Origin of the sequence: Rhodovarius lipocyclicus, from assembly GCF_009900765.1 — a bacterium.
GTDB lineage: Bacteria > Pseudomonadota > Alphaproteobacteria > Acetobacterales > Acetobacteraceae > Rhodovarius > Rhodovarius lipocyclicus.
On the sequence record NZ_JAAABL010000033.1, the window covers coordinates 1 to 44,468 of the forward strand.

At 70.0% G+C, this 44,468-nt stretch carries 39 protein-coding genes and 1 pseudogene; 22 read left to right on the forward strand and 18 right to left on the reverse strand.

From position 1 onward, the window contains the following. Positions 1 to 110, forward strand: a pseudogene (locus tag GT007_RS22545) (IS5/IS1182 family transposase); the annotation flags it as partial. A 124-nt stretch (positions 111 to 234) separates the two neighbouring features. Here the strand turns inward: GT007_RS22545 and GT007_RS17050 are convergent. Then, positions 235 to 2,349: a tetratricopeptide repeat protein gene (locus GT007_RS17050; RefSeq protein WP_160122864.1), complete on the reverse strand. Its 2,115-nt coding sequence runs from the start codon at positions 2,347 to 2,349 to the stop codon at positions 235 to 237. 130 nt (positions 2,350 to 2,479) lie between these two features. Between GT007_RS17050 and GT007_RS17055 the strand changes: the two genes are divergently transcribed. From GT007_RS17055 to GT007_RS17065, 3 genes are all read left to right on the forward strand, one after another. Continuing rightward, the gene (locus GT007_RS17055) at positions 2,480 to 3,385 is read left to right on the forward strand and encodes an NAD(P)-dependent oxidoreductase (RefSeq protein WP_160122865.1); all 906 of its coding nucleotides are present in this window, start codon (positions 2,480 to 2,482) and stop codon (positions 3,383 to 3,385) included. Continuing rightward, on the forward strand, positions 3,375 to 4,268 hold the full coding sequence (locus tag GT007_RS17060; protein WP_160122866.1) for a hypothetical protein: 894 nt from the start codon (positions 3,375 to 3,377) through the stop codon (positions 4,266 to 4,268). The genes GT007_RS17055 and GT007_RS17060 overlap by 11 nt, the downstream gene beginning before the upstream one ends. 138 nt (positions 4,269 to 4,406) lie before the next feature. Next, the gene (locus tag GT007_RS17065) at positions 4,407 to 5,651 is read left to right on the forward strand and encodes a D-amino acid dehydrogenase (protein WP_160122867.1); all 1,245 of its coding nucleotides are present in this window, start codon (positions 4,407 to 4,409) and stop codon (positions 5,649 to 5,651) included. Here the strand turns inward: GT007_RS17065 and GT007_RS22835 are convergent. Next, entirely contained in the window at positions 5,648 to 7,822 is a 2,175-nt protein-coding gene (locus GT007_RS22835; protein ID WP_160122868.1) for a DUF4214 domain-containing protein, read from the reverse strand. The two genes, GT007_RS17065 and GT007_RS22835, sit on opposite strands and share 4 nt — an antisense overlap. A gap of 190 nt (positions 7,823 to 8,012) precedes the next feature. Then, the gene (locus GT007_RS17075) at positions 8,013 to 9,596 is read right to left on the reverse strand and encodes an ABC transporter substrate-binding protein (RefSeq protein WP_160122869.1); all 1,584 of its coding nucleotides are present in this window, start codon (positions 9,594 to 9,596) and stop codon (positions 8,013 to 8,015) included. A gap of 170 nt (positions 9,597 to 9,766) precedes the next feature. Here GT007_RS17075 and GT007_RS17080 point away from each other — a divergent pair, with 170 nt between their 5' ends. After that, a complete protein-coding gene (locus GT007_RS17080; RefSeq protein ID WP_160122870.1) occupies positions 9,767 to 10,138 on the forward strand; it encodes a cupin domain-containing protein in 372 nt (123 codons plus the stop codon). On the opposite strand, the gene pdxR is transcribed toward GT007_RS17080, so the two are convergent. The 5 genes from pdxR to GT007_RS17105 form a co-directional block, all read right to left on the reverse strand. Next, positions 10,123 to 11,664: a MocR-like pyridoxine biosynthesis transcription factor PdxR gene (gene pdxR / locus GT007_RS17085; protein WP_160122871.1), complete on the reverse strand. Its 1,542-nt coding sequence runs from the start codon at positions 11,662 to 11,664 to the stop codon at positions 10,123 to 10,125. The two genes, GT007_RS17080 and pdxR, sit on opposite strands and share 16 nt — an antisense overlap. A gap of 41 nt (positions 11,665 to 11,705) precedes the next feature. Continuing rightward, a complete protein-coding gene (locus GT007_RS17090) occupies positions 11,706 to 12,530 on the reverse strand; it encodes an SAM-dependent methyltransferase (RefSeq protein ID WP_201451963.1) in 825 nt (274 codons plus the stop codon). Between the two features lie 76 nt (positions 12,531 to 12,606). Further along, the gene (locus tag GT007_RS17095; RefSeq protein WP_236571723.1) at positions 12,607 to 13,521 is read right to left on the reverse strand and encodes an AEC family transporter; all 915 of its coding nucleotides are present in this window, start codon (positions 13,519 to 13,521) and stop codon (positions 12,607 to 12,609) included. A 4-nt stretch (positions 13,522 to 13,525) separates the two neighbouring features. After that, the gene (locus tag GT007_RS17100; protein ID WP_160122872.1) at positions 13,526 to 14,128 is read right to left on the reverse strand and encodes a hypothetical protein; all 603 of its coding nucleotides are present in this window, start codon (positions 14,126 to 14,128) and stop codon (positions 13,526 to 13,528) included. Between the two features lie 86 nt (positions 14,129 to 14,214). Next, positions 14,215 to 14,802, reverse strand: coding sequence for a bactofilin family protein (locus GT007_RS17105; RefSeq protein WP_236571724.1), 588 nt, complete (start codon positions 14,800 to 14,802; stop codon positions 14,215 to 14,217). A 256-nt stretch (positions 14,803 to 15,058) separates the two neighbouring features. On the opposite strand from GT007_RS17105, the gene GT007_RS17110 reads away from it, so the two are divergent. Together GT007_RS17110 and GT007_RS17115 are read left to right on the forward strand one after the other, a co-directional pair. Then, positions 15,059 to 16,039 (forward strand): adenosine kinase, encoded by a 981-nt coding sequence (locus tag GT007_RS17110; RefSeq protein ID WP_160122873.1) that lies wholly within the window; start codon positions 15,059 to 15,061, stop codon positions 16,037 to 16,039. A gap of 2 nt (positions 16,040 to 16,041) precedes the next feature. Then, on the forward strand, positions 16,042 to 16,518 hold the full coding sequence (locus tag GT007_RS17115) for a hypothetical protein (protein ID WP_160122874.1): 477 nt from the start codon (positions 16,042 to 16,044) through the stop codon (positions 16,516 to 16,518). Positions 16,519 to 16,643: 125 nt separating this feature from the next. Here GT007_RS17115 and GT007_RS17120 read toward each other — a convergent pair whose 3' ends face one another. Continuing rightward, positions 16,644 to 17,606, reverse strand: coding sequence for a M14 family metallopeptidase (locus GT007_RS17120; RefSeq protein WP_236571725.1), 963 nt, complete (start codon positions 17,604 to 17,606; stop codon positions 16,644 to 16,646). Then, positions 17,603 to 18,751: an acetylornithine deacetylase gene (gene argE, locus GT007_RS17125; RefSeq protein ID WP_160122876.1), complete on the reverse strand. Its 1,149-nt coding sequence runs from the start codon at positions 18,749 to 18,751 to the stop codon at positions 17,603 to 17,605. The genes GT007_RS17120 and argE overlap by 4 nt, the downstream gene beginning before the upstream one ends. An 82-nt stretch (positions 18,752 to 18,833) precedes the next feature. Between argE and GT007_RS17130 the strand changes: the two genes are divergently transcribed. Further along, positions 18,834 to 20,342 carry a M81 family metallopeptidase gene (locus GT007_RS17130; RefSeq protein ID WP_236571726.1) on the forward strand — a complete coding sequence of 503 codons (1,509 nt, stop codon included), beginning with the start codon at positions 18,834 to 18,836 and terminating at the stop codon, positions 20,340 to 20,342. Here the strand turns inward: GT007_RS17130 and GT007_RS17135 are convergent. Then, positions 20,332 to 20,577 carry an Lrp/AsnC ligand binding domain-containing protein gene (locus GT007_RS17135; RefSeq protein ID WP_127788497.1) on the reverse strand — a complete coding sequence of 82 codons (246 nt, stop codon included), beginning with the start codon at positions 20,575 to 20,577 and terminating at the stop codon, positions 20,332 to 20,334. The two genes, GT007_RS17130 and GT007_RS17135, sit on opposite strands and share 11 nt — an antisense overlap. Before the next feature lie 192 nt (positions 20,578 to 20,769). Between GT007_RS17135 and GT007_RS17140 the strand changes: the two genes are divergently transcribed. The 3 genes from GT007_RS17140 to GT007_RS17150 all read left to right on the forward strand — a co-directional run bounded on the left by GT007_RS17140 (position 20,770) and on the right by GT007_RS17150 (position 24,092). Beyond that, positions 20,770 to 21,822 (forward strand): ABC transporter ATP-binding protein, encoded by a 1,053-nt coding sequence (locus GT007_RS17140; protein WP_160122878.1) that lies wholly within the window; start codon positions 20,770 to 20,772, stop codon positions 21,820 to 21,822. Further along, the gene (locus tag GT007_RS17145; RefSeq protein WP_236571727.1) at positions 21,819 to 22,805 is read left to right on the forward strand and encodes an ABC transporter ATP-binding protein; all 987 of its coding nucleotides are present in this window, start codon (positions 21,819 to 21,821) and stop codon (positions 22,803 to 22,805) included. Before GT007_RS17140 ends, GT007_RS17145 begins: the two co-directional genes overlap by 4 nt. A 189-nt stretch (positions 22,806 to 22,994) precedes the next feature. Beyond that, the gene (locus tag GT007_RS17150) at positions 22,995 to 24,092 is read left to right on the forward strand and encodes a branched-chain amino acid aminotransferase (RefSeq protein ID WP_160122879.1); all 1,098 of its coding nucleotides are present in this window, start codon (positions 22,995 to 22,997) and stop codon (positions 24,090 to 24,092) included. A gap of 106 nt (positions 24,093 to 24,198) precedes the next feature. Here GT007_RS17150 and apbC read toward each other — a convergent pair whose 3' ends face one another. Beyond that, positions 24,199 to 25,299 carry an iron-sulfur cluster carrier protein ApbC gene (gene apbC / locus GT007_RS17155; protein WP_160122880.1) on the reverse strand — a complete coding sequence of 367 codons (1,101 nt, stop codon included), beginning with the start codon at positions 25,297 to 25,299 and terminating at the stop codon, positions 24,199 to 24,201. A 367-nt stretch (positions 25,300 to 25,666) separates the two neighbouring features. Between apbC and hflK the strand changes: the two genes are divergently transcribed. The 3 genes from hflK (at position 25,667) to GT007_RS17170 (ending at position 29,319) form a co-directional block, all read left to right on the forward strand. Next, the gene (gene hflK, locus GT007_RS17160; RefSeq protein WP_328798955.1) at positions 25,667 to 26,740 is read left to right on the forward strand and encodes an FtsH protease activity modulator HflK; all 1,074 of its coding nucleotides are present in this window, start codon (positions 25,667 to 25,669) and stop codon (positions 26,738 to 26,740) included. After that, positions 26,737 to 27,615, forward strand: a complete 879-nt coding sequence (gene hflC / locus GT007_RS17165; protein ID WP_160122882.1) for a protease modulator HflC — start codon at positions 26,737 to 26,739, stop codon at positions 27,613 to 27,615. The genes hflK and hflC overlap by 4 nt, the downstream gene beginning before the upstream one ends. Positions 27,616 to 27,750: 135 nt before the next feature. Further along, positions 27,751 to 29,319: a DegQ family serine endoprotease gene (locus GT007_RS17170; protein ID WP_160122883.1), complete on the forward strand. Its 1,569-nt coding sequence runs from the start codon at positions 27,751 to 27,753 to the stop codon at positions 29,317 to 29,319. Between the two features lie 114 nt (positions 29,320 to 29,433). Here GT007_RS17170 and GT007_RS17175 read toward each other — a convergent pair whose 3' ends face one another. From GT007_RS17175 to GT007_RS17190, 4 genes are all read right to left on the reverse strand, one after another. Next, positions 29,434 to 30,270, reverse strand: coding sequence for a lysophospholipid acyltransferase family protein (locus GT007_RS17175; RefSeq protein ID WP_160122884.1), 837 nt, complete (start codon positions 30,268 to 30,270; stop codon positions 29,434 to 29,436). Then, positions 30,267 to 31,625: a cytochrome P450 gene (locus GT007_RS17180; RefSeq protein WP_160122885.1), complete on the reverse strand. Its 1,359-nt coding sequence runs from the start codon at positions 31,623 to 31,625 to the stop codon at positions 30,267 to 30,269. The genes GT007_RS17175 and GT007_RS17180 overlap by 4 nt, the downstream gene beginning before the upstream one ends. A gap of 163 nt (positions 31,626 to 31,788) precedes the next feature. After that, complete coding sequence (locus tag GT007_RS17185) at positions 31,789 to 32,565, reverse strand: TorF family putative porin (protein WP_160122886.1); 777 nt, start codon at positions 32,563 to 32,565, stop codon at positions 31,789 to 31,791. 216 nt (positions 32,566 to 32,781) lie between these two features. Then, the gene (locus GT007_RS17190) at positions 32,782 to 33,924 is read right to left on the reverse strand and encodes a PQQ-dependent sugar dehydrogenase (protein ID WP_160122887.1); all 1,143 of its coding nucleotides are present in this window, start codon (positions 33,922 to 33,924) and stop codon (positions 32,782 to 32,784) included. Positions 33,925 to 34,028: 104 nt separating this feature from the next. Between GT007_RS17190 and GT007_RS17195 the strand changes: the two genes are divergently transcribed. After that, on the forward strand, positions 34,029 to 34,883 hold the full coding sequence (locus tag GT007_RS17195; RefSeq protein WP_160122888.1) for a phytanoyl-CoA dioxygenase family protein: 855 nt from the start codon (positions 34,029 to 34,031) through the stop codon (positions 34,881 to 34,883). Positions 34,884 to 34,920: 37 nt separating this feature from the next. Here GT007_RS17195 and GT007_RS17200 read toward each other — a convergent pair whose 3' ends face one another. Continuing rightward, complete coding sequence (locus GT007_RS17200) at positions 34,921 to 36,300, reverse strand: amidase (RefSeq protein ID WP_160122889.1); 1,380 nt, start codon at positions 36,298 to 36,300, stop codon at positions 34,921 to 34,923. Position 36,301: 1 nt separating this feature from the next. Continuing rightward, a complete protein-coding gene (locus tag GT007_RS22565) occupies positions 36,302 to 36,490 on the reverse strand; it encodes a hypothetical protein (RefSeq protein ID WP_236571728.1) in 189 nt (62 codons plus the stop codon). A 24-nt stretch (positions 36,491 to 36,514) separates the two neighbouring features. Here GT007_RS22565 and GT007_RS17205 point away from each other — a divergent pair, with 24 nt between their 5' ends. The 7 genes from GT007_RS17205 to tilS all read left to right on the forward strand — a co-directional run. Continuing rightward, complete coding sequence (locus tag GT007_RS17205; protein ID WP_268894558.1) at positions 36,515 to 38,233, forward strand: thiamine pyrophosphate-requiring protein; 1,719 nt, start codon at positions 36,515 to 36,517, stop codon at positions 38,231 to 38,233. A gap of 1 nt (position 38,234) precedes the next feature. Further along, positions 38,235 to 39,281 (forward strand): ABC transporter ATP-binding protein, encoded by a 1,047-nt coding sequence (locus GT007_RS17210; protein WP_160122890.1) that lies wholly within the window; start codon positions 38,235 to 38,237, stop codon positions 39,279 to 39,281. A 156-nt stretch (positions 39,282 to 39,437) separates the two neighbouring features. Continuing rightward, positions 39,438 to 40,778, forward strand: a complete 1,341-nt coding sequence (locus GT007_RS17215) for an ABC transporter substrate-binding protein (RefSeq protein WP_160122891.1) — start codon at positions 39,438 to 39,440, stop codon at positions 40,776 to 40,778. A gap of 5 nt (positions 40,779 to 40,783) precedes the next feature. After that, the gene (locus tag GT007_RS17220) at positions 40,784 to 41,740 is read left to right on the forward strand and encodes a carbohydrate ABC transporter permease (protein ID WP_160122892.1); all 957 of its coding nucleotides are present in this window, start codon (positions 40,784 to 40,786) and stop codon (positions 41,738 to 41,740) included. Then, on the forward strand, positions 41,733 to 42,629 hold the full coding sequence (locus tag GT007_RS17225; protein WP_160122893.1) for a carbohydrate ABC transporter permease: 897 nt from the start codon (positions 41,733 to 41,735) through the stop codon (positions 42,627 to 42,629). The genes GT007_RS17220 and GT007_RS17225 overlap by 8 nt, the downstream gene beginning before the upstream one ends. An 80-nt stretch (positions 42,630 to 42,709) precedes the next feature. Beyond that, positions 42,710 to 43,834, forward strand: a complete 1,125-nt coding sequence (locus tag GT007_RS17230; RefSeq protein ID WP_160122894.1) for a CaiB/BaiF CoA transferase family protein — start codon at positions 42,710 to 42,712, stop codon at positions 43,832 to 43,834. Next, positions 43,818 to 44,468 (forward strand): tRNA lysidine(34) synthetase TilS (gene tilS / locus GT007_RS17235; RefSeq protein WP_160122895.1); only part of this gene is annotated, 651 nt, incomplete at its 3' end. The genes GT007_RS17230 and tilS, both read left to right, overlap by 17 nt.

The following is a 44,468-nucleotide window of genomic DNA, read 5'->3' on the forward strand; positions in this document are numbered from 1 at the left end:
TCTTCGCCAAACTCAAGGAATTCAAACGGATCGCACTGCGTAGCGACAAAACAGACAGCTCATTCGCCGCCATGATCTATCTCGCCGCAGCCGTCATACGGTCACGATGAATCTCAACAAGCCCTATTAAAAATCAATAGGAAACACCTTCCCAAGGTCGGCGCCAAACTCCTGGGGTGCAGGGGCCTTTCGGCTCCTGCCGGGAGAGCACGAGAGGGCGGCGCCCTCTCGTTCCTACCCCGCCAGCAGCGTCTCCAGCGCCCAGTCCTCCACCCCGATCAACGCCGCCCCCCCGCTTTTCAGCCAGGCCTTGTAGCGCCCCACCTCCTCCGCTTGGCTGAGGTCGAAGCCGCTCCGCAGCATCGGCTTCGTATCCCAGGCATGGTGCAGCAGCCGGGGCAGGGTGGTGCCGGGCGCGGTGGAGACCGGCTTGGTCATGATCGCCTCGAACATCGCGAAGGGGTCTTCGCGCCAGCCGGTGTAGCGTTCCAGGTGCAGCCGCCGCGCCAGGGCCGGGATGCGCGCGCCGCTGGCGAAGCGGCCATAGGCATAGTCCCGTCCGCGCCATTGCTCCTGCCCATGCCGCTGCAGCAGGGTGGCGTAATGGTCGGTCAGGGCGCGCAGCGCCTCGTTCTGCATCGGGTCGAACAGGCCGGTGTGGCGGGACAGGCGCTCCGGCGTGCGGGGGTCGTAGCCGGAGAAGTGGAAGATCTGCAGCGCCTGCCCATCCGCCTGCCAGAAGGGGCCGTGGCGGGTCAGGCTGTGCTCGCTGAGGTTCCAATAGGCCAGGTTCAGCCCGGGATGGCGCTCGATATGCACGGCGGGGCTGAAGCCCGGGGCCAGGTCCATGAATTTCTGGTCCACGAACAGGCCTTCCTCGGGCATGTCCAGGCAGTTCAGCAGCAGGTGGTCCGCCCACCAATCCAGCAGCGCCAGCGCCTCGGGGCGGGAGGACGCGCCGGCGAAGCCCAGGTTGAAGGCCCCGGCGCGCATGATGGACAGGTCCGTCGGCGCCATGTGGCCCACGGCGGGGCGGCGCAGATGGGGGGTCAGCACCAGGGCGGCGTCGCGCCACAGCCGCTCCGTCACCTGGTCCAGCCGGGACATCACCAGCATGTCGGGGTCCAGATACACCGCCCCCGCGAAGCCCAGCCGCCCCAGCAGCAGCCGCAGCAGATAGGGCTTCAGCGCCGTGCAGAATTCCAGCATGCCATAGCGGAAGGCGAAGCCCGGGAAATCCGGGATGCCGAGCTGGCCGGCGAGGATCACCTCGATGCCCGGCGGCATGTCCGCCGGTATCTCGCGCTCGGCCAGGCACAGGATGAAGCGGGCCTCCGGGTGGTGTTCGGCCAGGCTGTCCCGCAGGGCCAGCACCTGGGCCATGTAGTTGGCCGAGGCGATGGTGCAGAAGGCGAAGCCGCCCGGGGCGGAGGGGCGCAGCGGCACATCCCCCGCGCTGTCTCCCGCGCGGGATTTCAGCAGCGCCACCACCTGGCCATCGGCGGCATAGGCGCGGATCTCGCGCACCGCGTCGCCATGGCCGGGTGCGAGTTCGAGGGCCGCGCCATAGCTGGTCAGCGCTTCCTCATGCCGGCCCTGGCGTTTCAGCACATGGCCCAGCTGCAGCCGGGCATCGGCCATGCGGGGGGCCAGGGCCACCGCCTGGCGATAGGCGGCCTCGGCGGCGGGCAGGGCGCCGGCTTCCTTTTCGGCATGGCCGCGCTGGATCCACAGCTCGGCGTCCTCGGGCACCAGTTCCAGGTACCGGGCATAGAGGGCGGCGGCCTCGGCCCAGTGGCGGGCGTCGCGCGCGGCGTCGGCCTGGGCGATCAGGCGCGCGCCCTCCGAGCCGCGGGGCGGCGGCAGGCGGCGGCCCTCGGCGATCAGGGCGCGCATGCGCTCGGCCTCGTCGGCCGCGTCCTCCAGCCCCGGGTCGGCGGCGCGGGCGGCCTCATAGGCGGCGAGCGCGCCCTCGGCATCGCCCATCAGCTTGCGCAGATGGCCCATGTTCAGGTGCAGGTCGGCGTCGCGCGGCGTCAGTTCCAGCGCCATGCCATAGCTGGCGGCGGCGGCGTCCAGCTCGCCGCTTTCCTTCTCGCAATGACCGCGCTGGACCCAGATGGCGGCGTCGCGCGGGTGCTCGGCCAGATGGGCCGCGTAGAAGCCGGCGGCGGCGGCCCAGGCGCGGTCGTTGCGGGCGTGATTCGCCGCCTCCAGCGGGGGCAGATGGGCGTAGGGGGAGGGCGGCGGCGCGGGTTCGGCCCCTGGTTCAGGCCCTGGTTCAACCTGGTGCTCGACCTCGGGCGCGCGGCGAAAACGGGCGAAGAATGACGTCCAGGCTCGGTCCAAGGCGGGTTCCCTTCCTGCGCATGGGCTAGCCTATCCCCGGGTGGGGCGGAAGGCCACCGGGTGGCTTTGCCATGGCGCCCGGCAGGCCCGATAAGCGACCCCGCAACCGAAGGGGCCGAGGCGGAACAGCATGGCGGATGATCGCAACGGAATCATGGTGATGGGGCACAGCGAGGAGATCCGGCGCATCGCTGTCTCCCTGCGGGAGATGGGGCCGCATCCGGTCTGGCTGCACGGGGAGGACGCGCCGCATGAGCGCGTGAACTGCCTGGTGGCCTTCCGCCCGCCGGCGGGGCTGATGGCCAGCCTGCCGAACCTGACCCTGGTGCACGCCACGGGCGCGGGGGTGGACGGCATCCTGATGGCGCCCGACCTGCCGGAGGTGCCGATCGGGCGCGTGGTGGCCGATGAGGTCGCCAAGCCCATGACCCACCATGTGCTGCATGCCGTGCTGCGCCATCTGCGCCAGGGCGAGGCCTTCGCCGCCCTGCAGAAGGCCGGCAGCTGGAACCGGCTGCTGACGCGCGATTTCGCGCAATTCCCGGTGGCGGTGCTGGGCGGCACCGGCGCGCTGGGCGGGGCCGTGATCCAGGCGCTGGAATTCCTGGGCATTCCGGCGCGGGGCTGGTCGCGGTCCTCCGGCACCACGCTGGAGGAGACATTGGCGGGCGCCATGGCGGTGGTCGTGCTGCTGCCCGCCACGCCGGCCACGCGCGGCGTGCTGGGCGCGCGGGAACTGGCGCTGCTGGCCGACGACGCGGCGGTGATCGCCGTGGGCCGCGGCGGCCAGGTGGAGGAAGCGGCCCTGCTGGCCGAACTCGATGCCGGGCGGCTTTCGGCCTATCTGGACGTGTTCGAGAAGGAACCGCTGCCGGCCGGCCACCCGTTGTGGCAGCATCCGCGCGTGATCCTGACACCGCATATCGCCGCCGCCCCCAGCGCCCCCGCCGTGGCGCGCTGCGTGCTGGAGAGCATGGAACGGGTGGCGCGCGGCGAGCCGCCGTTGTTCCCCGTGGACCGCGCCCGTGGCTATTGATGCGGCGCTGGCCAACCTGCACCGCGCGCTGTTCACCGGCACGGTGCTGGCCGCGGTGGCGCATCGCGGGCCGGAGGACGCGGCGCGGCTGGTCTTCCGCACCTTCCGCAACCAGCAGCGGGAACGTTTCCTGCCGGGTCTGAGGAAGCTCGGCCTGGACGGCCTGCCGCATGCGGTGGCGGCGGCGCGCTATCATTACCTGTCCAACGCGCTGGGCGGCGTGCGCGTCTATTGCCATGAGGAAACGCCCCGCAAGGCCTGGGTGGTCTATCCCGCGCCGCGCTGGCTGTGGTGGGGCACGGCGGTGTGCGGCATTCCGGAGCAGGTGAGCGTGGCGATGCTGCGCGGCTGGCACGCCCATAACGGCCCGGCGCTGGGCAACAGGCGGCTGGGCTTCGTCTGCACCGGCCAGGTGGCGGCGGGGGATTTCGCGCTCTCGGGCTATTATGTCGAGGAACATTGGGACCTGGCGGAGGAGGAGCGGCTGCGCTTCGCCACCGAACCCGTCCCGCCCGAGGGGCCGCAGCCCGCCCTGCCGGATGCCGACTGGCCCGCCGCGCGCCGTGCCAAGGCCCGCGCCCGCTACGCGCTGGAATATGCCCGCAGCGCCACCCGCGCGGCGGAGGAGGAGTTCGGGGCCTCCGCCGCCTTCACGCTGCTGGGCCGCGCGGCCCGCCAGGTGGGGCTGCAATTCCAGCCCGAACTGGCCGAGGCGGCCGGCATTGGCGGGCGTGGCGAAGCCGATGGCCAGGCGCTGCTGGCCCTGCTGGAGGGGGCCGATCTGGGCGATTCCGCCTTGGCCGGGGCGGTGTGGCGTGAATTGCGGCGGGGCTTGCTGCTGGGGCTCAACCCCGCCTTGCCGCAGCACCCGGCGATCGACTGAGGCAGGACGGCCACTTTGCGGGCATGCCGTGCCCCGCCGGGCGCCATGGCGGCGCCCCGGGGCCTTTACCCGGCGGCTGCAGCGGGTTACCGCCTAAGCCTACGGAATTCTCCGTGACGCGGGACTGCGACACGACCGATGAAGATCTGCATCCTGGGCGCCGGCGTGGTGGGGCTGACCACCGCCTATATGCTGGCGCGCGAAGGCCATGAGGTTCAGGTGCTGGATGCGGAGCCGGGGGCCGGCCTCGGCACCAGCTACGCCAATGGTGCCCAGCTGTCCTACAGCTATGTCGCGCCCTTCGCGGCGCCGGGCGTCGTTTCCAAGGTGCCGGGCTGGCTGATGGACCGCGACGGGCCCATGCGCCTGCGCCCGGATTTCACCTGGAACCAGATCCGCTGGCTGTACCGGTTCTGGCGCGCCTGCAACGCCACGCAGAGCGACGCGACCACCGCCGCCCTGCTGCGGCTGGCCTTCCATTCCCGCGCGCTGGTGCATGAGATGGTCTCGCGCGAAGGGTTGGATTTCGACTTCAGCCACGCCGGCAAGCTGGTGGTGTACTCCGACACGGCGGGCTTCGAGGGCGCCAAGCGCCAGGTGGCGATGCAGGCCGCGCTGGGCAGCGAGCAGCAGGCGCTGTCGCCCGCCGAATGCCTGGCGCGGGAGCCGGCGCTGGCCCATATCGCGCACCGCATTTCGGGCGGCATCTGGACGCCGGGCGAGGATGCGGGCGACTGCCACCAGTTCTGCGCCGGGCTGACCACGCTGCTGCGCGGTTCCAACTTCAACGTGGCCTTCCATTTCGGCACGCGGGTGACGCAGCTGCTGACCGCGGGCGGGCGCGTGGTGGGGGCCGCCACCGCGCAGGGCGTGTTCGAGGCCGATGCCTTCGTCATGTGCCTGGGCAATGGCGCGCGCCAGCTGGCCAGCCCGATCGGGGTGGACCTGCCGATCTATCCGCTGAAGGGCTATTCCTACACCGTGCCGGTGACGGGGGCGGCGCCCAGCGTCAGCATCACGGATTCCAAGGCCAAGGTGGTGTACGCGCGCCTGGGCAACCGGCTGCGCATCGCGGGCATGGCCGATGTGGTGGGCAATGACCGCCGCTTCGACAACCGCCGGCTGGACACGCTGCTGCGCCAGGCCAAGGAAGCTTTCCCCGAGGCCGCCGACTGGACGGAATTGAACCCCTGGACCGGGCTGCGCCCCGCGACCCCCACGGGCCTGCCGATCATCGGCCGCAGCCGCCCCTGGCCCAACCTGGTGCTGAACCAGGGGCAGGGGTCGCTGGGCTTCACGCTGGGCATGGGCAGCGCGGCCCTGGTGGCCGATGTGCTGGCCGGGCGGGCGATGGGGATCGCGGCGGGGGAATTCGCGCCTTAAGCGAGGACGATCCCGCCCTCGATCCAGGACATGGTGTTGAGGCGGAATTCCAGGCTCTCGGAAAAGCCGATCACCACCTGCACCCGGTTCTCGATGCCCTGGTCCAGATGGCTGGTCCAATGGGCGAAGCCCTCGGCATCCGGGCCACGGCCGAGCACGTTGTGGTACAGCAGATTCACGAAATCCGCGTTGCTGGTGGCGTTGCCGTAGATCGCCTGGAACTCCGCGCTGTTCAGGAAGCCGGGTACGATGTCGTACAGCGACAGCCCATCGTCCATGCGGCCGCGCCAGGACATCAGGCCGTATTCCTCCGGGTGCCTGCCGAGGGTGGCCTGGTAGAGGCGGGCGATGGAGGCCGCACCCTCGTCCTGGTCCCAGACGCTGGAGGCGATGTCGGAGCCGAAGCGGGTCTTGTATTCCGTGCTTTCGGAAAAGCGGGCGAGAACGGTGCCGCGGCTCACGCCGCTGTTCAGCGCGTTGACCCAGGTCGTCAGCGCTGCATCGGGCGCGCGGCCCAGGATGTCTGTGAACAGGCTGCTGACGAATTGCGTGTTGGTCTGGCTGCCATGGGCGATGGCGAATTCCAGCGAGGAAGCGAAGCTGTCGCCGATGCGCTCGATGCTGACGCCCGCGTTGCGCTGGTCGATCCAGTAGTTGAGGCTCATCGGATCGGGGGCACGCAGCAGGGCGCCATGGAACATCCGGGCGATCTGCATGGCGGGGTCGGAGGGGTCCGTCACCAGACGGCCGTCGGTGAAGGCGAAGCTCTCGATCCCGGTATAGGTGGTGGTCCCGGCCGCATTGGTCACCACGCCCTTGAGGGAGGTGAGGGTCATGCCGCCCTGCGTGGTGGTTCCATCGCTTTCCAGGGTGAAGCTGCCCGCCCGGCGCAGCCCGGGGACGACCAGCATATCGATCCCGGTGCCGCCGGCGGCGGAATTCGTGCCGGGCCCCACCGCCAGGATGTCATTGCCATCGCCGCCCACCAGCGTGTCGTCCCCGGAGCCGCCATTGAGCGTGTCGTTCCCGGCGAGCCCTTCCAGGCGGTCATCCAGATAGCCGCCGAAGAGCCTGTTGTCGGCGTCGTTTCCGATGAACCAGGCGTTCAGGAAGGCCTGATTGAAGAGATTTTCGATGTTCAGCAGCGTGTCGAAGCCAGCGGACGTCCGCTGGGGTGTCGTCAGGCGCAGATCGATCGGCGCGCCGGGCGCCACATACAGATACACCATGTCGCTGCCAGCTCCGCCGTCCAGCACATCGTTGCCTGCGGTGCCGGACAGGGTGTCATTGCCGTCGCCGGCCTGGATGTATGCGGCCTGCACCCCGCTAAGACTGGCCAGACTACCCAGATCATCATCGCCGACACCCAGTGTCAGGCGAAGAATCTCGGGCGTTTCGCGGTCCAGGGCTGAGGAATAATAGTATCTAAAGCCCAGAAGTGCCGACAATCCTTCCGCGGTGGTCAAGGTGAACGAGATGTCCGGGTGGTTGGCATAGGGCGGGGTGCCGACGGTCAGCAGCGTCACGCGGCTCGACTGGCTGAAATCCGCGATCAGCGTATCGGTGCCCGCGCCCGTGAACAGGGAGATGCTGCCGGTGCTGGTGTGGTCCAGCAGAATCGTGTCGTCGCCCACCCCGGTCGAGAAGCTGCCGCTGACCGGCCCGCCCATGCCCTGAAAGGAGAGGGTGTCGTTCCCGGAACCGAGGGTGAGGTTGTAGGTCTCGAAACCCGTGAAGCTGGTGCCCCCGAGGTTGTGGACCGTCCCGGCCATGCCGAGGTTCAGCGGGGCGGAGGTGGCCCAGCTCCAGGTCAGGGTGTCGTTGCCAGTGCCGCCATCCAGGCTGTCATGGCCCGCCGCCGAGCCCGTGATGCTGTCATTCCCGGCGCCGCCATTCAGCGTGTCGTCGCCCGGCCCCAGCATCTGCGCCGTGAAAACGTCATTGCCCGACCCCCCGGTCAGGTCATAGGCGCTGTAAGTGTACACCCAGGGATCGATGGTGTTCGCGCTGGTCTTCCAGCCCACCCCGCCATCTGTCGCGGCGTTGGTCCCGGTGGCGAAATACCGCCACAGGCTATCGCTATAGTAGCCGAACGCCCGGCTTTCCGCGCTGCCATCAAAGACCAGGGTGGCGCCACTGGCGCCCGGCTGCGTCGCATAGACAATGCTCATCCCCGCCCTCATCAGATGACAGGCGGATGATTTTTCCGCCCGCAATGAACTGACGCAGTTGTGAGAAATACAACTGGCGGTTGCGAAGTATTTGTGCTGCGCTTGTCTTCAGCTCATCTTCATCATGAAGAGGAATGGAAGTCCATCATTCAAATCAATGAGCCCGGGGCCTGTCGGGCTCACCAGCGCCTCAGCCCCGCCTGATTCCCCAGGGGAAGGGCGCGCACCCCTCCACCACCCCCGTCAGGTTGCTGCGATAGGCCGTGGGGATCCGGAACACCCCCAGCGGCACCGCCGGTACATCCACCGCCGTGATGTGCTGGATCTCATCGGCCAGCCGCACCCGCTCGGCCTCGGTCTCCGCCGCAAGCCAGCGCTGGGTCAGCGCCTCCACCGGTTCGCTGCCATACCAGCCGAACCAGCCCGCCGCCCCCTGGCCGCGCACATAGCCGCTGGTGGCGGGTGTCGTGATGCCGATCGCCTGCCACCAGGTGTGGAAGATGCTCCAACCCCCCCGCTCCACCGGCTCGCGGCTCGACCGGCGCTGCAGCACGGTGCCCCAATCGGTCTCGGCCAGCTCCACATTGATGCCGATCCGCTGCAGCAGCGCCGCCGTGATCTGCCCCATGGGGCGGATGGTGGGGAAATCGGCCGGGTTGATGATGACCGCCTTTTCCCCGGCATAGCCGCTCTCGGCCACCAGGCGCTTCGCCGCCTCGATGTCCGGGTTGTCGGAGAAGCGGTTGTTGGCCGGTGGCGTGCCATAGGGCGTGCCGCAAGGCAGGAAGGAATGGCAGACGGTGTAGGAGGAGGGGTCGTTGTTGGTGATGGCGGACATGTAGTCCGCCTGGCGCACCGCGGTCAGCACCGCCAGCCGCAGCTTGGGGTTGTTGAAGGGCGGGTGCAGGCTGTTGAAGCGGATCAGCCCGACATAGCCGTTCGGGTCGCCGCCGCCGATGGTGATGCCGCGCGCCCGGCGCAGGGTGGGCACCGTATCGGCCAGCGCCTGCTCCCACCAATCCACCTCGCCGCTCTGCAGCGCGGCCAGGGCGGTGGCGCTGTCGGGGATGGCCTGCCACTCGAAGCGGTCGAAATGCGCGACCTTCCCGCCCGAGGTGCGTTCCGGCGCCTCCTGCCGGGGCACGTAGCCGGTGAACTTGGCATAGACGGCGCGCTGGCCGGCCATGAACTCATCCGCCACGAAGCGATAGGGGCCGGAGCCCACCATCTCCGTCACCTGCCGGTTCGGGTCGGTGGCGGCGATGCGTTCGGGCATGATGAAGGGCACGTTGGTGGCCGGCTTGGCGAGCGCGTAGAGCATCAGCGGGAAGCGCTGCTTCAGCCGGATGGCGAAGGTCTTGTCGCTTTTCGCCTGCCACTCGTTCACGGCGGCCATCAGCAGCTGGCCCAGCGCATCCCGCGCGCCCCAGCGCTTCAGGCTGGCGATGCAGTCCACCGCGCGCACTGGCGTGCCGTCATGGAACATCAGCCCGTCGCGCAGCGTGATCTCCCAGGTCAGCCCATCTTGGGAAAGGGTGTGGCCCGCCGCCATCTGCGGCAGCGGCTCGAACTTCGCGTTCAGGCCGTACAGCGTGTCGAACACCGTGTAGCCGTGGTTCTGCGTGCCGGCGGCGGTGGTGAAGATCGGGTCCAGGATGGTCAGCGCGGCCTGAGGCACCAGCTTCAGGGTGCGCGCGCGCTCGGACTGCGCGAGGGCGGGCATCGGCATCATCGCGGCGGCGGAAAGGCCGAGCACGGTGCGGCGGCTTGTCATGATGAAGCTCCCTTGCATGGCCGCGATGCGGCATCGCCGCATGCTCGGCTCCGCGCGGGCGGTGGCGGAACGACCACTTGCCGCCGCGCAGCAAGACCAGTTGCGATGGCGGCCCCTCAACCGCCCCCGGCGGCGCTAGCCTGTCCTGGCCCCACGACGCCGGAGGACCCATGGACAGGCCGCTCTACACCCCTATCCCCGAGCACCCGGAAGGCCCGGAACTGCATGGCTTTCCGCGCGGCTTCACCGTGATCGCGGGCACCCCCGCGGTGCGCAACTGGCGCTATTACTGGCGGGAGGAGGCGGGCGCGCAGACCGCCTCCGGCGTGTGGGAATGCAGCCCCGGGCGCTTCGCCTTCCGCTTCCGGCACTGGGAGTTCTTCCACATCCTCAGCGGCCACCTGCGGCTGACGCCCGAGGGCGCGGCCCGCCTGCTGCTCGGTCCCGGCGATGCCATGGCGATGGATGTCGGCTTCGCCGGCGAGTGGGAGGTGCTGGAGACCATGCGCAAGCATTACGTCACGCGCTACAGCGAGGGCTGACCCTCCGCCGCCACCTCCCGCACCGCCTGGGCCAGCAGGGCCGCGGCGCTGCGCAGGCGGTGGGCGTCGAAGCCCGAATAGCCCAGCACGAGGCCCGAGCGCGCGGGCGTGCCCAGGTAATGCGGGCTGACGGCCTTCACCACCACCCCATGCCGCCGCGCGGCCTCCACCACCCGCACGTCGCAAATGGGCTGGCGGAAATGCATGGTCAGCTGGATGCCGCATTCCGGCACCTCCACCTCCACCAGGTCGCCCATATGGCGGGTGATCGCCTCCACCACGATGTCCCGCGCGGCGCGGTAGCGCTGGCGCATGCGCTGGATGTGGCTGGTCAGGAAGCCGCGCCGCATGAAGGCGGTGACCAGCGCCTGCTGCAGGGTGGGCGGGTTGCGGTCGGTCAGGAAGCGCGCGCCCCGGAACGCCCCGATCAGCGCCGGCGGCACCACGGCGAAGCCGATCCGCGCGCCGGGGAACAGCATCTTGCTGAGCGTGCCGACGTAGATGACGCTTTCGCCCCCCTCCAGCCCTTGCAGTGAGGCGAGAGGGCGGCCGACGTAGCGGAACTCGCCATCGTAGTCGTCCTCGATGATCCAGGCGCCATGCGCCTTGGCCCAGCTCAGCAGTTCCAGCCGGCGCTGGATGCTCATGATGGAGCCGGTGGGGTATTGGTGGGAGGGAGTGATATAGGCCGCCCGGGCCTGCGGGGCGGCGCGCAGCCCGGCCTCCACCACCATCCCCTCGCGGTCCACCGGCACGGGGATCAGGCTGGCGCCCGCCGCCGCCAGCGCTTCGCGCGTCGCCAGATAGCCCGGGTCCTCCACCCACACAGCGTCGCCGGGGTTCAGCAGCACCCGGATGGACAGGTCGATCGCCTGCTGCGCGCCCGACAGGATCAGAATCTGCTCCGGTTCGCAGCGCACCGCGCGCGCGGCGCGCAGGTATTTCGCCACTTCCTCCCGCAGGGGCAGGTCGCCGCTGGGGTCGCTGTAGCTGAGATAGGAGGGGTCGAAGTTCTGCATCACCTCCACCCCGGTGCGCCGCCAGGCCTGGATGGAGAGCGCGTCGACCGAGCAGCAGCCGGCCGCGAAGGGCAGGCTGGGGGACAGCGGCAAGGCCGCCGCGAAGCGCTCATAGCGCTGGCCGATGCGGGAGAGCTGCGGTGCCGGGGCCAGGGGAGCGGCCAGCTGGGACCGGGTGGGCGCCATCACGTCCGGCGCCGCATCCTCGGCCACGAAGGTGCCGGAACCCGCGCGGCCGGTGACGAAGCCCTCGGCCAGAAGCTGTTCGTAAGCTGTGAGGACGGAGGTGCGGGAGACCCCCAGCCGCTCCGCCAGCAGCCGGGTGGAGGGCAGGCGGCTGCCGGGCGACAGGCGCCGGGCCAGGATGGCGTCGCGGAAGCCCAGATAGATCTGCTGGAACAGCGGCCGGCTGGAATCGTGCTCCACCGCGAGGTCGAGCAGGATCGACCATTGTTCCCGCCCGCGCGGCGCGAGGGGTGCGGCCTGTTCGGGCGAGACATCCGGCATGCCGGCAAGACAAGCAAGATCGATGCCAGTATCGCGGGGGTCTACCCCGCCTTGGTCACCACCAGCCCGATGGAGGTGGTGACGAACCCCGCCAGGGCCAGCTTCAGGTGCTTGTCCACCGAGTACGGCGCCACATCCACATGCTGGTCCAGCGGGCCATGCCCAGGGTTCAGGTTCAGCGTGATGTGATGCCCCTCGGCGCGCAGTTCCCCGGCCAGGCGCAGGATGTCCTGCCGGCGGAACAGCACCGTCCCGCCTTCCTCCAGCGTCTCCGTATCCGAATGCAGATTGTATTCGGTGGTGTGGACCGCCACGCCCCCGGGCTTCAGGCAGCGCAGGCTGTTGCGGATGAAGCGCAGGCCGAGCGGGATGGAGCCCAGATGCTCCAGCGCGGAGGCCGACCAGATGAAGTCGAAGCCGGTGAGGTCGGGCGGGATGTCGTTCATGTCCACCACCCGGTGGCGCACCCGTTCCTCGAACAGATAGGAGGGGCAGATGCCGCGCGCGTTCAGCTCGTCCTGCGCCGCCGCGTGCTGCCCGTTCGTCCAGCCCTGGGCCTCGGCCTGTTCCTCGGCCAGGTCGGTGGCCAGCACATGGATGCCCATGCTGGCCATCACCGCCACCAGCGGTTCCTGCCCCACGCCGAAGCCCAGGCCCCGCCGGCCATGGCGCAGCCGCCCGCTCTGCTCCAGCGCGGACAGGATGAAGCAGAACTCCCACTGCTTGCGGTGAAAGCGCGGGGCCTCGCGGATCTGCGCGCACCAATAGGCGTAGTCGGGCTCATCGAACTGCGCCTGCGTGCACAATTGGCTGGTGACGGAGGCCAAGGTCGGCTCCGCCAGCGTCTCGTATCCCTCACCGTCCACGGTGCGCTCCCATGCCGTCAGTCCGTAAGATGCGCGGTCATGGGATCAGGAAGCAAGGGCCCGGCGGGGCCCTGGCCTAACGCAGGATGACGGCGATCCAGAAGGGCAGGGTGGCCGCGGCCAGGATGTGCTCGATGGTGGTGATGGCCGCCATCAGCGGCGCATCGCCCCCCATGGCGCGCGCCATCACATAGCTGGTGGCCGCCGTCGGCAGCGCCATGAACAGCACCGCCATGGCGGTGGGCATCTGCTCCAGCCCCAGCAGCAGGCACATGGCATAGGTGATGGCCGGCACCACCAGCAGCTTCAGCCCGGAGGTGACCAGTTGCAGCGGCAGCCGGTCCTTCAGCGCGCCGAGCGACAGGGCCGCCCCCACTGCCAGCAGCCCCAGCGCCACCGTCGCCTGGCCCAGGCTGCGGATCAGCGGCTGCACGCCATGGGGCAGCCCGCCCAGCATCGCCACCGCGAAGCCCACGATGCAGGCCACGATCAGCGGGTTCAGGAACACCTGGCGCAGCAGCGGCAGCAGGCGCAGCCGCCCCGGCCGCCCGATGGCGAAGGCGATGGTGGTGACGAACTGCACGAAGGGCACGATCAGCCCGGTGGCGACCGCGCCCAGCGCCAGCCCCGCCGGCCCCATGATGGCGCCCGCGATGGCGAAGCCCATCAGGTTGTTGAAGCGGATGCCGCCCTGCAGCACGCTGGTCATGCCCGGATGGTCCTGCCGGAACGCGCGGGAGAGCAGGACCGACAGCACCGTGCCCAGCCCCAGCCCCACCCAGATGGCCAGCATCATGCCCAGCAGCGGCACCTGCCCCATCTCCACCCCGCTGATGGCGCCCACCAGCAGGCTGGGCAGCAGCACCCAGAAGATCAGCTTCTCCAGCCCGGCCCACACCACATCGTTCGGCAGCAGGCGGTGCTTGAGGAACGCCCCCAGCAGCAACAGGCCGAAAGGCGGCACGAAGGCGTCGAGATAGGCGCCGATCACACCGTCACGCCCCCGCTTCGGCGGGCAGCGAGGAACTGGGCATGAGGGCGCCGGCCGGGGTGTGCCGGCGGCGGGCCTGGCCCGCGAGATCCCGCAGGCAGGCGGTTTCGGTGCGTTGGGCCAGGCTGCCGGCGCGCGCCTGCACATGGGCGGCGCGCAGCCCCTCCGGCGTTGGGTAGAACAGGATGTCCAGCTGGCAGGCGGAGCCGCTGTAGAGCCAGATCGCCACCGGCCCTTCGGCGCGGCGCAGTTCGGGCTCGCCCAGCCATTCCAGCACGCGCTCCGGGCTGCTGCCCATCATGGCGCCGGCATGGGTGGGCACGGCGCCGACCGGCAGGGCCACATTGCGGGGCTCCGGCCAATGGCTGGTGGCTTCGGTGACGCGCAACGCCGGATCGGCGCGGCGTGCGCGCGGGCGTGGCGAATCGGGTGGTGGAGGGGGCGCGGATTCAGCCAGAGGTTGCCCCAAGGCAGCCAGGCTGGCCCGGGTGCTGGCCAGCGCCTCGCGCGTTGCCTCACCCGCATCGGGTCCGGCGGCACATGCCGCCGGCAACAGGGCCACCAGCGTATAGGCTGGTATCAGGCGGGCCATCCAGCGCGGCGTCACGGCGCGAACCCCTTGCGGGCAGAAGCGTTTGGGCCCCGTACAGGGCCTGGGGACCCCGGCCCTGCTGGCCGGGGGCTATTCGGGGATCAGCCCTGGGGGGCCGGGCGCGGGGCGGCGGGGCCGTCCGTCAGCATTTCCATGCGGCCCATCAGCTGCCCGCCATCCTCGACCGACAGGCGCTTGCAGCGCGCCACGCCGTTCACCTTGCCGGTAGCGCGGATGATCAGGTTGCCGCGCGCCGTGATGGTGCCGTCGAACAGGCCCGCGATCTCCGCGTCCTCGACCTGCACTTCACCGCGGAACACGCCGGTCTGGCCCACGGACAGCTCTGCGGCCTGCAGCATCTCACTCTCGACCGTGCCCTCGACCACCAGGCGCTCGCAATCGGCGACGGTGCCGGTCACGCTGATGCCCTTGCCCACCGTCAGGGTGCGGCGGTCGCTCTGCGGGGCGACGCTGCCGCCGGACTGCGGCCGGGCCGGAACGCCCACGCCGGGGCCGGGCATGCCGGGGCGGATCGCCGGGGCATTGGGCGCGGGGGCGGTGGTGGCGGTGGGGCGGATGGTCTGGCTCAATGCGGGGGCTTCCTTGGGCGCGGCGGGGGCGGGCTTGGGCGCGGCTGGGCGCAGGTTGGCGGCGGTCAGATCGGCGTCACGCGCCGCAGGCACTGTCACGGGTGCCTCGGGTGCAACGGGAGTGTCTTCCTTCTTGCGGCCGAAAATCGCCATGCGTGAATGCCCCTTGGGTAGTCGAAGATTGCCCCAAGGCTTACCGCTGCCTCGGTTCCGGCACAATTGCCCGGTGCGGTGATTCACCCAAAATCTGCCAAAACTCCCGTGATGGGGATATGTCGTTTCCGTATCGCCCCTTCGCCGCGTCCCGGCCCGGCGCAAGTAGACGCATACGCGCGCGGAGGCTATGCGATACGCCATGACAGCCTCCTCCCTCGATATCCTCGGCATCGGCAACGCGATCGTCGATGTCATCTCCCGCGCTGACGACGGCTTTCTGGCCGCGCGCGGCATGCACAAGGGGGGCATGGCCCTCATCAGCACGGAGGAGGCGGAGGCGCTCTACGCCGCCATGGGCCCCGGGGTGGAGAGCAGCGGCGGTTCCGTCGCCAATTCCTGCGCCGTCGCGGCCGGGCTCGGCGCCCGCGTGGGCTTCCTGGGCAAGGTCGCGGCCGACCCGCTGGGCCAGGTCTTCGGCCATGACATCCGCGCCGCCGGCGTGCATTTCCCCACCGCCCCCCTGGCGGGCGGCGCGCCCACGGCCCGCTGCCTCATCCTCGTCTCCCCCGACGGCCAGCGCACCATGAACACCTATCTGGGCGCCTGCGTGACCTTCGGCGAGGAGGATGTGGACGCGGCCGAGATCGCCCGCGCCCAGGTCGTGTACCTGGAAGGCTATCTGTTCGACCCCCCGGCCGCCCAGGCGGCCTTCCGCGCCGCCGCCCGCGCGGCGCACGCCGCCGGCCGCAAGGTCGCGCTCTCCCTGTCCGACCCGTTCTGCGTCGGCCGCCACCGCGATGCCTTCCGCGCCTTCGTGCGGGAGGAATGCGACATCCTGTTCGCGAATGAGGCCGAGATCCTGAGCCTGTACGAGGCCCCGGATTTCGCCGCCGCCCAGGCCGCCGCCCGCGCGGATGTGCAGATCGCCGCCCTGACCCGCAGCGAGAAGGGCAGCGTGATCGTCGCCGGTGCCGAGACTCATGAGGTCGCCTCCACCCCCACCGAGGTGCTGGACACCACGGGCGCGGGCGATGCCTATGCCGGCGGCTTCCTGGCCGCCCACACGCGCGGCCTGCCGCTGGCCGTCGCCGGCAGCTGGGGCAGCGCCTGCGCCGCCGAGGTCATCAGCCATTTCGGCCCGCGCCCGCAGCGCGACCTGAAGACCCTGGTCGGGGCCTGACCATGCGCGCCGCCACGCTTGCCGCCTCGCTGCTGCTCGTCGCCGGCCCCGCCCTGGCCCATCACGGCGAAGGCCACCCCGACCGGGTGGCCCAGCTGGACGGCACGGTGCGCGAGCAGAACCGCGCCCGCGCCAACCCCGCCGCCACCCCCTATGTGCCGGAACAGAACCGCACCGCCGCCGAGGCCGACGCGGCTGGCGTGGACGACGCGGCCGGGCTGCTGCGCTCCGCCCACGCGGCGCTGACCGCCCGCCGCCCGGGGCCGGCCATCGAGTTCCTGGAACGCGCCGAATCCCGTCTGCTCACGCGCTCCACCCCCGCAACCCGCGCGGATGAGCCGGTGCGGGGCGGGGCGGTCGGCCGCATCGCCGCCGCCCGCCAGGCGGCGGGCCAGGGCGACCTGAAGGCCGCGCTGGCGGAAACCGACGCGGCGCTGACCGCGCTCGACCGGCCGCGCCGGCGACCCCGCCGGCCTTAGGGCCTGCGGGCGCGTCCGGCGGCGTCAGAACCCTCGCCAATGCTCCGGCATTGGCTTCGGCTTCTTCCTGGCCAGCACGAAAAATCCCTCGCCAGTCGCATCCCAAAGCGAACTGTCCACAGGCCTTAAGCCTCCTCGAACCGCGCCAGCCGCACGGCGGTCACGCCCGGGGCGGTGCGCAGGGTCGGCATCACCAGCAGGCAGTCCGGGTGCGGGGTGCGGATCTCCCGCGCGCCGTCATGGGCGATCAGCGTGCCGGGTTCGGCCAGGATCTCGCCGCCCCGGAAGGGGCGAATGAAGCTGAAGGCCGGGCTACGCGCGGTGATGGCCTCCGTCACGCGCGCCAGGCGGGCCCGGGGGGCGGGGGCGGGCGTGCCTTCCAGCAGGCCCTGGCTTTGCAGCAGGCGCAGCGCCACGCGCTCCATCCGGGCGGTGGTGTCGGGTTCCCAGTGCTCGCCGGCCTCCAGCAGCACGGCGCGGTGGCCCAGGGCCGCCACATGGTCGATGATGCGCCGGCCGTTCTCATGGCCATGGTCCGCCACCACCAGAGGCGGCTCGCCCAGCGACAGGCCGAGCGCGATGCTGCCCGGCTCATCGGGCGCCAGCAGCAGCGGGTCGGCGGGCCACAGCATGGAGTGCAGGTCGAGCAGCACATCCGCGCTTTCGATCAGCGGGCGCAGCACCCGGGCGCGGCGCAGCTCGTTGGAGCGGCCGGGGCCGTCCAGCAGCTCCGGGCTCCAGACGCGGTTGAAATCCTGCTCGATGAAGCGGCTGGCGATCGGGTCCTCCGGGTCGAAATGGCCGAAGGCGTCGAGATTGGCGAAAACCAGGGAGAGGCGGCCGGCCAGCGGGCGCAGCCCCTGGCGCAGCCAGCGGTCGAGCAGCACGGCCCCCGCGATCTCATTGCCATGGGTCAGCGCCACCAAGCAGACATGCGGGCCAGGGGCCGGGCCCTCGAAGCTCCAGGCGCCGCGCATGGCGTTGCCTTCCAGCCAGGGGCGCAGGTCGGGGCGGGAGATGCGCACGGGGGGCGGCGGGCCGGGCTCGCCGGCGGCCAGCGCCGCCAGGGCTTCGTTGAGCGGCTTCACTGGCATTGGCGTTCCGCCAGGCGGCGCAGGAAGCCGAGGCAGGATTCCAGCTCGCTTTCCTCGATGAATTCGTCGGGCTGGTGGGCCTGGGCGATGTCGCCCGGGCCGCAAACGATGGCGGCGATGCCCGCGGCCTCGAAATACCCGGCCTCGGTGCCGTAGCTGACGCGCGCGGCGCTGTTGCGCCCGGTCAGGCGCTGGGTGGCCAGCGTCAGCGGGTGGGTTTCTGGCAAGCCCAGCGCGGGGGCGAAGGCCCGGCGGCGGATCTCGAAGCCCGCGCCGGGGTGGGTGGCGCGCAGGCGGGGCATGATCTCGCCCTCCAGCATGGCCTGGAAGCGGGCCAGCACCTCGCGCGCATCGTCGCCGGGCACGGTGCGGACCTCGAAGGTGAACGCCGCGCGGTCGGGCACGATGTTCAGCACCGTGCCGCTGTGGAAGGTGCCGGCATGCACGGTGGTGTGGGGCGGCTCGAAACCCTCTACCCGGCGGCCTTGGGCCACGAAGCGGCGGTGTTCGGCCGCCAGCCAGGCGACCGCCTCGGCCGCGGCCATCAGCGCGTTGGCGGTGGCATCGGTGCGGGAGGAATGGCCGGACAGGCCGGTGACCGTCACATCCCAACTCGCATAGCCCTTGTGGGCGATGACGGGGCGCATCGAGGTCGGTTCCCCCACCACGCACCAGGCGGGGGGCGGGGCGTCATGCGCCAGCTCGGGCATCAGCCGCTCGGCGCCCTCGAAGGTGGTTTCCTCGTCATGCGTCAGGCAGAGATGGATGGGGCGCGCCAGCGGGGCGGCCACGAATTCCGGCACCATGGCCAGCATGCAGGCGACGAAGCCCTTCATGTCCGTCGTGCCGCGGCCATACAGGCGGTCGCCATCGCGGCGCAGGGCGAAGGGGTCGCTGGTCCAGGCCTGGGCCTCGACCGGCACGCAATCCACATGGGCCGACAGCGCGATGCCGCCCGCGACAGGCGGGCCGATGATGGCGTGCAGGTTGGCCTTGCCGTCCCGCTCCATCAGGCGCGCGGTCACGCCATGGCGGGCAAGCTCCGCCTCCGCCCACCGCAGCAGCGGCAGGTTGGTGTTGCGGCTCGTGGTGTCGAAACCCACCAGCCGCGCCAAATGGGCGCGAGCCTCCTCCAGCATGTTCCCTGTGCCTCTTTCGGCTCCATCCTAGTCGTGACACGGTGGCTGGCAATCGGGGCCCCGAACCATGAGTAGTTTCCGCATGCCAAAGATCGCAATCCTGGGCATTCATCTTGAGGCGAATGCTTTCGCGCCACCCACCGGGGAGGCCGATTTCCGCACCCAATGCTGGGAGGAAGGCGAAGCGATCACCCGGCTGGCGCGTTCGGCCGGATCACATCTTCCGGCGGAACTTCCGGGCTTCTACCGCCGGATGGACGAGACGGGCGACTGGACGCCTTGCCCCATCGCCATCTGGGCCGCGCCCCCGGGCGGGCCGATCGAGCAGGGGCTGTTCCTGCGCATGCTGGACACGGTGCGCCGGGGCCTCGCGGCCGCGCTGCCGCTGGATGCGGTATATGTGGCCAGCCACGGCGCGTCGTCGGCCACCGGCGACGAGGACAGCGACGGCACGCTGCTGGCCCTGGTGCGGCAGGTGGTGGGGCCGGCGGTGCCCATTGTCGTCACCCATGACCTGCACTGCAATGTCAGTGAGACGCTGGTGGCGAATTGCGACAGCCTGATCGCCTATCGCACCAACCCGCATGTGGACATGGCCGCCCGCGCCGCCGAGGCCGCCGACATGCTGCGCCTGCTGCTGGGCGGCACGAAGCTGCACCGCGCCTTCATCCGCCTGCCGCTGACCCCGCCGACGGTCACGCTGCTGACCGCCGAGGGTCCCTATGCCGACCTGATCCGCATGGGAGAGGCGATGGTGGAGGCCGACCCCGCCCTGCTGAACGTGAGCGTGACCGGCGGCTTCGTGTTCAGCGACCTGCCGAAATGCGGCATCACGATCAACACCACCGCGACCAGCCAGGCCGTGGCCGACGCGGCGGCGAAGACCATCGCGGATAAGGCCTGGGCGCAGCGGGAGCGGCACACCCGCACCCTGCTCTCGGTGCCCGAGGCGGTGCGGGTGGCGCGCGACGCCACGGCGACGGTGATCTTCTCCGACAGCGGGGACAACCCGGGCGGCGGCGGGCGCGGCAACACCGCCTGGCTGCTGCAAGCCCTGCATGAGGCTGAGGTGCCCGGCGTGGTGCTGGGCCTGTTCGTGGACCCCGAACTGGCCGCCGAGGCGCATGCGCTGGGCGAGGGCGCGGTGTTCGAGGCGCGCTTCAACCGCACCCCCAGCGAATTCAGCCGCCCGATGACGGCGCGCGCCACGGTGGTGAAGCTGACGGACGGGCGCGGCGTGGGCCGGCGCGGCACCATGGCCGGGCGGGGCTTCAACCTGGGCCCCAGCGCGCGGCTGCGGCTGGAGGGCAGCGGGCTGGAGGTGGTGGTGATCAGCCTGCGCCGGCAATGCCATGAGCCGCGCACGCTGGAGATGCACGGCCTGGACCTGGCCGCCGCGCGCTGCATCGTGGTGAAAAGCCGGGGGCATTTCCGCGCGGGCTTCGACGAATTCGCCCCGCCCGGGCGGGTGTATGAGGTGGACACCGCCGGGCTGACCAGCCCGGTGCTGGCGAACTTCACCTGGAAGCGGCTGCCCCGGCCGGTCTATCCGCTGGACCAGGGGGCGGTGTGGCCCGCCCCTACGCCGTAAAGGCGTTATAAGTCAGCATGGTCAGCGTGTCCTTCACGCCGGCCACGGTCTGCACCTTGTCCACCACGAACAGGCCCACATCCTGGTCCGGTTCCAGGTAGAACTTGCCCAGCAGGTCGTAAGTGCCGGAGATGGAATGCATCTCCGACAATTCCTCGATGGAATCGGCCATGTGGCGGGCGACCCGATAGGCCGCGCCCATCTCGCATTTGATCAACACAAAGATCGCGCGCATCGGAAGCCTCCAGCTGATGCGGCGCAGGATGACGGGGCCGGGGGTGTCGCACAAGCGGGGCGCCCCGCTGAACGGGGGGCGAGCGCGGCCAGAGGGTTCTGCCCAAGGAAGCGGCAGAAGCGGGCCGGGGGGGCGATGCGGTGCCTGCCCCCTTCGTTCCGCTGCCACCCCCCGCGGGGGTAGTTTGCCCCCATGGACACGCAGATCGACCAGAGTGGTGTGGATAGGGGCGGCCCCGCCCAGCCCTTGCTGACGCTGGAGGGGCTGCAAAAGCACTTCCCCATCAAGGGCGGCCTGATGGGCCGCACCGTCGCCACCGTGCGCGCCGTGGATGGCGTGACCTTCACGGTGCAGAAGGGCGAGACGCTGGGCATCGTGGGCGAATCGGGCTGCGGCAAATCCACCACCGCCCGGCTGCTGATGCGCCTGATGCCGCCCGACACCGGCACCATGATCTTCGACGGCGAATCGGTGGGCGAGGGCAATGCCGGCGGCATCGCGCTGCGCGATTACCGCCGCCAGGTGCAGATGGTGTTCCAGGACAGCTACGCCAGCCTGAACCCGCGCCTGCCGATCGAGGACAGCATCGCCTTCGCCCCCAAGGTGCATGGGCTGAGCGACGCCGAGGCCCGCACCCGCGCGCGGGACCTGCTGGCGGCCGTGGGCCTCGCGCCGCAAAGCTTCGCGCGGCGCTATCCGCATGAGCTGTCGGGCGGGCAGCGCCAGCGCGTGAACATCGCCCGCGCGCTGGCGCTGCGCCCGCGGCTGGTGATCCTGGACGAGCCGGTCTCGGCGCTGGACAAATCGGTCGAGGCGCAGGTGCTGAACCTGCTGGTGGAGCTGAAGGCGCAGTTCGGCCTGACCTATGTGTTCATCAGCCACGACCTGAACGTGGTGCAGTTCATCAGCGACCGCGTGCTGGTGATGTATCTGGGCGAGGTGGCCGAGATCGGCCCGGTGGACGCCATCTATGACCGCCCCGCGCACCCCTATACCCGCGCGCTGCTGGCCAGCCGCCCGTCCATGGACCCGGCCAAGCGCCGCACCGAGCCGCCGCTGACGGGCGATCCGCCGAACCCGGTGAACCCGCCCAGCGGCTGCCGCTTCCGCACCCGCTGCACCCTGGCCGAGGATGTCTGCGCCGCGAAGAAGCCGCTGATGGCCGATCTGGGCGGCGGGCATCTGGCCGCCTGCCACATCGCCAGCCCCGGCAGCGGCCACAGCAAGGCGGGAGTGATGGCATGAGCGCCGCGTTGAAGATGGACACCCCCGCGCCGCTGATGCGGCTGAAGGATGTGCACGTCACCTTCCGCACCCGCGACCGCACCGTGCATGCCGTGAACGGCGTGGACATGGAACTCGCCCAGGGCGAGGTGCTGTGCATCCTGGGGGAATCGGGCTCGGGCAAATCCGTCACGCTGCGGGCGCTGATGCGGCTGCTGCCGAAATTCGCCCAGGTGTCCGGCGGGGTCGAGGTCGCGGGCCGCGACGTGATGGCGATGAACGAGAAGGAGCTGTCGCATTATCGCGGCGGCGACGTCTCGATGATCTTCCAGGAGCCGATGACGGCGATGGACCCGGTCTTCACGATCGGGCGGCAGATCGCGGAGGTCGTGCAGCGGCATGAGGGGGTCTCGCGCTCCGTCGCCGATGCCCGGGCGCTGGAATTGCTGGAGCTGGTGCAGATCCCCTCGGCCAAGCGGCGCCTCGCGGCCTATCCGCATGAGCTGTCGGGCGGGTTGCGCCAGCGCGCGATGATCGCCGTGGCGCTGGCCTGCAGGCCCAAGCTGCTGCTGGCCGACGAGCCCACCACCGCGCTGGACGCCACCGTGCAGATCCAGGTACTGCTGCTGCTGCGCGAGTTGCAGCAGAAGATGGGCATGGGCGTGATCTTCGTGACCCACGACCTGGGCGTGGCCGGTGAGATCGCGGACCGCGTGGCCGTGATGTATGCCGGCAAGGTGGTGGAGGAAGGCCCGGTGGCCAGCTTCATGGCGGGCCCCGCCCACCCCTATCCGCGCGGGCTGCTGAACAGCACCGTGCATGGCAACATGCGCGGCAAGATCCTGACCACCATCCCCGGCGCCCCGCCCAGCCTGTCCACCAAGCCGGTGAATTGCAGCTTCGCGCCCCGGTGCACGATGGCCGAACAGGCCTGCCTGGACGCCATCCCGCCGATGGTGGAGCTGGGCGGTGGCCGCAGGGCACGCTGCATCAAGCTGGGCTGACGGTCCCCTGATTCAGGCATGGCATGGGGGCGCCTCGCGCGCCGCCATGCCGTTGTGCGTTGCAGTCATGGCAGTGATTATGACCTACTCCGCCGCCGCATAGGTGCAATGTCCCGAACCGGGGCTATTCGCGCATGCTTGTTGCCCTAATATCAGCCCAGGCGCAACAAAGCTGCGGATGTGAGTGTGATGTCATCATCGAACGAAACCCCCATCAGCCTGACCCGGACCAGGACGCCTCATCCCCGGCCCGCCGACAGTTCCCTGTCCTTCGGCAAGGTCTTCACGGACCATATGTTCGTGATGAACTATACCGAGGAGAAGGGCTGGCATGACCCGCGCGTGGTGCCCTACGCGCCGTTCAGCCTCGACCCCGCGACCTCCGTGCTGCATTACGGCCAGGCGATCTTCGATGGCCTCAAGGCCTTCCGCGGCGCCGACGGCACGATCCGCCTGTTCCGCGCCCAGCGCCATGCGGAGCGTCTGAACAAATCCGCCCGTGCCCTGTGCATCCCCGAGCTGGACGTGAACCTGGTCCGCCGCAGCTTCGAGGCGATCGTGGCCGCCGACCATGAATGGGTGCCCTCCACCCCCGGCACCGCGCTGTACATCCGCCCGACCATCATCGCGACCGATGTGATGCTGGGCGTGCATCCCTCGCACAGCTACACCTATTTCGTGATCTGCTCGCCGGTCGGCGCCTACTACAAGGAAGGCGTGAAGCCGGTGCGCATCCTGGCCTCCGACAACCATGTCCGCGCCGTGAAGGGTGGGCTGGGCGAGGCCAAGACCGCCGCGAACTACGCCGCCTCCCTGTCGGGCCAGGCCGAGGCCGAGAAGCAGGGCTACACCCAGGTGCTGTGGCTGGATGGCGTCGAGCGCAAGTGGATCGACGAGGTCGGCACCATGAACATCATGATGAAGATCGGCGACGAGGTGATCACGCCCCCGCTCGCCGGCACCATCCTGGATGGCGTGACCCGCAATTCCATCCTGCAGCTGCTGCGCGACTGGGGGCACAAGGTCTCCGAGCGCCCGGTCAGCATCGATGAGGTGATGGCCGCCGGCCGCAACGGCACGCTGAAGGAGATGTGGGGCACGGGCACCGCCGCCGTCGTCTCCCCGGTGGGGGAGCTGGGCTACAAGGGCGAGAACATCAAGATCGGCGGCGGCCAGACCGGTGAGCTGACGCAGAAGCTGTATGACGCGATCGTGGGCATCCAGTATGGCCGCGCGCCGGACGCGCATGGCTGGACCACCCCGGTGAAGGTGACCGTGGCGGCCTGATCCCGCTGTTCCGGAACGGGAAGTGGCGCTTCACCCTGCCGGGTGAGGCGCCATTTTCGTTTGGGAAGGCTGGGTGTGCAGCGGTTGGGGCGGCGCCCCCGCCGCCTCACTCGAAGCTGATGCTCGGCCCGCGCGGCTTGGCTTCCCCGTGCAGCTTCCCCCACACCCGCGCCGCGATCCCGCGATAGATCCCCGCTTCCTCGCTCTCCGGCTTGGCCGCCACGATGGGCGTGCCCGCATCCGCCAGTTCGCGGATGGCCAGGCGCAGCGGCAGCGCGCCCAGGAATTCCGCGCCCAGGCGTTCGGCTTCCTTCTCCGCCCCGCCATGGCCGAAGATGTTCTCCCGGTGGCCGCAGTTCGGGCAGCAGTAGAAGCTCATGTTCTCGATCAGGCCGAGCACGGGCACGTTCACCTTCTCGAACATGCGCACGCCGCGCCGGGCGTCGATCAGCGCCACGTCCTGCGGGGTGGAGACGATCACCACCCCGGCCAGCGGCACCCGCTGGGACATGGTGAGCTGCGCGTCCCCGGTGCCGGGCGGCATGTCCACCACCAGCAGGTCCAGATCGCCCCATTCCACCTGGCCCATCATCTGTTCCAGCGCGCCCATCACCATGGGGCCGCGCCAGACCATGGGCGTTTCCTGCTCCACCAGGAAGCCGATGGACATGGCCTTCAGCCCCCAGCGCTCGATCGGGTGGATGCGGCTGCCGGAGACGCGCGGCTTTTCCTGCGTGCCCAGCATCTGCGGCAGGGAGGGGCCGTAGATGTCGGCATCCAGCAGCCCCACGCGCAGCCCCTGCGCCGCGAAGGCCACGGCCAGGTTCACGGCGGTGGTGGATTTGCCCACCCCCCCCTTGCCGGAGGCGATGGCGATGATGTGCTTCACCCCGGGCATCAGCATGGCGCCCTGGCCAGCGGGAGACGGCGCGGGGGCGGCCTTCCTCGGCGGTTCGGCCGGGGCGGGCTTGTGCGCCGTCAGCACCACGGTGGCCGAGAGGACGCCGGGCAGGGCGGCCACCGCGGCCTCGGCGGCGGCACGCACCGGCTCCATGTCGCGGGCGCGTTCGCGGGGCACCGCGAGCGTCACCTGCACCAGCCCGTCGCGCGCCAGCACCGATTCGACAAAACCCGCATCGATCAAACCCTTGCCCGTGCCGGGGTCCTTTACCAGCGCCAGGGCCTGGCGCACCGCATGTTCTGTCATTCGCGGGTCCGTCTTCCGTTGAAAACTCGCTGTCGCCGGGCGATATGCCCCCCGGCGGGTCCGGCGCGCCGCCCCTTGGTTGCGGGGCGGGCCGTGCCGGCCGAAGATATGGACGCAACCGCCGCGAAGCGCATCCCCCGGGCCTCCCTTTGGTTTCCCCCTGGTGGCGCGATGCGGCGCGCTTATCTAAACTCGCTGTTACTTTTGAACAGGCTTCGCGGAGAAAACGGCGCAGATGGCGTGGAACAATGGCGGGCAGAGCCCTTGGGGCAGCCCGCGCCCCCCTGGTAACCAGGGTGGTCCCTGGGGCAACCCTCCTCCCGGTGGGCCGCGCCCGCCGGGCGGGCCCAGCCCGGATCTGGAGGAAGTGATCCGCCAGGTGCAGGACACCGTGCGCCGCTACCTGCCGCGTGGCACGGGCGGCGGGCGGATGATCGCGCTGGCGGGGGTGGCGGTGGCCGCCATCTGGGCCGGGTCGGGCTTCTATCGCGTGCAGCCGGATGAGCTGGGGGTGGTGATGCGTTTCGGCGCCTTCAACCGCACCGCCCAGCCCGGCCTGAATTACGCCATGCCGTGGCCGGTGGAGGCCGTGACGACGCCGCGCGTCACGCGCATCAACCGCGTCGATGTCGGTTACCGGGCGGGGGCGGAGCCGGTTCCGGCCGCCCGCCCCGGCGCGCAGCGCGACGTGATGGCCGAATCGCTGATGCTGACCGGCGACGAGAACATCGTGGACATCGACTTCGCCATCCATTGGCGCATCCGCGATGCCGGCGACTATCTGTTCAACACCCGCAACCCGGACGACACGGTGAAATCCGTGGCCGAATCCGTGATGCGGGAGGTGATCGGCCGCACCCCCATCCAGGCCGCGCTGACCGAGGCGCGCGCCCAGATCGAGCAGGACGTCCGCCGCGGCGCCCAGGCGATCATGGACCAGTACGGCGCCGGCATCGAGATTGTGCAGATCCAGATGCAGAAGGTGGACCCGCCGGCGGCCGTGGTCGATGCCTTCCGCGACGTGCAGCGCGCCAATGCGGACCGCGAGACGGTGCGCAACGAGGCCGAGGCCTATCGCAACGACATCATCCCCCGCGCGCGCGGCGAGGCCGAGCGCATGGTCGCCGAGGCCCAAGGCTTCCGCGACAGCCAGGTGGCCCGCGCCCGCGGTGAGGCCGGCCGCTTCGCCGCGGTGCTCACGGCCTATACCCAGGCGCAGGACGTGACGACGCGCCGCATCTATCTGGAAACCATGGAAGAGATCCTGCGCCGCAACCCGCCCGTGCTGGTGGACGACCGCCTGCAGGGGGTGGTGCCATTCCTGCAGCTGGGCAACCCGCCGGTGCGCCCGGCCGTGCCCGGCGGCGCCACGCCGCAATCCGCGCCCTCCGCCGCCCCGGCCCTGGTGCCGCAAACCCGCAACCCGGGGGTGACGCGATGAACCGCCTCGTCATCGGCATCGGCGCCCTGCTCTTTGTGCTGGCCGCCGCCCTGTCCTCCTTCTTCACCGTGCACCAGACCCAGCAGGTGCTGGTGACGCAGTTCGGCCAGCCCGTGCGCGTCATCACCCAGGCCGGGCTGCATATGAAGCTGCCCTTCGTGCAGGCCGTGATCGCCTTCGACGCGCGTCTGCTGGACTATGAGGCGCCCGGCGAGGAAGTCATCCTGACCGATCAGCGCCGGCTGATCGTGGACAGCTTCACCCGCTATCGCATCACCGACCCGCTGGTGTTCTTCCAGACCGTGGGCCAGGCCGAGATCGGCATCCGGGGCCGCCTGTCCTCCATTGTCAGCTCCTCCCTGCGCCGGGTGCTGGCGAATGAGCCGCTGCTGAGCGTGCTGTCCGCCGAGCGCGCCCGCGCGATGGGCGAGATCCGCCGCCAGGTGAACGAGGAAGCCCGCCGCTTCGGCATCGAGGTGGTGGACGTGCGCATCCGCCGCGCCGACCTGCCGGATGCGAACACCCAGGCCATCCTGGCCCGCATGCAGTCCGAGCGCGAGAAGGTGGCCCGCGAGGCCCGCGCCGAGGGCGCCGAAGTGGCCGCGCGCATCCGCGCCCAGGCGGACCGCGACCGCACCGTGCTGCTGGCCGAGGCTGAGGGCCAAGCCAACATCCTGCGCGGCACCGGTGAGCAGGAAGCGATCGGCATCTTCGCCGAAAGCTTCAACCGCAACCCGGAGTTCTTCCAGTTCTGGCGGACCATGCAGGCCTACCGGGAGGTGTTCGGCTCCGGCGAAGCACGTATGGTGCTGACGCCGGACAGCGATTTCTTCCGTTACCTGCGCGCGATGCCGGAACTGCCGCACGCGCGTTGATACATTAAAGATACCCTTTGTTCCCGGGGGAGACTGTTCTGTCATCCCCCGGTGACTTTGCGGCGTTAGAGATTTCAGTATCGGGCCGAAAGGCCAGCCCCCTCTGGCCGGAAGGCCAGTTTCACAGAGGTGCCCATGCGTCTCTCCGCAGCCCTTCTCGCCGCGAGCCTGGCTATTCCAGCCTTCGCGCCCCCCTCCGTGCTGGCGCAGCCAGCCACGCCCCCGGTGGCGGCGCCTGCCGCGCCCGGCGCCGAGAACGTGCCGGCCGGCCGGCCGGACAGCTTCGCGCCGCTGGCCCGGCGGCTGCTGCCGGCGGTGGTCAATGTCTCCACCACCATCGGTGGCGGGCCGCCCGCCCGCGCCCGCGGCCCGAACGCGCGCCCCGACGCGCCGGATGTGCCCCAGGCCCCGCCGGGCAGCCCGTTCGAGGAATTCTTCCGCGACTTCCTGAACCGCAACCGCCCGCCCGGCGACGAAGGTCCTGGCGGTCAGGCCCCCGGGCCCGGCGCCCGGCGCGGCAATTCGCTGGGTTCGGGCTTCATCGTCGATCCCTCGGGCATCATCGTGACGAACAACCACGTCATCGACGGCGCCAGCGAGATCAACGTGATCCTGCAGGACAACACCACCCTGCGCGCCGAGCTGGTGGGCACCGACCCCCGCACGGACATCGCCGTGCTGCGCGTGCGCCACAACGCGCCGCTGCCCTTCGTCCCCTGGGGCGATTCCGACACGGCCGAGGTGGGCGACTGGGTGCTGGCCATCGGCAACCCCTTCGGCCTGGGCGGCACCGTCACGGCGGGCATCGTCTCGGCGCGCGGGCGTGACATCCGCCAGGGCCCCTTCGACGACTTCATCCAGACCGACGCGGCGATCAACCGCGGCAATTCCGGCGGCCCGCTGTTCAACACGCGCGGCGAGGTGGTGGGCATCAACACCGCCATCTATTCGCCGAGCGGTGGCTCGATCGGCATCGGCTTCTCCATCCCCTCCAACCTGGCGCGCGGCATCGCGCGGCAGCTGGCCGAGGGCGGGCGCGTGCGGCGCGGCTGGCTGGGCGTGAACATCCAGCAGGTGACGGACGAGATCGCGGAGAGCCTGGGCCTGCGCGACGGCACCAAGGGCGCCCTGGTGGCCCGCGTGCAGGAAGGCACCCCGGCGGCCGAGGCGGGCATCCGCAACGGCGACGTGGTGCTGCGCTTCAACAACCAGGAAGTGCGCGACATGCGCAGCCTGCCGCGCATCGTGGCCGAGACCGCCGTGGGCACCCGTGCCCCCGTCGTGCTGTGGCGCGATGGCCGGGAAGTGACCGTGCACGTTACCCTGGGCGAACTGCCGCCGGAACAGCAGCTGGCCTCCGCCGAGCAGCGCGCCGTGCCGCAGCCTGGCCGTCCGACGGAGATCGCGGGCCTCGGCATCCGCGTGGCCGGCATCACGCCGGAACTGCGTGAGCGCCTGCGCCTGCGCCCGGACCAGCGCGGCGTGGCCGTGGTGGAAGTGGCGCCGAACTCCCCGGCGGCCGAGCGGGAGATCCGCCCGGGCGACATCATCCTGGAAGTGCAGCAGGAACGCGTGAACACCGCGCAGGAACTGACGGAACGGGTGGAACGCCTGCGCCGCCAGGGCCGGGGCACCGCGCTGTTCCTGGTGGAAGGGCAGAACGGCCAGCGCTTCGTGCCGCTGCGCCTGGGCGCCGCCCGCTGATCCGCGCTCGGGGGCTTTGCCCCCGGGCCCCCAGTCAGGGGCTCTGCCCCTGACGACCCCGCCCTACGGCTTGGGCGGGGGTCCAGGGAGCAGCGCCCCCTGGTGGGTGTCATCTCACCCCATCGGCCGCCATTCATGCAGCATGAACCACTGCGTGATGTTGGGCCGGATCACGGCCTCCATCGCGGCATCCAGCGCGTCGATCGCGGCGTCCTGCTCGTCGGGCAGCGGCACCGGCACGAAGTGGACATCGAACACCGGCCCCGGGCTGCGCAGGCAATAGCCGAGCACCATCGCCGCCCCCGATTTCCGCGCCATGCGCACGGCCAGCGCGATATTGCCCTTGCGCCGCGGCCCGCGTCCCAGCGAGGGGGCGTGCACCACCCCGCTGTGGAACTCGTCCACGAACAGCAACAGCAGGTTCTTCTCCTCCATCAGCGCGCGCAAGGCGGGGCGCGCCACGGGCTCGTTGCCCGGCAGCAGTCGCCGGGCATTGGGCCGGCGCTGGGAGAGCAGGACCTCCGTGCGGAACCTGCTGGCCAGAGGCTGATAGACGGCGGTGCCGATGATGCCGCTGGCGGCGATGGCGGGGCCCAGCATCTCCCAATTGCCCAGGTGCAGGCCGGCCACCAGCACGGGCAGGTCCCGCAGATGCTCCGCGCCATGGATGCGCAGCCGCCCCTCGCGCACCATGCGCAGCGCCCGGGGCGCCTCCATGGCGGTGCGGCCCATATTGTCCCACATGGCTGCCAATGCCGGTTCCGGCGGCAGGTCCGGGCGCAGCATGGGCAGGTTCTCCCGCGCATAGCGCTGGCCGCGCGGGTACAGGCGCGGCGCGATATGGCGCGCCACGAGGCCGCTGAACGGATAGGCGATGAAGCCCGGCGTCCCGCGCATGATGCCGACGAAGACGCGGTCCAGCACCGCGATCAGGGCCTGGCGCGGCGTCATGCCGGATGGACCGTCATCGGCAGCCCGTCCCCCGGCCGCAGCGTCAGCCGGCTGACGGGGCGGACCACATGGCCGGGCCGCAGGCGCAGGGCGGTGCCCTGGGCCAGGGTCGCCAGGCAGATCACCGTCTCCACCATGCCGAACTGCTGGCCGGTGCACACGCGGGGGCCGATGGAGAAGGGCACATAGCCATAGCGGGGCGGCGCGCTCTCCAGGAAGCGTTCGGGGCGGAAATGGTCCGGCATGTCCCACAGCTTCGGGTTGCGGTGCAGCAGCCAGGGCACCACCAGCACCAGCGAGCCCTGGGGGACGAAGCGGTCGCGCAGCGTGGTGTCCCGCAGGGCCTCCCGCCCCAGCATGGGCACGGGGGGATAGAGGCGTAGCGTCTCCTCGATCACGGCGCGGGCATAGGGCAGGGCGTCCACATCGGCCAGCGTGGCGGTGCGGCCGGCCAGCACGGTCTGGGCCTCGGCGGCCAGGCGCGCGGCGGCGGCGGGGGATTGGGAGAGCAGATACCAGGCCCAGGCCAGCGTGTTGGCCGTGGTCTCGTGCCCGGCCATGAACAGGGTCGCCGCCTCGTTGCGCAGGGCCCAGGGTTCCATGGATTGCAGGGCGGTCATCGCCCGCACCAGGGAGGCCTCCCCGGCATCGGGCGGGGCCTCCAGCACGGTGGCGATCAGCTTGTCCAGCACGGCATGGATACGCCGGGCCTCCCGCCGGGTGGAGAAGCTCTGCAGCCGGGGCAGCCAGTCCGGCAGGTTCAGCATGGCGCCGAGGGCGGTCTGGCCGATTCGCGCCTGATAGGTGCTGAAGGCGTGCACCACCGTCTCGGCCGCGGCGCTGCCGAGCGCGCGGCCGAACAGGGTGCGGCAGATGACCTCGGCGGTCATCTGGGCCATTTCCTCCAGCGCGTCGATGTCCGTGCCCTCGGGCAGGGCCTGCCAGCGCGCGGCCCATTCGGCCGCGACCTCCGTCATCACCGGGGCCAGTTCGTGCATGCGGGAGGCATGGGTGACCGGGGCCACGGCGCGGCGCCGGCGGCGCCACATCTCGCCCTCCGAGATGAACAGCCCGTCGCCCAGCAGCGGTTCCAGCGCGTAGCGCATCTGCGGCGTCTTGCGCTCCATGATCTCCGCCTGCTCGACGAAGGCCTGGCGGACCGTGTCGGGCGAATTGCAGACGAAGACCCGGCGCTTGAGGATCTTGGTCTGGAAGAGGTCCTCGGAGAAATGCCCCTTCATCCAGACATCGAGCATGCTGCGCCGGAACAGGCGGATGGCCTGCACCAGGGTCGGCCGGGTGAGGTGCCGTTCGGGATAGGGAGGAACGAAATCGTCCACCGGTTGCAGGCTCATGCGGCGCGAATCTCCGGGGATCCGAAAGGGATGGAATCAAGCATAGCATCGCCGCGCCGCGATGGCGCGAGGGCTGGGAAATAACTTGCCCCGGAAACGCGAAAGGCCCCGGCTTGCGCCGGGGCCCCATGCGGTTAAGGGAAGTATAGTGGGAGGATGAGTCTCAGAACTTCCAGGTCAGCGAGCCGAGGGCGCGGGCGCGGCAGATGTTCTGCCCGCCGCCGCAATCGGCGCGGCCGATGCTGGTGTCGTAGTAGCCCACGGCCACCGTGACGGTGCCGAGGTTGCCGAGGTCGATCGGGCGGGACAGGGTGAGGTTCCAGTTGGCGTAGTCGGGCGCGCCGAAGCGCACGTTGCGCTCGATCCACTGATAGCCCACGCGGCCGCCGACCAGCAGGCCGTAGAAGCCGGTGTTCCAATCCGCGCCGCCCTCGATATAGGCACCGAAGCCCGAGGAGCCGAAGAAGTTCGGGGAGAGGGCGACCGTGCCGGCCAGCGTCACCGGGCCCACCTCATGCGTCGCCTTCAGGATGAACTCCATGTAGTTCAACGTGAACTGGCCCGGTTGGCGGCCGAAATTGTGGTAGGTGTACCAGGTGGCGCCGACGTCGAAATTGGTGTCCAGCGCGGTGAAGCGATAGCCGCCGATGGCGTCGAATTCGGCGCGCGGCGTGTAGCCCAGGAAATCCACGTTCGAGGCGAAGGCGCCGACATACAGGCCCGAACTGTGGGAGATTTCGAGCGAGCCCTGCCCGGCCACCCGGCTGCGGGTCTGGCTGATGCCGCGGAACAGGTAGTCGCTCTGGAAGCCCAGCGTGCCGGTGACGGACAGCCCGGTCTCACCGATCGCGGTCTGCGCCGCCGCGGGCTTGGCGAGCATGGCCGGCACCAGGAGCGAAAGCGCCAAGGCGGCGGTGCGGGCAGCGGTGCGTAGCAACATGTGGTCGTCGTCCTTCCTCGTGACAGGGCGCCGTTTGCGCTCTGCGTATGCATGACGTCGCTAGCATGTGCCTGCGTGCTTATGGAGCAGGCATGAGCGGCAAAATTGCTTCGAGGAAAGGGTATGGCGAAGTTTATGTTAAAAATCGCATAGATTTTTTGCACGAAAGCATAAAGAATGTGCAAAAAATCAGTGATATTTTACGATGACGTTAAGTCAGGCCGGCTCCAGACGCAGAATGCCGCCTTCATCCTCATCAATCAGCACATGTCCCGCGCCTTCCTGGTCGAACACCAGCTGCCGCACCCGGAACTTCTCCCAGAACAGCCGCTCCTCCGCCCCGGGCTCATCGCCCCGCATCGTGATGCGCAGCAGGCCCGGCGTGTTCTGGCAGCACAGGAAGGCATCCCCCCGCCAGCCGGCGAACACCCCCTGCGGCGGCCCGAAGGCCAGGCCGGAGGGGCTGACCGCCGGCACCCAGGCGCGCAGGGGCGGCTCCATCCCCGCTGCGTCCGGCCGGGCGCTGATGATGCTGCCATCATAGTTCCGGCCATGGCTGACCACCGGCCAGCCATAGTTCAGCCCAGGGCGGATCAGGTTCAGCTCATCCCCGCCCAGCGGGCCGAATTCCGCGGCGAACAGGCTGCCGGTCGCGGGGTTGAAGGCCAGGCCCTGCGGGTTGCGGTGGCCATAGCTCCAGATCTCCGGCCGGGCGCCGGGGCGGCCCACGAAGGGGTTGTCGGCGGGCACCCGGCCATCGGCCGAAAGCCGCAGCACCTTGCCCGCCAGGTCGTCCAGCGCCTGGGCGCGGGCGCGGTTCTCGTTGCGCTCGCCCGTGGTCAGGAACACATGGCGGCCATCGGGGCTGACGGCGATGCGCCCGCCATAATGGATGCGCCCGCGCGCCTGGGCGGGGGCGGCATCCAGCACCGTGCGCACATCCATCAGCCGCCGCCCGTCCTCCGAGAGGCGGGCCAGGGACAGCCGCGTCAGCGCGCCGCCCCCCGCCAGCGAGGCGGTGCTGAGCCAGATGCGGCGGCTGGTGGCGAAATCGGCCGCCAGCTTCACGTCCAGCAGCCCGCCCTGGCCCGCTGCCTCCAGCGGCGGCAGGCCGGCGATGGGGGCGGAGGCCACGCCATCCCGCCCCACCAGCCGCAGCCGGCCGGGGCGTTCCGTCACCAGCATCCGCCCATCGGGCAGGAAGGCGGCGCCCCAGGGATGCTCCAGCCCCATGCACCAGGGGATCAGGCGCAGGCGCGCGGCCTGGGTCTGGATGGCGGCCCTGTTGTCCTGCGCCCATGACAGGCGGGGGGCGGCGAGGCCGCAGGTGGCGGCAAGCAGGGCACGGCGTGTCGGCATGGCAGGCAGATGGGGGTGCGGGGCGCCGCCGCAAAGGCACGGCCATGGGTTGCCAAGGCGGAGCGGCGGGGAAAAACTTCCCCGACAGGACAGGAAGGGCCGGCATGAGCAAGCTTCTCGATGACGCGCAGGTCGCGGCATACCGGCGGGATGGTTTCGTCTCCCCCATGCGCGCCGTCTCCGCCGGGCAGGCGGGGCTGTGGCAGGAACGCATGGCCCGCTCCATCGCCGATTTCACCGCCCGCTTCCCCGAGGAGCCGGGCCAGCGCCAGCCGCCCGCCCGGCTGAAGCCCTATCTGCTGTTCCGCTGGGCCGCCGAGATCGTGCGCCACCCCGCCATCCTGGACGCGGTGGAGGATGTGATCGGCCCCGATATCCTCGTCTTCCACACCACGCTGTGGTGGAAGAAGGCCGGCACCGAGGGCTACGTGCCCTGGCACCAGGACGGCACCTATTTCGGCCTAGCCCCGCATGAGCATGTGACCGCCTGGTTGGCGCTGACGCCCAGCACGCTGGAAAGCGGCTGCGTGACCATGCTGCCGGGCAGCCACAAGCAGGGGCAGCTCGCCCATACCGATATCTCGGACCCCGCCATCATGCTCAGCCGCGGCCAGACGGTGAAGGCCACGGTGGATGAGGCCGCGGGCGTGCCGGTGCAGCTGCAGCCCGGCGAATTCTCCCTGCACGACACGATGGTGCTGCACGCCTCGGCGCCCAACCGCTCGGCGCAAGACCGGATCGGGCTGGGCATCAGCTATATCCCGGCGCGCTGCTACCACACCGGGCCCACGCGGCTGTCGGCCACGCTGGTGCGGGGGGCGAACACGCACAACCACTTCGACCTGGAAGCGGAACCCAAGGCGGATATGGACGCGGCGGCACTGGCCGCGCATGCGGACAGCCTGGGGCGGTTCAAGAAAGCCAGCGAGACCATTCCGGAGATGTCGCTGGTGCATTGAAGGTCGAGGGGGCGGCGCCCCCTCAACCTTCGGCGCCTCAGATCTTCGGCGCCAGTTCCAGCGTGCCCAGCGCCTGTTCCAGCAGGTGCCCCGCCGCCAGCACCCCGGCGTCGTCGAAGGGCTTGCCGATGATCTGCGCCGCCACCGGCAATTCCCCGGCGCCGAGCCCCGTGAACACGCTCATCGCGGGCCAGCCCAGGATGTTGCCCGGCATGGTGAAGCCCGGCTTTTCCAGCAGGGCCCATTTGGGCACCTTGTCGATGGGCGGTGCCTCGCCGGGGGCGGTGGCGGTGAGCAGCAGGTCGATGCCCTCGGTCGCGGCCTTGGTGCGGGCGATCAGTTCCAGCCGGCGCTTCTGCGCGCCGATATAGTCCGCCGCCGAGACCAGCCCGCCGAAGGCCAGGCGGTGGCGCAGCCCCTCGCCGAATTTCTCCGGCGCGGTCTGCATGCGGGTCTCATGCACCGAGAACGCCTCGGCCATCAGGATGGGCCAGCCGGCGTAGTTGAACTCCCACAGGCTGGGCAGCGTCACGTCCTTCACCGTGGCGCCGGCATCCTTCAGGGCCGCGATCGCGCGCTCGATGCCCGCCAGGGTGGCGGGGCTGACGGGGTTGTCCACCTCATGGAAATGGCGGACCACGCCGATGGTCTTGCCCTTCACGCCCTGGCCCAGGGCGGCGGTGTAGTCCGGGATCTCCACCTGGGCGCTGGCGGGGTCGGCGGGGTCGTGGCCGGCCATCGCCTGCAGCAGCAGGGCGCAATCCTCGGCGGTGCGGGCCATGGGGCCCGCGTGGTCCAGCGATTGGGCCAGCGGCAGGATGCCGGTGCGCGGGCACAGCCCATAGGTCGGCTTGATGCCCGCGATGCCGCACAGCGCGGAGGGGCCGCGGATCGACCCGCCCGTGTCGCTGCCGGTGCCGCCCATGATGATGCCGGCCGAAACCGCGGCCCCGGTGCCGGAGGAGGAGCCGGCCGTGAAGTGCTTCGGGTTCCACGGGTTGTGCGCGGGCGGCCAGGGCAGGTCGAAGCTGGGCCCGCCGAAGGCGAATTCATGCGTCGCCAACTTGCCGAGCGAGACCACGCCCGCCTCGGCCAGCCACTTCACGGTGGTCGCGTCCTCGGTGGGGACATGGTCGATGAACTGCGCCGAATGCGCGGTCGTGGGGATGCCGGCGGTGCAGTAGATATCCTTGTGGGCGAAGGGGATGCCGTCCAGCGGGCCCTTCAGGCTGCCCGACATCTGCCGCGCCTCGGCGGCCTTCGCGGCGGCCAGGGCGGGTTCGGGCGTGATGCGGATGAAGGCCCAGATGGTGGGGTTCAGCGCTTCGGCGCGGGCCAGCCGCTCCTGGGCCAGTTCCACGGGCGAGAGCTTGCGCGCCGCGATCTGTTTCGCGGCCTCGGCGATGGTCAGGGGCATCTCAGCGGCGGGCCTGATAGGTGACAGCGAGTTCGGCGGAGGTCGGCAGGGCGGGTTTGCGCAGCCCGGCCAGCATGGGTTCGAACAGCGGCCAGTGCTGGCGCAGTTCCTCCACCTCGGCGGCGGGCAGGGCGATGCCGGCGCGGGCCAGCATCAGGTTCATGGTTTCCAAGGTGGGCGTCTCGCTCATCCAGCCTTCTCTCCGATTGCGGCAGTGCAAGGTTGCGCCGGGGCTCGACAGCGGTCTAGCCTCGATTCCGCTCGGGAAACCCCGTGCGGGAGGAAAAGCAGGGAAGGGGCCTCAATGAAGGTCGGCGACGCGATCGCGGAGATCATGCGGCGCGAGGGCATACGCACCCTCACGGGCTATCCGGTCAATCACCTCATCGAATCCGCGGCGGCGATCGATATCCGCCCTGTCATGGTCCGGCAGGAGCGCATCGGCCTGCATATGGCCGATGCCATCAGCCGCGTGACCTCGGGGCGCGAGCTGGGCGCCTTCTGCATGCAGCACGGCCCGGGGGCCGAGAATTCCTATGGCGGCGTGGCCCAATGCTTCGGGGAAAGCATTCCGGTGCTGGTGCTGCCCATGGGCTATCCGCGCCGGATCGCGCAGGTGCCGCCCAACTACAACTCCACGGTGCAGATGCGCGGCATCACCAAAAGCGCCGAGGCGATCATGAACGCGGCCGAGGTGCCGAACATCATGCGCCGTGCCTTCGCGCGGTTGAAGAACGGGCGCGGCGGCCCGGTGCTGGTGGAAATCCCCACCGACATGTTCAACGAGGACATGCCCGCCCATTGGGACTACACCCCGGCGGTGGCCACGCGCTCCGCGCCGGACCCGGTGGATGTGCGCCGTGCCGCCGCCCTGCTGGCGGGCGCGCGGCGGCCGGTGATCTATGCCGGCACGGGCGTGCACTGGGCCCGCGCCTGGCCGCAGCTGCGGGCGCTGGCGGAATTGCTGGCGGCGCCGGTCACCAGCAGCCTGGGCGGCAAATCCGCCTTCCCCGAGGATCATCCGCTGGCCTTGGGCTCCGGCGGGCTCGCGATCTCGGCGCCGGTGCGGCACTTCCTGGACAATTCCGATGTGATCCTCGGCATCGGGTGTTCCTTCACCGAGACCAATTTCGGCGTGGCCATGCCCAAGGGCAAACGCATCATCCACGCCACGCTCGACCCCGACCATCTGGACAAGGATGTGCGCTGCGAGATCGGGCTGGTGGGCGACGCGGCCCTGGTGCTGGACGCGCTGCTGGAGGAGCTGGGCGGCCGCATCAAGGAACCCCGCGACATCCCCGGCGTGAACCAGGAAATCGAGGCCATCCGCGCCCCCTGGCTGCGGCAATGGGCGCCGAAGCGCGACAGCAACGACGCGCCGCTGAACCCCTATCGCGTGCTGCGCGACCTGTGGCGCACGGTGGATGTGGACAACACCATCATCACCCATGACGCGGGCTCGCCCCGCGACCAGCTTTCGCCCTTCTGGGTGTCGCGCACGCCGCTCTCCTATCTCGGCTGGGGCAAGACGACGCAGCTGGGCTATGGGCTGGGGCTGGCGATGGGCGCGAAACTCGCGGCGCCGGACAAGCTCTGCATCAATGTGTGGGGCGATGCGGCCATCGGCTTCACGGGGATGGATTTCGAGACGGCGGTGCGCGAGCGCATCCCCATCCTGTCCATCCTGCTGAACAATTTCTCCATGGCGATCGAGCTGAAGGTGATGCCGGTCAGCACCGAGAAATACCGCAGCACCGACATCAGCGGCGACTACGCCGCCATGGCCCGGGCCTTCGGCGGGTATGGCGAACGCATCGAGCGGCCCGAGGACATCATCCCCGCCATCCAGCGCGGCATCGCCGCCACCAAGGAAGGCAAACCCGCCCTGCTGGAATTCATCACCAGCAAGGAAACCCAGGTTTCGAGGCTCTGACATGGCAGGCGTGGGAATCGCACAGGTCCGGAAGAATTTCGGCAGCACGCCGATCCTTCACGGCGTCAGCGTGGATATCCAGGATGGCGAATTCGTCGTCCTCGTCGGCCCCTCGGGCTGCGGCAAATCGACCCTGCTGCGGATGATCGCGGGGCTGGAGAACATCTCGGGCGGGGAGATCTCCATCGGCGGGCGGGTCGTGAACGACATGCCGCCGAAGGACCGGGACATCGCGATGGTGTTCCAGAACTACGCGCTCTATCCGCACATGACGGTCTTCGACAACATGGCCTTCTCCATGAAGCTGGCGAAGGCCCCGCGGGAGGTGATGGAGCGCGAGGTGGGCCGCGCCGCGCGCATCCTGGGCCTGGAGGCGCTGCTGGGCCGCTATCCGCGCCAGCTGTCGGGCGGGCAGCGGCAGCGCGTGGCGATGGGGCGCGCCATCGTGCGCAACCCGCAGGTGTTCCTGTTCGATGAGCCGCTGTCGAACCTGGACGCCAAGCTGCGCGTGCAGATGCGCAGCGAGATCAAGGAACTGCACCAGCGGCTGAAGGTGACGACCGTCTATGTCACCCATGACCAGATCGAGGCCATGACCATGGCCGACAAGATCGTGGTGATGGAGCACGGCCATATCCGCCAGGCCGGCCCGCCGCTGGAACTGTACGACCGCCCGGCCAACCTGTTCGTCGCGGGCTTCATCGGCAGCCCCGCGATGAACCTGGTGCGGGGCGAGATCGTGGGCGGGCTGTTCCACGCCCCCTGCGGTGCCGCGCTGCCCCTGCCGCCGGGCGTCACGCATCAGGGCCCGGTCTGGTACGGCATCCGGCCCGAGCATCTGCGGCTGGACCCGGAGGGGATCGCTGCGACGGTGCAGGTGGTGGAGCCCACCGGCTCCGAGACCCAGGTGATGATGCGGGTGGGGGAGATGGCGCTGACCGGCGCCTTCCGGGAGCGCGTGAGCGCGAAGCCGGGCGAGATCCTGCGCATCATGCCCGACACCGCCCTGGTGCATCTGTTCGACAAGGAGACCGGCCAGCGCGTCTGATCCCCCGGCGCCCGAGCCGGCAAGAACCAATGTCTCAAGTCCATTACCGGCCCCGATGATGCGAACGGGGCCTGGGGGCATCGCCCCCCGGCATCAGCCGAGTACTTGAACCGCATGCGGGATCAACCCGTGGCGGAAGAAACAGGGAAACGAACCATGCTGAAGACCACCAGGCGCAACGCCATCGGCCTGTCGGCCGCCACCCTGGCCGCCTGTGCCGCCGCCGAGCGGGCGCAGGCCCAGGCCCAGACCATCACGGCGGCGGACGCCACCGCGCCGCGCCTGCCGCTGGAAAGCGGCGCCACCCTGCGCATGCTGCGCCCCGTGCGCTTCGTGCAGCCGGACGAGGATGTGTTCCGCGCCAATTGCGCCCGCTTCACCCAGGCGACCGGCGTGCAGGTGCGCGTGGATTTCGTGGGGTGGGAGGACATCACCCAGCAGACCGCCGTCACCGCCAACACCGGCGCGGGGCCGGACCTGATCATCGGCTTCAACGAATCCCCCCATGTCTATGCCGACAAGCTGGTGGAGCTGTCGGATGTCGCGGAATACCTGGGCAAGCGCTATGGCGGCTGGCTCGCGCTGGCGCAGCGCTATGGCAAGCGGCACGGCACCAACAACTGGATCGGCCTGCCCTTCGGTTCCACCGGCGGGCCGCTGGTCTATCGCAAATCGGCCGTGAACGCCGCGGGTTACGAGCGCCCGCCCGAGGATCTGCCCAATTTCCTCGACCTGTGCCGCAAGCTGAAACAGGCGGGCAAGCCGTCCGGCTTCGCGCTGGGCAACGCGGTGGGCGACGGCAACGGCTTCGCCAACTGGGTGGTGTGGTCGCACAACGGCTTCCTGGTGAATGAGGACGGCACCGTCGGCATCAACAGCCGCGAGACGGTGGCCGCCCTGCATTACCTGAAGGAGCTGTACGCCACCTTCATCCCCGGCACCCTGTCCTGGGGCGATGTCAGCAACAACCGCGCCTATGCCTCCAACGAGTGCTGGCTGACGGCCAATGGCGTGTCGCTCTATTTCGCGCTGAAGAACGACCCGGCCACGCGCGCCATCGCCGAGGACACGGAGCACATGCTGCTGCCCAAGGGCCTAGCCTCCGCCTCGCCCATGGCGGGGCTCACGCTCAATGCCATGGTGTTCAAGCACAGCCGCTATCCCAACGCCTCCAAGGCGCTGCTGCAATTCCTGCTGGAACGCGAGCAGATGGACCCCTGGCTGAACGCCAACCTCGGCTATTGGGCGCATCCGCTGGCCAATTACGACGCGAGCGCCGTCTGGACCAGCGACCCCAAGGTCACGCTGTTCCGCGACACCATGCGCAGCCCGTTCTGGATCGGCTACAAGGGCCCGATCAGCGAGGCCTCGGCGGCGGCCAACGCCGAATACGTGATGGTGCAGATGTGCGCCTCCGTCGCCTCCGGCCAGGCGACGCCGGAGGCCGCGGCGCGTGAGGCGGAGCGGCGCGCCCAGCGCTTCTTCCGGCGGCGCTGACGGCCATGTCCGTCACCACCGCCATCGACTGGACGAAGCGCCGGGCGGACCGCTCCGCCCTGGCGCGGCTGTTCGACTGGAAACCCTTCCTGGTCTTCATCTGCCTGTTGCCGGCGGTGGGGCTGCTGATGACCTTCCTGACCTATCCGCTGGGCCTGGGCATCTTCCTGGCCTTCACGGACACCACGATCGGCCGGCGTGGCGTGTGGGTGGGGCTGGAGAATTTCGAGTATCTGCTGAGCGACCCGTTGTGGTGGAACGCCGTGTTCTACAGCGTATTCTACACCGCCGTGGCGACGGTGCTGAAATTCGGGCTGGGGCTGTGGCTGGCGCTGCTGCTGAACCAGCACATCCCGTTCAAATCCCTGATCCGGGCGATCATCCTGCTGCCCTGGATCGTGCCCACCGTGCTGTCGGCCATCGCCTTCTGGTGGATCTACGATCCGCAATTCTCCATCATCTCCTACGTGTTCGTGGATGTGCTGGGGTGGCGCACCACCAACATCGACTTCATCGGCAGCGCCTGGCCGGCCCGCTTTTCCCTGATCGCGGCCAATGTCTGGCGCGGCATCCCCTTCGTCGCCATCTCCCTGCTCGCGGGGCTGCAGACCATTTCGCCCTCGCTGTACGAGGCCGCGCTGCTGGACGGTTCCACCGCCTGGCAGCGGTTCCGCTTCATCACCTTCCCGATGCTGCTGCCGATCCTGGCGATCGTCATGACCTTCAGCATCATCTTCACCTTCACCGACTTCCAGCTGGTCTACGCGATCACGCGCGGCGGGCCGGTGAATTCCACCCATCTGCTGGCGACCCTGGCCTTCCAGCGCGGCATCCCGGGCGGGCAATTGGGGGAGGGGGCGGCGATCGCCGTCTCCATGATCCCGTTCCTGGTGGTGGCCACGCTGTTTTCCTATTTCGCGCTCGCGCGCCGCAAATGGCAGCAGGGGGAAGGCAATGACTGACATCGCCGTGGAAACCCGCAACACCGCGGCTGCCGCCCCGGAGCATATGGCCTGGGACAGCCGCGCCCGCCGCATGGTCATGCTGTGGCTGCCACTGGGCTGCTTCCTGCTGATCCTGCTGTTCCCGTTCTACTGGATGGCGATCACCTCCTTCAAACCGAACGCGGAGCTGTACGATTTTCGCGCGCACAACCCGTTCTGGATCACCTCGCCCACACTCGATCACATCCACAAGCTGCTGTTCGAGACGGCCTATCCGCGCTGGCTGATGACCACCATGCTGGTGGCGGTGTGCAGCACGGTGCTGTCGCTGTTCTCCTCCACGCTGGCGGCCTATGCCATCCAGCGGCTGCGCTTCAGGGGCAGCCAGTATGTGGGGCTGGCCATCTACCTGGCCTATCTCGTTCCGCCCTCCATCCAGTTCATCCCGCTGGCGACGATGGTCTATCAGCTGGGGCTGTTCGACACGCCCTTCGCGCTGATCCTGACCTACCCCACTTTCCTCATCCCGTTCTGCACCTGGCTGCTGATCGGCTACTTCAAGTCGATCCCGTACGAGCTGGAGGAATGCGCGCTGATCGACGGGGCGACGCGGCTGCAGATCCTGCGGCGCATTACCCTGCCGCTGGCGGTGCCGGGGCTGATCTCGGCGGGGATCTTCAGCTTTACCTTGAGTTGGAACGAATTCATCTACGCGCTGGCCTTCATCCAGAGCAGCGAAAGCAAGACCGTGCCGGTGGCCATCCTGACGGAGCTGGTGACAGGTGACGTGTACCAGTGGGGGGCGCTGATGGCGGGGTCGCTGCTGGGGTCGCTGCCGGTGGCGATCTTCTACTCGTTCTTTGTGGATTATTACGTCAGCAGCCTGACGGGGGCGGTGAAGGAGTAGCGGGGCCTACGGGGGCGACGCCCCCGTTTCCCGCCCTCCGACGCTTGACGCTGAGCCCCCCAGCCCGGATTTTCCCTCGCATGGAAAACGCCAAGCCCCTCACCGGCATCAAGGTGGTCGAACTCGGTCAGGTCCTGGCCGGGCCCTTCGCCGGTGCCATCATGGCCGATCTCGGCGCCACCGTGATCAAGGTGGAGAAGCCCGATGGCGGCGACGACGCCCGCATGATGGGGGCTGCCTTCCGTGACGGCGACGCGCTGATCTTCAAGGATTTCAACCGCGGCAAGCGTAGCCTGGCGCTGGACCTGAAATCGCCCGAGGGCGTGGCGGCCCTGCACCGGGAGCTGGAGGATGCCGACATCCTCATCCACAACCTGCGCCCCGGCGCGCCGGAGCAGCTGGGCATCGACGGCCCCACGGTCACGGCCCGCCATCCCCGCCTGATCTATTGCGAGATGGGCGCCTTCGGCCATCAGGGTCCGATGAACCGCCGGCCGGGCTATGAGCCGCTTTTGCAGGCCTATTGCGGGCTGTCGGCCATCACCGGCGCGCCGGATGGCCCGCCCGTGCGCATGGGGGCCTCGGTGGTGGACCAGGGCACGGGCATGTGGACCGTGATCGGCGCCCTGGCCGCCTTGACCGAGCGCGCGCGCACCGGGCGGGGCACCATCGTCAACACCTCGCTGTTCGAGACGGCGACGATGTGGGCCGCCCAGAAGCTGACCGGCTGGGTGAACCAGAACGAGGCCCCGGTGAAGCACGACAGCGGCCACCCGGCCTTCGTGCCGTATCAGGGCTTCGACGCGGCGGACGCGCCCATCCTGGTCTGCTGCGGCAATGACCGGCTGTTCCGGAAGTTCGCCGCCCTGCTGGGCAAGCCGGAATGGCCCGAGGACCCGCGCTTCGTCACCAACCGCCAGCGGCTGATCCATCAGAAGGAACTGCTGCCGATGATCCAGGCGCTGATGGCCGAACAGCCCCGCGCCCATTGGCTGGCGGCGCTGGAGGCCGCGGGCGTGCCCTGCGCGCCCATAAACACCATCCAGGAGCTGGCGGAGGACCCGCAGCTCGCGGCCTCCGGCCAGTTGCAGCAGGTGCCGGGCACGGATTACCGGCTGGTGGGCATGCCCATCTCTTTCGGCGGGCAGCGCCCGGCGATCGAACGCCCGGCCCCGGCGCTGGGCGAATATGGCAAGGCCGGTTGATTTCGCGGCCCTGACGGCGGGCTTCGGCCCGGCCCCGCCCGTGGTGGCGGCGGGGGTTTCGGGCGGGCCGCATTCCCTGGCGCTGGCGCTGCTGGCGCAGGAATGGGCGGCGGCGCGGGGCATCCGCTTCCTGGCGCTGATCGCGGATCACGGGCTGCGCCCCGAAAGCGCCGCCGAGGCCGAACATGTGCGGGCCATGCTGGCGGGCCAAGGGATCGCGGCGCGGGTGCTGGCGCTGTCGGTCGCCCCGGGCCCGGCCATGCAGGAACGCGCGCGGGAGGCCAGGCTGGCCGCCCTGCTGGCGGCTTGCGCCGAGGAAGGGGCCGCCTGGCTGTTCCTCGGCCATCACCGGCTGGACCAGGTGGAGACCCTGTTGTTCCGCGCCGCGCGCGGCAGCGGCGAGGCCGGGCTGGCCGCCATGCCCGGCTGGCGCGCGATGCCGGAGGCGCTGGTGCTGCGCCCCCTGCTGGGCACGCCGCCCGCCGCGCTGGAGGATGTCTGCGCCGCCGCCGGCCTGCCCCCCGTGCGGGACCCCAGCAACGACAACCCCCGCTTCGCCCGCATCCGCACCCGCGCGGCCCTGGCCGACCCAGGGGGCGAGGGCGAGACCGTCGCGGCCCTGGCGCTGGCCGCC

What these genes read in the sequence shown, in the direction of transcription:
- GT007_RS22565 (WP_236571728.1), bottom strand. Translation starts at nt 36,490, where the DNA reads ATGAGCGAGACGCCCACCTTGGAAACCATGAACCTGATGCTGGCCCGC.
- GT007_RS17210 (WP_160122890.1), top strand. Translation starts at nt 38,235, where the DNA reads ATGGCAGGCGTGGGAATCGCACAGGTCCGGAAGAATTTCGGCAGCACG.
- GT007_RS17115 (WP_160122874.1), top strand. Translation starts at nt 16,042, where the DNA reads ATGCGCGCCGCCACGCTTGCCGCCTCGCTGCTGCTCGTCGCCGGCCCC.
- GT007_RS17185 (WP_160122886.1), bottom strand. Translation starts at nt 32,565, where the DNA reads ATGTTGCTACGCACCGCTGCCCGCACCGCCGCCTTGGCGCTTTCGCTC.
- GT007_RS17075 (WP_160122869.1), bottom strand. Translation starts at nt 9,596, where the DNA reads ATGACAAGCCGCCGCACCGTGCTCGGCCTTTCCGCCGCCGCGATGATG.
- GT007_RS17200 (WP_160122889.1), bottom strand. Translation starts at nt 36,300, where the DNA reads ATGCCCCTGACCATCGCCGAGGCCGCGAAACAGATCGCGGCGCGCAAG.
- apbC (WP_160122880.1), bottom strand. Translation starts at nt 25,299, where the DNA reads ATGACAGAACATGCGGTGCGCCAGGCCCTGGCGCTGGTAAAGGACCCC.
- GT007_RS17195 (WP_160122888.1), top strand. Translation starts at nt 34,029, where the DNA reads ATGAGCAAGCTTCTCGATGACGCGCAGGTCGCGGCATACCGGCGGGAT.
- GT007_RS17080 (WP_160122870.1), top strand. Translation starts at nt 9,767, where the DNA reads ATGGACAGGCCGCTCTACACCCCTATCCCCGAGCACCCGGAAGGCCCG.
- GT007_RS17110 (WP_160122873.1), top strand. Translation starts at nt 15,059, where the DNA reads ATGACAGCCTCCTCCCTCGATATCCTCGGCATCGGCAACGCGATCGTC.
- GT007_RS17220 (WP_160122892.1), top strand. Translation starts at nt 40,784, where the DNA reads ATGTCCGTCACCACCGCCATCGACTGGACGAAGCGCCGGGCGGACCGC.
- GT007_RS17140 (WP_160122878.1), top strand. Translation starts at nt 20,770, where the DNA reads ATGGACACGCAGATCGACCAGAGTGGTGTGGATAGGGGCGGCCCCGCC.
- GT007_RS17065 (WP_160122867.1), top strand. Translation starts at nt 4,407, where the DNA reads ATGAAGATCTGCATCCTGGGCGCCGGCGTGGTGGGGCTGACCACCGCC.
- GT007_RS17135 (WP_127788497.1), bottom strand. Translation starts at nt 20,577, where the DNA reads ATGCGCGCGATCTTTGTGTTGATCAAATGCGAGATGGGCGCGGCCTAT.
- GT007_RS17190 (WP_160122887.1), bottom strand. Translation starts at nt 33,924, where the DNA reads ATGCCGACACGCCGTGCCCTGCTTGCCGCCACCTGCGGCCTCGCCGCC.
- GT007_RS17215 (WP_160122891.1), top strand. Translation starts at nt 39,438, where the DNA reads ATGCTGAAGACCACCAGGCGCAACGCCATCGGCCTGTCGGCCGCCACC.
- GT007_RS17145 (WP_236571727.1), top strand. Translation starts at nt 21,819, where the DNA reads ATGAGCGCCGCGTTGAAGATGGACACCCCCGCGCCGCTGATGCGGCTG.
- GT007_RS17130 (WP_236571726.1), top strand. Translation starts at nt 18,834, where the DNA reads ATGCCAAAGATCGCAATCCTGGGCATTCATCTTGAGGCGAATGCTTTC.
- GT007_RS17170 (WP_160122883.1), top strand. Translation starts at nt 27,751, where the DNA reads ATGCGTCTCTCCGCAGCCCTTCTCGCCGCGAGCCTGGCTATTCCAGCC.
- GT007_RS17150 (WP_160122879.1), top strand. Translation starts at nt 22,995, where the DNA reads ATGTCATCATCGAACGAAACCCCCATCAGCCTGACCCGGACCAGGACG.
- pdxR (WP_160122871.1), bottom strand. Translation starts at nt 11,664, where the DNA reads ATGCCGGATGTCTCGCCCGAACAGGCCGCACCCCTCGCGCCGCGCGGG.
- GT007_RS17230 (WP_160122894.1), top strand. Translation starts at nt 42,710, where the DNA reads ATGGAAAACGCCAAGCCCCTCACCGGCATCAAGGTGGTCGAACTCGGT.
- GT007_RS17055 (WP_160122865.1), top strand. Translation starts at nt 2,480, where the DNA reads ATGGCGGATGATCGCAACGGAATCATGGTGATGGGGCACAGCGAGGAG.
- argE (WP_160122876.1), bottom strand. Translation starts at nt 18,751, where the DNA reads ATGCTGGAGGAGGCTCGCGCCCATTTGGCGCGGCTGGTGGGTTTCGAC.
- hflC (WP_160122882.1), top strand. Translation starts at nt 26,737, where the DNA reads ATGAACCGCCTCGTCATCGGCATCGGCGCCCTGCTCTTTGTGCTGGCC.
- GT007_RS17175 (WP_160122884.1), bottom strand. Translation starts at nt 30,270, where the DNA reads ATGACGCCGCGCCAGGCCCTGATCGCGGTGCTGGACCGCGTCTTCGTC.
- GT007_RS17180 (WP_160122885.1), bottom strand. Translation starts at nt 31,625, where the DNA reads ATGAGCCTGCAACCGGTGGACGATTTCGTTCCTCCCTATCCCGAACGG.
- GT007_RS17225 (WP_160122893.1), top strand. Translation starts at nt 41,733, where the DNA reads ATGACTGACATCGCCGTGGAAACCCGCAACACCGCGGCTGCCGCCCCG.
- GT007_RS22835 (WP_160122868.1), bottom strand. Translation starts at nt 7,822, where the DNA reads ATGAGCATTGTCTATGCGACGCAGCCGGGCGCCAGTGGCGCCACCCTG.